57 protein-coding genes, 2 tRNA genes and 1 pseudogene (2 of these 60 running past the window's edge) are annotated in these 56,472 nt (G+C 63.6%); 27 read left to right on the plus strand and 33 right to left on the minus strand.

Translation table 11 applies throughout. The features are described 5' to 3' along the window. The 4 genes from E3T51_RS11635 to E3T51_RS11650 form a co-directional block, all read left to right on the plus strand. On the plus strand, positions 1-102 hold the 3' portion of the coding sequence (locus tag E3T51_RS11635; protein ID WP_134529980.1) for a helix-turn-helix domain-containing protein. Its footprint begins 483 nt before the window's first position; only the last 102 of its 585 coding nucleotides appear in the window; the start codon falls outside the window, past its left edge; it ends in the stop codon at positions 100-102. A 79-nt stretch (positions 103-181) separates the two neighbouring features. Beyond that, positions 182-478 carry a hypothetical protein gene (locus tag E3T51_RS11640; RefSeq protein WP_134529981.1) on the plus strand — a complete coding sequence of 99 codons (297 nt, stop codon included), beginning with the start codon at positions 182-184 and terminating at the stop codon, positions 476-478. 387 nt (positions 479-865) lie between these two features. Beyond that, on the plus strand, positions 866-1,204 hold the full coding sequence (locus E3T51_RS11645; RefSeq protein WP_134529982.1) for a hypothetical protein: 339 nt from the start codon (positions 866-868) through the stop codon (positions 1,202-1,204). 162 nt (positions 1,205-1,366) lie between these two features. Continuing rightward, the gene (locus E3T51_RS11650) at positions 1,367-2,056 is read left to right on the plus strand and encodes a CG0192-related protein (RefSeq protein ID WP_166806452.1); all 690 of its coding nucleotides are present in this window, start codon (positions 1,367-1,369) and stop codon (positions 2,054-2,056) included. Positions 2,057-2,158: 102 nt separating this feature from the next. Here the strand turns inward: E3T51_RS11650 and E3T51_RS17340 are convergent, their stop codons facing one another. The 3 genes from E3T51_RS17340 to E3T51_RS11660 all read right to left on the minus strand — a co-directional run bounded on the left by E3T51_RS17340 (position 2,159) and on the right by E3T51_RS11660 (position 4,647). Continuing rightward, positions 2,159-2,287 (minus strand): hypothetical protein, encoded by a 129-nt coding sequence (locus E3T51_RS17340; RefSeq protein ID WP_255453235.1) that lies wholly within the window; start codon positions 2,285-2,287, stop codon positions 2,159-2,161. Between the two features lie 226 nt (positions 2,288-2,513). Continuing rightward, complete coding sequence (locus E3T51_RS11655; protein ID WP_134529983.1) at positions 2,514-2,750, minus strand: helix-turn-helix transcriptional regulator; 237 nt, start codon at positions 2,748-2,750, stop codon at positions 2,514-2,516. A 586-nt stretch (positions 2,751-3,336) separates the two neighbouring features. Next, positions 3,337-4,647, minus strand: a complete 1,311-nt coding sequence (locus E3T51_RS11660) for a GmrSD restriction endonuclease domain-containing protein (protein WP_241989297.1) — start codon at positions 4,645-4,647, stop codon at positions 3,337-3,339. A 207-nt stretch (positions 4,648-4,854) separates the two neighbouring features. On the opposite strand from E3T51_RS11660, the gene E3T51_RS11665 reads away from it, so the two are divergent. Then, positions 4,855-5,286, plus strand: a complete 432-nt coding sequence (locus tag E3T51_RS11665) for an MFS transporter (RefSeq protein WP_420898430.1) — start codon at positions 4,855-4,857, stop codon at positions 5,284-5,286. Between the two features lie 99 nt (positions 5,287-5,385). Here E3T51_RS11665 and E3T51_RS16785 read toward each other — a convergent pair whose 3' ends face one another. The 4 genes from E3T51_RS16785 to E3T51_RS11680 all read right to left on the minus strand — a co-directional run bounded on the left by E3T51_RS16785 (position 5,386) and on the right by E3T51_RS11680 (position 9,907). Beyond that, on the minus strand, positions 5,386-5,562 hold the full coding sequence (locus E3T51_RS16785; protein WP_166806453.1) for a hypothetical protein: 177 nt from the start codon (positions 5,560-5,562) through the stop codon (positions 5,386-5,388). After that, entirely contained in the window at positions 5,559-6,980 is a 1,422-nt protein-coding gene (locus E3T51_RS11670; protein WP_134529984.1) for a rhamnulokinase, read from the minus strand. Before E3T51_RS11670 ends, E3T51_RS16785 begins: the two co-directional genes overlap by 4 nt. Positions 6,981-6,987: 7 nt before the next feature. Beyond that, positions 6,988-9,024 carry a bifunctional aldolase/short-chain dehydrogenase gene (locus E3T51_RS11675; RefSeq protein ID WP_134529985.1) on the minus strand — a complete coding sequence of 679 codons (2,037 nt, stop codon included), beginning with the start codon at positions 9,022-9,024 and terminating at the stop codon, positions 6,988-6,990. A 121-nt stretch (positions 9,025-9,145) separates the two neighbouring features. Further along, on the minus strand, positions 9,146-9,907 hold the full coding sequence (locus tag E3T51_RS11680; protein WP_134529986.1) for a DeoR/GlpR family DNA-binding transcription regulator: 762 nt from the start codon (positions 9,905-9,907) through the stop codon (positions 9,146-9,148). 215 nt (positions 9,908-10,122) lie between these two features. Between E3T51_RS11680 and E3T51_RS11685 the strand changes: the two genes are divergently transcribed. The 12 genes and pseudogenes from E3T51_RS11685 (at position 10,123) to E3T51_RS11740 (ending at position 23,169) form a co-directional block, all read left to right on the plus strand. Next, positions 10,123-11,361 (plus strand): cupin domain-containing protein, encoded by a 1,239-nt coding sequence (locus E3T51_RS11685; RefSeq protein ID WP_134529987.1) that lies wholly within the window; start codon positions 10,123-10,125, stop codon positions 11,359-11,361. Then, a complete protein-coding gene (locus E3T51_RS11690; protein WP_241989298.1) occupies positions 11,354-12,352 on the plus strand; it encodes an aldose 1-epimerase family protein in 999 nt (332 codons plus the stop codon). The genes E3T51_RS11685 and E3T51_RS11690 overlap by 8 nt, the downstream gene beginning before the upstream one ends. Further along, positions 12,349-13,854, plus strand: a complete 1,506-nt coding sequence (locus tag E3T51_RS11695; RefSeq protein ID WP_134529989.1) for a sugar ABC transporter ATP-binding protein — start codon at positions 12,349-12,351, stop codon at positions 13,852-13,854. The genes E3T51_RS11690 and E3T51_RS11695 overlap by 4 nt, the downstream gene beginning before the upstream one ends. Further along, positions 13,851-14,879, plus strand: coding sequence for an ABC transporter permease (locus E3T51_RS11700; RefSeq protein ID WP_134529990.1), 1,029 nt, complete (start codon positions 13,851-13,853; stop codon positions 14,877-14,879). The genes E3T51_RS11695 and E3T51_RS11700 overlap by 4 nt, the downstream gene beginning before the upstream one ends. After that, entirely contained in the window at positions 14,876-15,958 is a 1,083-nt protein-coding gene (locus E3T51_RS11705) for an ABC transporter permease (protein WP_134529991.1), read from the plus strand. Before E3T51_RS11700 ends, E3T51_RS11705 begins: the two co-directional genes overlap by 4 nt. 37 nt (positions 15,959-15,995) lie before the next feature. Further along, entirely contained in the window at positions 15,996-17,039 is a 1,044-nt protein-coding gene (locus E3T51_RS11710) for a rhamnose ABC transporter substrate-binding protein (RefSeq protein ID WP_134529992.1), read from the plus strand. Positions 17,040-17,152: 113 nt separating this feature from the next. Continuing rightward, entirely contained in the window at positions 17,153-18,175 is a 1,023-nt protein-coding gene (locus E3T51_RS11715; protein ID WP_134529993.1) for a LacI family DNA-binding transcriptional regulator, read from the plus strand. Between the two features lie 35 nt (positions 18,176-18,210). After that, positions 18,211-18,984, plus strand: coding sequence for a class II aldolase/adducin family protein (locus E3T51_RS11720; protein WP_134529994.1), 774 nt, complete (start codon positions 18,211-18,213; stop codon positions 18,982-18,984). Then, entirely contained in the window at positions 18,984-20,540 is a 1,557-nt protein-coding gene (locus tag E3T51_RS11725; protein WP_134529995.1) for an FGGY-family carbohydrate kinase, read from the plus strand. Before E3T51_RS11720 ends, E3T51_RS11725 begins: the two co-directional genes overlap by 1 nt. After that, entirely contained in the window at positions 20,537-21,148 is a 612-nt protein-coding gene (locus E3T51_RS11730) for a histidine phosphatase family protein (RefSeq protein WP_134529996.1), read from the plus strand. The genes E3T51_RS11725 and E3T51_RS11730 overlap by 4 nt, the downstream gene beginning before the upstream one ends. A gap of 53 nt (positions 21,149-21,201) precedes the next feature. Then, the gene (gene rhaI / locus E3T51_RS11735) at positions 21,202-22,368 is read left to right on the plus strand and encodes an L-rhamnose isomerase (RefSeq protein WP_134529997.1); all 1,167 of its coding nucleotides are present in this window, start codon (positions 21,202-21,204) and stop codon (positions 22,366-22,368) included. A 333-nt stretch (positions 22,369-22,701) separates the two neighbouring features. Beyond that, positions 22,702-23,169, plus strand: a pseudogene (locus E3T51_RS11740) (hypothetical protein). Positions 23,170-23,533: 364 nt separating this feature from the next. On the opposite strand, the gene E3T51_RS11745 reads toward E3T51_RS11740, so the two are convergent. Then, entirely contained in the window at positions 23,534-23,902 is a 369-nt protein-coding gene (locus E3T51_RS11745) for a DUF1801 domain-containing protein (RefSeq protein ID WP_134529998.1), read from the minus strand. 85 nt (positions 23,903-23,987) lie between these two features. On the opposite strand from E3T51_RS11745, the gene E3T51_RS11750 reads away from it, so the two are divergent. The 3 genes from E3T51_RS11750 (at position 23,988) to E3T51_RS11760 (ending at position 26,261) form a co-directional block, all read left to right on the plus strand. After that, complete coding sequence (locus E3T51_RS11750) at positions 23,988-24,824, plus strand: sigma-70 family RNA polymerase sigma factor (protein WP_134529999.1); 837 nt, start codon at positions 23,988-23,990, stop codon at positions 24,822-24,824. Between the two features lie 113 nt (positions 24,825-24,937). Then, positions 24,938-25,177 (plus strand): hypothetical protein, encoded by a 240-nt coding sequence (locus tag E3T51_RS11755; protein WP_134530000.1) that lies wholly within the window; start codon positions 24,938-24,940, stop codon positions 25,175-25,177. A gap of 226 nt (positions 25,178-25,403) precedes the next feature. Further along, entirely contained in the window at positions 25,404-26,261 is an 858-nt protein-coding gene (locus E3T51_RS11760; RefSeq protein ID WP_134398697.1) for an RCC1 domain-containing protein, read from the plus strand. A gap of 93 nt (positions 26,262-26,354) precedes the next feature. Here the strand turns inward: E3T51_RS11760 and E3T51_RS11765 are convergent, their stop codons facing one another. Beyond that, positions 26,355-26,939 (minus strand): recombinase family protein, encoded by a 585-nt coding sequence (locus tag E3T51_RS11765; RefSeq protein ID WP_134530001.1) that lies wholly within the window; start codon positions 26,937-26,939, stop codon positions 26,355-26,357. A 187-nt stretch (positions 26,940-27,126) separates the two neighbouring features. Between E3T51_RS11765 and E3T51_RS11770 the strand changes: the two genes are divergently transcribed. Further along, a complete protein-coding gene (locus E3T51_RS11770) occupies positions 27,127-27,621 on the plus strand; it encodes a helix-turn-helix domain-containing protein (protein ID WP_134530002.1) in 495 nt (164 codons plus the stop codon). A 28-nt stretch (positions 27,622-27,649) separates the two neighbouring features. After that, complete coding sequence (locus tag E3T51_RS11775; protein WP_134530003.1) at positions 27,650-28,288, plus strand: hypothetical protein; 639 nt, start codon at positions 27,650-27,652, stop codon at positions 28,286-28,288. Positions 28,289-28,466: 178 nt separating this feature from the next. On the opposite strand, the gene E3T51_RS11780 is transcribed toward E3T51_RS11775, so the two are convergent. Further along, a complete protein-coding gene (locus E3T51_RS11780; protein ID WP_134530004.1) occupies positions 28,467-29,012 on the minus strand; it encodes a hypothetical protein in 546 nt (181 codons plus the stop codon). 821 nt (positions 29,013-29,833) lie between these two features. Here E3T51_RS11780 and E3T51_RS11785 point away from each other — a divergent pair. The 3 genes from E3T51_RS11785 (at position 29,834) to E3T51_RS11795 (ending at position 31,070) form a co-directional block, all read left to right on the plus strand. Beyond that, the gene (locus E3T51_RS11785) at positions 29,834-30,241 is read left to right on the plus strand and encodes a hypothetical protein (protein WP_134530005.1); all 408 of its coding nucleotides are present in this window, start codon (positions 29,834-29,836) and stop codon (positions 30,239-30,241) included. 81 nt (positions 30,242-30,322) lie between these two features. Further along, positions 30,323-30,577, plus strand: coding sequence for a hypothetical protein (locus E3T51_RS11790; RefSeq protein ID WP_134530006.1), 255 nt, complete (start codon positions 30,323-30,325; stop codon positions 30,575-30,577). A 100-nt stretch (positions 30,578-30,677) separates the two neighbouring features. Then, positions 30,678-31,070 carry a hypothetical protein gene (locus E3T51_RS11795; RefSeq protein WP_134526500.1) on the plus strand — a complete coding sequence of 131 codons (393 nt, stop codon included), beginning with the start codon at positions 30,678-30,680 and terminating at the stop codon, positions 31,068-31,070. 31 nt (positions 31,071-31,101) lie between these two features. Here the strand turns inward: E3T51_RS11795 and E3T51_RS11800 are convergent, their stop codons facing one another. The 5 genes from E3T51_RS11800 to E3T51_RS11820 form a co-directional block, all read right to left on the minus strand. Next, positions 31,102-32,289, minus strand: coding sequence for a tyrosine-type recombinase/integrase (locus E3T51_RS11800; protein ID WP_134530007.1), 1,188 nt, complete (start codon positions 32,287-32,289; stop codon positions 31,102-31,104). Further along, on the minus strand, positions 32,289-32,525 hold the full coding sequence (locus E3T51_RS11805; protein WP_134530008.1) for a helix-turn-helix transcriptional regulator: 237 nt from the start codon (positions 32,523-32,525) through the stop codon (positions 32,289-32,291). Before E3T51_RS11805 ends, E3T51_RS11800 begins: the two co-directional genes overlap by 1 nt. Before the next feature lie 171 nt (positions 32,526-32,696). Further along, a tRNA-Ile gene (locus E3T51_RS11810) sits at positions 32,697-32,770 on the minus strand. Positions 32,771-32,810: 40 nt separating this feature from the next. Beyond that, entirely contained in the window at positions 32,811-34,091 is a 1,281-nt protein-coding gene (locus tag E3T51_RS11815; protein WP_420898431.1) for a glycosyltransferase, read from the minus strand. Positions 34,092-34,246: 155 nt separating this feature from the next. Continuing rightward, on the minus strand, positions 34,247-35,161 hold the full coding sequence (locus E3T51_RS11820) for a DMT family transporter (protein WP_134530009.1): 915 nt from the start codon (positions 35,159-35,161) through the stop codon (positions 34,247-34,249). 40 nt (positions 35,162-35,201) lie between these two features. Here E3T51_RS11820 and def point away from each other — a divergent pair, with 40 nt between their 5' ends. After that, positions 35,202-35,774, plus strand: coding sequence for a peptide deformylase (gene def / locus E3T51_RS11825; RefSeq protein ID WP_134530010.1), 573 nt, complete (start codon positions 35,202-35,204; stop codon positions 35,772-35,774). Between the two features lie 15 nt (positions 35,775-35,789). On the opposite strand, the gene E3T51_RS11830 is transcribed toward def, so the two are convergent. The 16 genes from E3T51_RS11830 to recO form a co-directional block, all read right to left on the minus strand. Beyond that, positions 35,790-36,095: an AzlD domain-containing protein gene (locus E3T51_RS11830; protein ID WP_134530011.1), complete on the minus strand. Its 306-nt coding sequence runs from the start codon at positions 36,093-36,095 to the stop codon at positions 35,790-35,792. Further along, positions 36,092-36,856: an AzlC family ABC transporter permease gene (locus tag E3T51_RS11835; RefSeq protein ID WP_420898432.1), complete on the minus strand. Its 765-nt coding sequence runs from the start codon at positions 36,854-36,856 to the stop codon at positions 36,092-36,094. The genes E3T51_RS11830 and E3T51_RS11835 overlap by 4 nt, the downstream gene beginning before the upstream one ends. Then, positions 36,853-37,728 (minus strand): sensor histidine kinase, encoded by an 876-nt coding sequence (locus E3T51_RS11840; protein WP_134530012.1) that lies wholly within the window; start codon positions 37,726-37,728, stop codon positions 36,853-36,855. The genes E3T51_RS11835 and E3T51_RS11840 overlap by 4 nt, the downstream gene beginning before the upstream one ends. Positions 37,729-37,852: 124 nt before the next feature. Beyond that, positions 37,853-37,925: transfer RNA gene (locus E3T51_RS11845), tRNA-Asn, on the minus strand. 230 nt (positions 37,926-38,155) lie between these two features. Continuing rightward, a complete protein-coding gene (locus E3T51_RS11850) occupies positions 38,156-39,058 on the minus strand; it encodes an ATP-binding cassette domain-containing protein (protein ID WP_134530013.1) in 903 nt (300 codons plus the stop codon). Positions 39,059-39,063: 5 nt separating this feature from the next. Further along, the gene (locus E3T51_RS11855) at positions 39,064-40,761 is read right to left on the minus strand and encodes an ABC transporter ATP-binding protein (protein WP_241989299.1); all 1,698 of its coding nucleotides are present in this window, start codon (positions 40,759-40,761) and stop codon (positions 39,064-39,066) included. Beyond that, positions 40,761-41,840, minus strand: a complete 1,080-nt coding sequence (locus tag E3T51_RS11860) for an ABC transporter permease (RefSeq protein ID WP_134530014.1) — start codon at positions 41,838-41,840, stop codon at positions 40,761-40,763. Before E3T51_RS11860 ends, E3T51_RS11855 begins: the two co-directional genes overlap by 1 nt. Positions 41,841-41,842: 2 nt before the next feature. Then, the gene (locus E3T51_RS11865; protein WP_134530015.1) at positions 41,843-42,934 is read right to left on the minus strand and encodes an ABC transporter permease; all 1,092 of its coding nucleotides are present in this window, start codon (positions 42,932-42,934) and stop codon (positions 41,843-41,845) included. Between the two features lie 100 nt (positions 42,935-43,034). Then, complete coding sequence (locus E3T51_RS11870) at positions 43,035-44,669, minus strand: ABC transporter substrate-binding protein (RefSeq protein ID WP_134530016.1); 1,635 nt, start codon at positions 44,667-44,669, stop codon at positions 43,035-43,037. A 221-nt stretch (positions 44,670-44,890) separates the two neighbouring features. Next, positions 44,891-46,756 carry a DNA primase gene (dnaG, locus tag E3T51_RS11875; protein ID WP_134530017.1) on the minus strand — a complete coding sequence of 622 codons (1,866 nt, stop codon included), beginning with the start codon at positions 46,754-46,756 and terminating at the stop codon, positions 44,891-44,893. Positions 46,757-46,884: 128 nt separating this feature from the next. After that, entirely contained in the window at positions 46,885-48,135 is a 1,251-nt protein-coding gene (locus tag E3T51_RS11880; RefSeq protein WP_104190677.1) for a deoxyguanosinetriphosphate triphosphohydrolase, read from the minus strand. Then, positions 48,128-49,306 carry a tRNA dihydrouridine synthase DusB gene (gene dusB, locus E3T51_RS11885; protein WP_134530018.1) on the minus strand — a complete coding sequence of 393 codons (1,179 nt, stop codon included), beginning with the start codon at positions 49,304-49,306 and terminating at the stop codon, positions 48,128-48,130. Before dusB ends, E3T51_RS11880 begins: the two co-directional genes overlap by 8 nt. A gap of 132 nt (positions 49,307-49,438) precedes the next feature. Continuing rightward, a complete protein-coding gene (locus tag E3T51_RS16790; RefSeq protein ID WP_158250881.1) occupies positions 49,439-49,579 on the minus strand; it encodes a hypothetical protein in 141 nt (46 codons plus the stop codon). Further along, positions 49,576-50,274, minus strand: coding sequence for a DsbA family oxidoreductase (locus E3T51_RS11890; RefSeq protein ID WP_233205678.1), 699 nt, complete (start codon positions 50,272-50,274; stop codon positions 49,576-49,578). The genes E3T51_RS16790 and E3T51_RS11890 overlap by 4 nt, the downstream gene beginning before the upstream one ends. Positions 50,275-50,335: 61 nt before the next feature. Further along, positions 50,336-51,169: an isoprenyl transferase gene (locus tag E3T51_RS11895; RefSeq protein WP_241989300.1), complete on the minus strand. Its 834-nt coding sequence runs from the start codon at positions 51,167-51,169 to the stop codon at positions 50,336-50,338. Then, on the minus strand, positions 51,166-51,906 hold the full coding sequence (recO, locus tag E3T51_RS11900) for a DNA repair protein RecO (protein ID WP_134530020.1): 741 nt from the start codon (positions 51,904-51,906) through the stop codon (positions 51,166-51,168). The genes E3T51_RS11895 and recO overlap by 4 nt, the downstream gene beginning before the upstream one ends. A 255-nt stretch (positions 51,907-52,161) precedes the next feature. Here recO and E3T51_RS11905 point away from each other — a divergent pair, with 255 nt between their 5' ends. Then, on the plus strand, positions 52,162-52,752 hold the full coding sequence (locus E3T51_RS11905; protein WP_198417864.1) for a hypothetical protein: 591 nt from the start codon (positions 52,162-52,164) through the stop codon (positions 52,750-52,752). A 99-nt stretch (positions 52,753-52,851) separates the two neighbouring features. On the opposite strand, the gene leuA is transcribed toward E3T51_RS11905, so the two are convergent. Both leuA and E3T51_RS11915 read right to left on the minus strand, forming a co-directional pair. Further along, positions 52,852-54,618 carry a 2-isopropylmalate synthase gene (gene leuA / locus E3T51_RS11910; RefSeq protein WP_134530021.1) on the minus strand — a complete coding sequence of 589 codons (1,767 nt, stop codon included), beginning with the start codon at positions 54,616-54,618 and terminating at the stop codon, positions 52,852-52,854. 176 nt (positions 54,619-54,794) lie between these two features. After that, positions 54,795-56,472: the 3' portion of a bifunctional lysylphosphatidylglycerol flippase/synthetase MprF gene (locus E3T51_RS11915; RefSeq protein WP_241989301.1), read on the minus strand. The gene runs 872 nt beyond the window's last position; 1,678 of the gene's 2,550 nt are visible here — the last part of the coding sequence; its start codon lies off the right edge, out of view — the gene reads right to left on this strand; it ends in the stop codon at positions 54,795-54,797.

Here is a 56,472-nt window from a genome sequence, read left to right on the forward strand (position 1 = left end):
ACCTTCCCCGGTCGCGAGCCGCACACCTGGCAGGTCGAGGACGGCGAGCCGGCCGTCGTGCTGTGGGTCATCGTGCCCGCGCCGTGGAGCGGCTCGGCCTAACCGAGACCGTAACACCGCAGCGACCTGGGTGCCAGTCACGGTCGTTGAGCTGTCGAAGGAGCTAGTCAGCATCCACTGGATGCCTCTTGCAGCCGCGGGACTATTCGCAGCCACTATTCTCGCGCTCTACTCGTTCACAAGAGTCACCATTTCGCGGACGGGAGCGGTGCCATGGTTGCGACGCAACGACCATGCGGTGTGGCTGGTAGCGGGCCTGGTCGGGCTTGTCGCGGTGTTTGTGGTGCTTAGGCTTACCGTCATGCCCAAAATCGGTGAGGCGGATGCATTGGTCTGGTCAATACCGAAAACCTTCCCGAGCTGGATTGGCGGCGTTGTCATCGGTGCTTCTGGAGCGCACAACCACGGCGGTCGGTGATTGCCTGAGCTTCGGCGATTCCCGATGGACTTGCCCGCCGATCGGATCAACGATTGTGAGACCATTACCCGCGACACCATGATTATCGTGGACCAGCCTCAGCGGGGTCACGAAGACCTCATACAGTCATCCGCATGACCATCGGGCAAACCCAGAACAGCGCCTTCAGGCACTGATACTCACGGTCCAGGGCAACCGCTCCCGACGCGAATGAATATGAGCCACCGGGCCGCAAGTGGCTTTCAGCATCCAATGCGACGCCTGGGTCAACAACTCCGGCATCGTCCCGCATGACCAACCCCCCTACGGGACTGATTCACGCTATCGCGAAGAATCAAGCGCCGCAGCCATCGCGCCGCAGTAGTGCTTGATCGATAGTCTGGCTCTATGCCCATCCAGACCGTCGGCGCCACGCGCTCCCCCGCCGTCGCAGTGGGGACCGTACTCCTGGGATTACTCGTACTCTGGATGGCGCAGCCGGTCCTTCCCAGTTGGGCTTGCGCGGCCAGTCTTCCGGCGGTGTGCCCGCCACAGTTGTTGCCCGTCCGTGCGTCGCTGATCAGCGCAGGCATCCTGTTCGCGCTGCTGGCGACCGTATTGGTTGGGCTGCTGCTCCGGCCCAGATCAAACCGGTGGCTGGGCGGACAGTCGCGACGGACAGTGGTTGCCGTTCCGATCGTCTTGGTCTTGACCGTCGTTGCGCACTTCGTGATACCGCAGTCCTGATTCCAGACTGCTCGGCCAGACCGCAACACCTCGCGCCCGCAAACCGAACCCTTACCGAGCGCTCAAGCGATCTCAAACCTGTCGCCGAACGCGGCTTGAGAGGAAGGGCGGCCTGCAAGACTTCAGAGGGGGCCCCCGTGGGTGACCCCTAGAATCGGCGGTATGGCACTCCTATATCAGGCCGAGCTGCGGCCGTCGAAGATCGAGCTAATCAAGGGGTGGGCGCCGACCCAGCCGTGGTTTGAAGGCAGCGCCAGCGCGACCTTCACGAGCGTTGGCTCGTTCCGCTTCGACGATCCCAATGGCGAGGTGGGCATCGAAACAATACTCGTCAGGGCAGGAGACGGCCCAGTACTACAGGTACCTCTGACCTACCGCGGTGTGCCGCTCGTGGGCGGTGAGGCCTGGATTATCGGCACCATGCAGCATTCAGTTCTGGGCCAACGGTGGGTGTACGACGCTACGGGAGACCCCGCATATCTGGCGGCGGTTGCGACGGCTGCTCTCACGGGTGGCCGTCAAGCAGAGCAGTACATCGAAATTGATGGCGTGCGAGTTCTCCGCGAGTCGACGGCCGTCGTCACCGGCAGCGGGAAGAACGACGCGTCCGTCCCCTCGCTAACTTCGGCCGGCACAGTGTCTACTCGGCACGACCGCGGCGCGACCGTCGTTGAAGCAGGCGCCCTGCGACTTGTCGTGGCCCGGTTACTCACCCCGCGACGCCCCCAGAGGAGTGACTCGGATTGGCTCGCCAGGTTCGACGACACTGCGACAACGGAAGTCCTCACCGGCACGTGGACAAACCAGCCTTGCCCACAAACACTCGTCCAGGTTCAGGTTCAGGCTGGCTGAGCGATCCGGGACGCCCTGAGAGCACTGCGGAAGCGCGTTGGCCCCCCTAGTGAGCGCTGAGGAGTTGTACCGTAAGCCGAACCCCCTACGGGACGGCTCGCCTTAGAACAATCCGTTTGCCGCAGCGAAGGAGTCCCCGTGGGCGTCTGTGCGAATCTCTAGCTCGGCAGCGGCGGCCACCGCAGCAGCAGTCTCTGGCCCGAAGAGATACGCAATCAGTGCGGCGGTCATGTCAATTCCTGCCGCAACGACTGAAGTCGTCCATCAGCTGTGGTCCCCTACCCACCGTGCTTGAGCGAAGCCTGCGCAGCGTTACGACTCGGTCCGGTCGCCGTCACCCTCCGCGTTTGACCGTCCCAGTCGCGGAAGCGAGTAATCGCTCGGAAGATCGCTGGACCGACCTGTTGAGTCGTGATAGCACCGAACGTGCTGACTGGCAGCCGCGGTCGTCCGGCCATCATTGCTTGGCCCCGTGGTCAACTACGGGAGTCTCTGGCTCGTGAAGCCCGTCAAGCCATCGCACCACGTCGGAAACGCGGAAGCGAATCTCCCGGCCCACTCGAATGCCCAAGGGACCACGTCCGTCTGTACGCAGGTCGTAGATCGCCTGCGTCTGCACACCGAGGTACTCGGCGAGCTCGCTTGTCGTTAAAACCGGCTCGAGGCCGAGCCCGAAGTGTTGTTCGCTATCCATAACCCATAGGTGCTCGAGGTCATTCCAGACAACTCGAAATGGGTCGTGCACCTTCTCTATGAAGACCCGGAGGAGGCGGATATTTTTGAATAAACGGCGAATAAACGGATAGTGTATCAAGTCTTGCCCCAAGTTTGTGTGGCACAACAGCGGTCGTATCGACACCGCGTTGGTCATCAACCCTGAGTATGCCGTTGAATGTACAAACTCGTTTGAGGGATCGCATTTCTCCTACGCGGCATGAGCGGCTTCTTCCTGCGGGGCGGGGCATCGCCGCCAGTTCGGCGATTCGGTGGGACGACCGCCGGCCCTCCTAATATCTCGGCCTTCTTCGCCGCAAACTCCTCGTCGGTCACTACGCTCGCGTCGCGAAGGGCGCCAGGTCTCGCCCGAGCCCATCCCGGGGCTCGCCTGGACGCTGGCGTCCCTAAATCTGCCGACGGTCCTCGGCGAGCCCACGGCACGACAGCCGTGGAGATGGCGGGCATCCGCTTCGAGCTCGACGATCCGCAGGTGTCCGCGAACATCGCACAGAACGTTGGGCTCCGGGACCTGCCACACACTCACCTGGTCAGCCGCTAATTCGCTATGCGTCGCAGCCGATGCCGTCCTTGTCGCGGTCAAACTTGGGCTGGAAACCCGGCGATCCCTCGGAGATCGGGGCCGCTCCCGCAGCTCGCACAGCATCGCAGTTCTCGTAGTAGACGTCGACCGGTGCCGGTGCCGGTGCCGGCGCAGGGGCCGGTGCAGGTTCAGGGGCCACGACGACAGGAGCCGGCGCAGGAGGGACGACAACAACCGGAGCTGGCGGAGGCGTGAACGAGGAGGTCAGTGCCATTTCACCAGTGCAAGAGCCGAGGACGCGGGTCATAGCGTCGTGCTCAGCCTGAGTCACCCACAGACCATATGTTGCCTTGACGGACACCTGACGGGCAACATAGCTGCAGCGGATTGCCGTATTCGAGGGCAACCAAGTTGCGGTGTCGCCGTCGCTCTTCTGGGCGTTGGAGCGGCCGTCGACGGCGAGCAGATTGAGGGGATCGTTGGCCAGAGAAACGCGCTGAGCCTGAGTGAGCTGCTGAGCGCCCGTCTGCCACGCATTCGACAGAGCCACGACGTGGTCGATCTGCACGAGAGCTGACGTGTCCTGACCGCGAACGAAGGCGATTGAAGTGTCCGTGTATGGCGAGACGAGGTAACCGGTCATCACCCGGCAGGTGCCCGACTTGGTGGTGGGGTTCAAGTCCCGAGAGAGGATGTCGTTTCGGGTATCGCATCCGTTTCGGTCCACGTCGATCCAGGCGGAGCCGAACATGCCGGTGCGCTCGTAACCGGTCTTCGCGGCCTTTCCCTTGACGGGGATGGTTGCGAGGAGCGTTAGTGCCGTGGTGTCGGTGGAGGTGGTATCGACGACCACGACCGATGTGCCCTCAGTTGCCGCAGTGACCGTCGCGGGGTCGACCGGCGCTTCCTCGGAGAATTCCGGGCCGGGTGTTGGGGTTGGGCTTGGGGTGGGAGTTGCGCTCGGCGTCGCGCTAGCGGTCGGCTGCCCAGCCAAGGCAGTTTCCCCTGCACCTGGCGCCGCAGCAGCGACCCCACCGGAGATGAAAAAGACAAGGCTGGCCGCCACCGCGATCGCAGTTGTCTTGCGTGCTGATACGGATGCCGACGGCCGGCGACCAGAGAGCGCGTACACGCCCGTCACCAGAGCCGCCATTCCCAGAATGATGAGAATTGCGGGGAATCCACCGAGGATGGCGTACATCAGAGCGAAGAAAGCGACCAACCCGCGGAGGATCCAAGTGCTGAAAGTCGGCTTGGACGCCTTCTTCTCGGCGGTCGACGGCCTGTCGATGAGAGGCTTCGCCGGCTCCGGTTTTTTCTTGCCAAATTTCATTATCTGATCCCCCATTTCACCGCACTCAGCCTCGAGTGCAGACACGACTGTTTGAAATCTACTGGAAACAGGGGTTGGTCAGAGACCGGGCGAACACCCCAGAACGGGGAACTAGGCCGATCCAGCGACATTTCCCGTACCGACTCCTGTCGACCGCGCGGAATCGGGACCAGCTACACAGCGATCGGTATGAATCCACACAGATAAGTGCAGACCACGACCCGGCCCGAAATGCGTGGCCGCGTGATGGCGCTCTACATGGCCATTTTCGTGGGCGGCACTCCCCTCGGCGCTCCGCTGGTCGGCTGGGTAGCTGACACCTTCGGTCCACGCTGGGCGCTCGGCCTCGCCGTCATCTCGGGCTTGCTGGCCGCCGCCGTGCTGTTCTGGATGGTGCGGTATCGCCGGCTTCGGGTGCAGGTGCATCCGTTCTCGGCAACCCGGGTGCGCGTTCTGCACGCCGGCGACGGGCGCGAGGCGCCGCCGGTGCGGCCGAGGCGCCGAGGCCGGTCCGCCGTTCTGGAGCGGGAGGATTCTTCTGAGGACGGGTCCGACCCGGATCGAGAGCGCGCCGCCGAACGCAACCCTGAGACCGCCACGCGGGAGATCGCGATCGTCGAGTCGACGGTTCCGCGCTAGAACTCTCCGGCCGGGCACCAGCCCCGCCGACGGGGCCTGGGCCGCAGGCCCAGTTTATAAGCTGGGCCCGGGGACGGGACCTGGGCCCCGTCTGCCTTTCTAGGCGCCGGTGGACTCTCGGATGACCAGATCGATCTGGAACCCGATCTGGTCGTGTTCGAACGCAGCGCCGCTGCCGGCCGCACGCAGCACTGCGGACTGACGAACGAGCAGCGCGTGCGACGCCGCTTTGAGTCTTCCGCAGCGCGTCGACTCCTCGTGAACTTTCGATGTCACCGGGGCTTGTAATGCTGCAGAGTGACTGACCGGGTGATGACGGCCCGCATCGCCTCGAGGCTACCCGAGATGAGTTGCGCAGTCCGCGCCTGAACGAGCACGTTGCCAAAGGCGGTTGCCTCGACCGGTCCCGCTATCACGGGCAAGCCGCTGCGGTCGGCGGTCAACTGGCAGAGCAGAGCATTCTGCGAGCCGCCTCCCACGATGTGAATGACCTTCACGCTTGTGCCCGAGAGCTCGGCGGCAGTGCGCACGGCGCGCGCGAACGCATCGGCGAGGCTCTCGTTGATTGCTCGGGTGAACTCCGCTGGCGTCTGCGGCACCGGCTGATTGACCTCGATGCAGCACTGTGCAATGCGCGCGGGCATATCGCCCGGCGCGAGCAGGCGGGCGTCGTTGGCATCGAAGACCGAACCGCCAGGGAGCGCGGCAGCCGCCTCGATCAGTGCGGGTAGATCGATGGGGCGCCCCTCCCGTTCCCAGGTGCGGATGCTCTCTGACTGCAGCCAGAGACCGGTGATGTTCTGCAGAAACCGAATGCGGCGGTCGACCCCGCTCTCGTTCGTGAAGTTGGCGATCCGGGCCGCCTCGCTGAGCACCGGCGTCTCCACTTCCACCCCGGCGAGCGCCCAGGTGCCACAGGAGATGTAGGCGAACTCGTCGTCCAAGGCCGGCACGCCGACCACCGCGGAGGCGGTGTCGTGCGACCCGACTGCTACCACGGGGATCTGCCCGCCGATCTCTGCCTGCACGATCGGCAGCAGCGGGCCGAGCACCGTTCCGGGCTCGACTAGGGAGGGGAACAGGCTGGCTGTAAAGCCGAGCCGGTTCGCCAGCTCGGTCGACCAGTCACGCGTGTGGATGTCCAGCAACCCAGTGGTGGACGCGTTGGTACGTTCGGCAACGGGCACACCGGTCAGCCAATAGCCGATGAGATCGGGCATCAGTAAGGCCGTGTCGCCCGTGTGCACGCGCCTAGCGAGCCGGTCGGCGGTGAACTGATACACGGTGTTGATAGGCATGAACTGTATGCCGCTCGCGGCATACAGTTCATGCTGCGAGACCAACTCGTGGGTCGCCCGTACGCCCTCGATCGTGCGCTCGTCGCGGTGCGAGTAGGGATTACCCAGCAGCGCGCCCCCGCGCAACAACCCGTAATCGAGCCCCCAAGCATCGATGCCGATGCTGCGTAGATCAGGCTCGTCGATGGTTGCTTTGCGCAGCCCCACCAGGGCCGAACGAAACAGTTCGAGCACGTTCCAGTGCAGGCCGTCGGTCGACCCTTCCCAGCAGCGCACCGGGTTGTTCAGGAACCGCTCGACCACGTCGAGTCGAACGGTTCCATCGTCGATGCGCCCGACCACGACCCGTCCGCTGGTCGCACCGAGATCGATCGCGGCAACAGCTCCGCGGGTCATGACCGGGTCATCGCAGGAACGCGGCGGCGACGCCGGAGTCGACCGGAATGTGCACGCCCGTCGTGCGACTCAGCGCGGGCCCGGTGAGCACCCACACCGCGTCGGCGACGTTCTCGGGCACGACTTCCCGTTTGAGGATGGTGCGGTCAGCGTAGAACTGGCCCAGGTTCTCCTCCTTCACCCCATAGGTCTTGGCGCGATTGGCGCCCCAGCCTGAAGCGAAGATGCCGGAGCCACGAACGACCCCGTCGGGGTTGATGCCATTGACGCGAATGCCATGACCGCCGAGTTCGGCTGCCAACAATCGCACCTGATGGGATTGGTCAGCTTTGGCGGCGGAATACGCGATGTTGTCCGGGCCGGCGAAGATTGAGTTCTTCGAGGAGATGTAGACGATGTCCCCGCCCATTCCCTGTTCGATGAGCGCGCTCGCCGCGGCCCGCGAGACCAGGAATGATCCCTTGGACATCACGTTGTGCAGGAGGTCCCATTCCGCCTCGGTGGTCGCCAACAAGGAGCGGGCAATGGACAGGCCGGCGTTGTTCACGACCAGATCCAGGCCGCCGAAGGCCAGCAGCGTTGCATCGACCGCGGCTTGCACCGCTGCAGCATCGGAGACGTCGACGGCGATTCCCACGGCGACATCGACGGAACCAAGCTCCGCGGCCGCAGCCTGGGCCTTCGCCAGGTCGAGATCCGCAATGACGACGCAGGCGCCGTCGGCCGCCAGCCGGGTGGCGATGGCTTTGCCGATGCCCGATGCCGCACCGGTAACGAGGGCGATACGGCCCTGATGGCTTCTAGGCTTCGGCATCCGCTGTAGCTTCGCCTCCTCGAGGGCCCAATACTCGATGCGGAACTTCTCCGCGTCGGAAATCGGGCTATACGTTGAGAGGGACTCGGCGCCGCGCATGACATTGATGGCATTGAGGTAGAACTCTCCCGCGACCCGGGCTGTCTGTTTGGTCGCCCCGTAGCTGAACATGCCCAATCCCGGCACCAGCACGATTGCGGGATCGGCGCCGCGCATGGCAGGGCTGTCAGGGGTGGCGTGCTGCTCGTAATACGCGCTGTAATCCACGCGGTAGGCCTCGTGCAGTTCTTTCAGCCGTTCGATCGACTCTGCAACTGATGCGGCGGCCGAGAGGTCGAGCAGCAGCGGCTTGACCTTTGTGCGCAGGAAGTGGTCGGGGCAGCTCGTGCCGAGGGCGGCAAGTTGCGGCGCGTTTGCGCTCCCGAGGAACTCCAGCACTCGCGGGTCATCGGTGAAATGACCGACCATTGGCTTGTCTCGGGAGGCGATGCCTCGAATGGTGGCGGCGAGGGCCGCGGCCTTGATGCGGCGCTCGTCGCGCGGCAGCGCGGTGTTGGCGGGGACCTGCACGCCGAACGGCGCCGGTGAACCGTTCGCATCGATGTAGGCCTGAGCGGTGTCGATGATCCAGCGGCTGTTCGCTTCGCATTCCGAAGATGTGTTGCCCCACGCCGTGATCCCGTGCCCGCCGAGGATGCAGCCGACAGCCTCCGGATTCTGCTTGTGGATGGCAGCGATGTCGAGTCCGAGTTGGAAACCAGGTCGGCGCCAGGGCACCCACACCACCTTGGTGCCGAAAATTCTGAGGGTCAGCTCCTCCCCGTCTGCGGAGGTGGCGATGGCGATACCCGAATCGGGGTGCAGATGGTCGACATGACGGGCATCGACCAAGGCGTGCATCGATGTGTCGATTGAGTGTGTTGCGCCGCCGGTGCCGTGCAGGCAGTAGTCGGCTGCGGCGACCATCTCGTCTTCGCGCTCCAGCCCCGGGTACACGTGCCGCAGTGCGCGGAAACGGTCAACGCGCAGCACGGCCAGACCCGAAGAAGTCAGCGTGCCCAGATCGCCGCCGGAGCCCTTGACCCACATCAGCTCGACCGGTTGACCCGTGACCGGGTCAACGTCGGTGCCCTTGGCCGAGGTATTGCCGCCGGCATAGTTGGTGATCTTGGGGTCGCTGCCCAGCGTGTTGCTGCGAGCGACCAGTTCGGACGCGGTTCGGTTCGTCATCGTTACCTGCTCTGCTCCTGCATCGGTGAAGGGGATCTGATCGATGACCATACGGCAAATGTGCGCACTTGTGAAACATAACAAATTAACACATGAAAATTAACAACCGGTCCTAGGCGCTTCAGCGCAACTCCACGTGATCTCGAAACTCATCGAGGCGGCTGTCGCTCGGGTCGAGCTCGGTGATGAGCACTGCCAGCTTCGACAATTCCAGAGATGCCGCTGTGGCTTCCTGGTGGAGCTTCGACGAGTCGAGGCAGAGCACGATTTCCTTGGAGACTCGGGCAAACGCCTGTTTCATTTGCGCTTCGGCGAGTGAGACTTCGGTTGTTCCGAAGCTGGCGTCGACGGCGCTCGCGGAGGCGAAGAACCGGATATAACGCAGTGACTGTGCGGCCTGCACTGCCAGTGGTCCCACGAAGGTGTCCGTCGACTCCTCAGTTTCGCCGCCAATCAGGATGGGGTTCACTCCGACCGTTCCTTTGAGGCTCGCATATGTCGGATAGGAGTTCGTGCTCACGATGAGACCGGAACGTGGACCCAGTTTGCCTGCCAAGGTTCCAACCGTGGTCGACGCGTCGAAGGCGATCGAGCCGAAACGTGGAATGAGTGCCAGGGCCTTGTCAGCGATCAGCTCCTTCGCGCGCGACCGCACGGAGCGCCGCTCCTCGAAGGGGCGGGGCCCGATCACCGAGATCGCCCCACCCCGCACGCGCCGCAGCAGCCCTTCGGTCTCGAGATCGGCCAGATCCCGCCGAATGGTCATCGCTGAGACCCCAAGGGACTGGGCGGCCTCAGTCAACCGAATGACGTTTTCGCGCTCCAGCACCGCCAGTAGTTGCCGGCGTCGTTCCTCGGATTCGGTACTTCCGGTGGTGGCCATAACCGTCTCAATTCTCTGTTATTTAAATGTTAACTTTATACGCTAACTAACAGTAGAGCAGTGTTGTCCCTGATTTGGCGGGAAATAATGAGTGTTGAATAAATTTATTGACGCACACCGGACGTGGTGTTACTGTCCCAATACGGTTCATTGAACCGACATTGTTGGCAGCGTTGCCTCCCGGTGACGCATGAACTGAAGGAAGAGTGTCACTGATGACCTCTGAGGCCTACGAAAACATCGTGACGTCGGCAACCGCCTATGACCGTGCGTTAGACGCCGGCAAGGGAATCGTGCGGTTCGCACCAACCTGGGTACCACGCGCGTTTTGCACTCCCGGCAAACGCATCCGTCTGCACCCCGATGACTACTTCCCTCTCGGCTATGGTCGCGGCGGCATTGACGAGCGTTGGCTCGCCTCCTCGATCCGTGCCGACAACGGCCCGCTGACTGGGGCACACGAGGGCCTCAGCCTCGTTGTCGACCCCGACGGCGGACTGCTTCCCTTCGACGAATTCATCGACCATCACCAGGCCGATGTGATCGGTTCGAGACTGTGGGACCGCTTCGGCGGCTGGACGATGTACTCCAAGTTCTACGACAACTTGATGCCCTTGCCCTTTCACGTGCACCACACGGACGAGAAGGCTGCACTGGTCGACAAGGTGGGAAAGCCCGAGGCCTACTACTACTCGCCCCACATGAACGACAATCTCGGCCTGCAACCGATCTCTTTTTTTGGCTTCCAGCCGGGTACCACCCGCGACCAGGTCAAGGAACGCCTCATGCGCTTCGCCGATGGCGGCGACAACCGCATCACCGACCTGTCCCTCGGCTACCGCACTCAGTTGGGAACCGGATGGGACATCCCTGCGGGCGTTCTGCACGCTCCGGCGAGCATCTGCACCTACGAGCCGCAATCTGCCAGCGACGTGTTCGCAATGTGCGAATCCTGGAGCAATAACAAGGAGGTCCCCGAGGAGTTGCTCTGGAAGGACGTGCCCAAAACGCATCACGGGGACTACGAGTTCCTTCTCGACCTGCTGGACTGGGAGAAGAATCTGGATGTCGACTTCGTGCCCAACCGGTTCATGCGTCCCTACGCGACGGCAACCTCGGCGGCCGATGGCGGGGGAAGCTACGTCGAGAACTGGATCGTGTTCCGCTCGAACTCCTTTAGCGCCAAGGAGCTCACCGTGCGCCCCGGGCAAACGGTGACGATCAAGGAGCAGGATGCCTACGGAGCCCTCCTCGTTCAGGGCAGCGGCACCTTCGGGGTGCACGACGCGCAGGCCGCGACACTGATCCGCTTCGGGCAGCTCAGCCAGGACGAATTCTTCGTCACCGAGACCGCGGCACGTGCCGGCGTCACGATCACAAACCGCAGCACCACCGACGACCTCGTCATTCTGAAGCACTTCGGCCCCGGAAACGTCGAGCTCGGTGATGTCTGACATTTTCCGCACCCCGGTCGCTCAGGCCCTTCTTCGGGTCGGCTCGCTGGATCAGTGTGCTCGGGTCGATCGCTTCGTTGAAGATGACGGACCCGCGCGCGGTGCTCGCCGATTTCGGGTGATGAACGGCGGCGGCCTGGAATTCGATGTTCATCCCGATCGCGCGCTTGATATCGGAGCGGCCACCATCAATGGGGTACCGCTGGCCTGGCTCTCGTCAACGGGCATCACCCGGCCTGACGCCTACGAGCCCTCCGGACGAGGCTGGCTCCGCACCTTCGGTGGCGGCCTCGTGACGACCTGTGGACTCGACAACTTCGGCCCACCCGCCGACGACGAGGACGGCGTCTCCGGCATGCACGGCCGCATCGGTGCGCTGTCTGCTCGAGTCACGGAGGTCACGGTGACCTCCGAGCTGATCACAGTGGCCGGCGAGGTACGCCAGAGCGGCGTGTTTCAGGAGAACCTCCTGTTGCAGCGACGCATCACCTCGCGCGTGGGTTCCACGGCCTTCACGATCGAGGACACCGTGACGAACGAGGGCGAGAGTGCGAGCCCGCATATGGTTCTGTATCACGTGAATCTTGGCTGGCCGCTGCTGGATGCCGGGACTGTCATCGAGATCCCCGCGGCGTCCGTCACCCCCCGTGACGCCGACGCGGTCGAGGGCTTCGACCGGCGGGCCGAAATCGGTGAGCCTGTGGCCGGTACGCGCGAGCAGGTCTACGTTCACACCGCCGGTACCGAACGCGTCGCCCAGGTGACCAATGCGGCTCGGGGATTGACGTTCACCCTGCGCCACTCCGAAACGCTGCCGGCGATCTTCCAATGGAAACTGACCGCCACGAAACATTACGTTCTCGGCCTTGAACCCGCCAATACCCCCGAGATCATGGGCCGCGCCGCGGCCCGCGCCAACGGGGCTTTGCCTCGGCTGGAGCCGGGAGAGAGCCGTACCTATTCCATCGGGATCGAGGTGACTGCAGCATGACCGACACCGCATTGCTTGAACTGCACGGCGTCACCAAGTCATTCGGCGCGGTGGCCGCGCTGGTCAGTGCCGATCTGACCCTCCAGGCCGGTTCCATTCACGCCGTCATCGGCGAGAACGGTGCCGGCAAGTCGACGCTCGTCAAGATCATCGGTGGCCTGTACCGCCGCGACGGCGGAGAATTTCTGCTCGAGGGCGAGAGCGTCGACTTTCACAACACGCGTGAGGCGAAGGCTGCGGGGATCGCCGTCATCTACCAGGAGCCGACCCTGTTTCCCGACCTGTCGGTGGCCGAGAACCTGTTCGTCGGCCGCCAACCGTACACACGATTCGGTGCGCTGGACCGGGCCAAAATGCGCCGTGAAACCCGTGAACTCACGCAGCGGCTCGGCGTTCCCATCGATCCCGACCGGGAGGCGCGTGGTCTCTCGATCGCGGACCAGCAGGTTGTAGAAATCGCCAAGTCGATTTCGGTCGGCGCCAAGGTCATCGTGATGGATGAGCCTACGGCGGCGCTCTCGGGCGTTGAGGTCGAGCGGCTCATGGGTATCGCCCGCCAGCTTCGCGATGAAGGAAAAGGTCTTATCTTCATCTCGCACCGGTTCGACGAGGTGTTCGCCCTATGCGACGTCATCACCGTCATGCGAGACGGCAGCTACGTCGCCACGAACTCCACCACCAGCACGACGGAAGATGAGATCATCCATCAAATGGTCGGTCGCAGCGTCGACAATCTGTATCCCAAGCAGGACGCCCAGATCGGTGAGCCCGTGATCGAGGTCGAGCACCTGACCAGCGTCGGCGTCTTTGACGACGTCAGCTTCACCGTGCGTTCGGGAGAAATCGTTTGCCTGGCCGGTCTGGTCGGTGCCGGACGCAGTGAAATCGCCCGCGCCGTCTTCGGCGTGGACCCCTACGATTCGGGATCCGTGCGCATGAACGGCGTCAGCGTTCCGAAAAAGAACCCGGCGGCGGCAATGCGGCTCGGTATCGGCTTCGTTCCCGAGGACCGGCGCAAGCAGGGCCTCGCCATGACAGCCGGCGTGCAGACCAACATCACTCTCGCGATCCGCGAGAAGCTGGCGCGCTTCGGATTCATCATCGACTCGCTGGAAGAGCCGAGCGCCCGCACCTGGGCCGCGCGCTTGCAGGTCAAAATGTACGCCCTCGACACCGAGGCGCAGATGCTGTCCGGTGGCAACCAGCAGAAGGTCGTACTCGGCAAATGGCTGGCGACCCGGCCGAAATTGCTGATCGTGGATGAGCCGACCCGGGGCATCGATGTGGGTACGAAGGCTGAGGTGCACCGTTTACTTTCCGAGCTCGCGGGCACCGGTGTCGCCCTGTTGATGATCTCCTCAGAACTTCCGGAGGTGATGGGCATGGCCGACCGCGTTCTCGTCGTGCGAGAAGGTCGGATCACGGCGGAACTGCCGCGTGCGACTGCGACCCCTCAGAACGTCATGTATGCCGCGACGCACGCGCCGGAGGTGGCAGCATGATCGTCACACACACCGTTCCGCTGGGTGTGCAGCGGCGTTCCCTGTTGGGCAGGATCGTGCGCGCACGCGAGGTCGGCCTGATCATCCTGATCTTGGCGCTGGTGGCGCTCACCACCGTGACACAACCGGGATTCCTCTTCAGTGAAGGCGGATGGCGCGAGCTGCTTCGACAGCCGACGATTCTTATTCTGATCGCCCTGGGCCAGGCCATCGTGATCATCACCCGCAACATCGACTTGTCGGTCGGCTCGACCTTGTGCCTGTCGGCATACGCGGCGGGGAGTCTGTTTGCGAACGTTCCCGGCATCCCGATCCCGCTGGTGATCCTCTGTGGCGTCGCACTCGGTGCCTTTCTCGGATTGGTTAACGGTCTTCTGGTCGCCTTTCTCCGGGTGCCATCGCTGGTGATCACCCTAGGCACGCTGTACACCTACCGGGGCATCGCGATTCTCTGGATCGGCCCGCACTTCATTCGATCCAGCTGGCTACCCGAGGACTACCGCTCATTCGGCACCTTGCAGTTTTTGGGTGTCCCCGTCCTGCTGATCGTCGTGGCGATCATCGTCTTGGTGATCGGATGGCTGATGACGAGTCGGCGGCTGGGCCGCGATCTGTACGCACTCGGCTCCAACCCTGAGGCCGCCACACTGTTCGGACTCGGTGAGCGTCGCTTGACCGTCACCGCCTTCGTCGCGAGCGGTGCGCTTGCCGGGCTCGGCGGGCTCGTCTACCTCGCGATCTTCGCAACCGGCGATGCTCAGGTCGGAACCGGGTACGAGCTGCAAGCCGTGGCGGCAGCAGTTGTCGGGGGCGTTGCGATCGTCGGCGGATCCGGCACCATCTGGGGCGTAGCCCTGGGCGCTTTCTTCCTCGCCACCATCAGCAACGCGCTTCCGGTGCTCGGTGTGCCCAGCCTGTGGCAGCAATCGATCGTCGGCGTATTGATCGTCGGCGCCATCCTGCTTGACCGCATTGTATTCATCACCCGCATTCGCCGGGCGAAGAGAAACGGGAGTGCGTCATGAGCGCCGATACCGCCGGCGGGACCGCCGCAGACAACGCTGCCGCACAGTACCGCAGGCACGGCCGCCCGTTATGGCGCCGCCTGCTGCTGCGCACAGAGACCGCCATTATCATCGCCACCATTCTGCTGATCGTGATAGCCATCACCACTGTTCCGTACTTCGCGCAGCCGTATACGTACCTGACGATGATCCTGAACTCCGCGCCGATTTTGCTCATGCTGATACCGGTCACCCTTATCATCATCACGGGCGACATCGATCTTTCGGTGGGCAGTGTGGTCGGTTTCTCCAGCGCCATCTTCGGGCTGACCTATCAAGCGGGGGTTCCGCTCTCTCTTGCGGCCGTAATCGCGATCGTCGGTGGCGGCCTGGTGGGCGTTCTGAACGGTGTGCTGGTGACCGTCGTCGGATTGCCGAGCCTGGCGGTCACTATCGGCACTTTGGCACTGTTCCGCGGCATCGCGGTCGGGCTGCTGGGCACGACGGCGATCACCGGCTTTCCGAGCGATGTCACGAAGTTCGTCGGTGCTCCGCTCTTCGTCGGTGCCCCGGTGCCCATGGTGACCGTGGCGATCATTGCGGTGGCCATCGCTTTCGCGGTGCTGCTGCACTTCACGCCCTTTGGACGCGGAGTGTTCGCCATCGGATTGAGCGCGGAGACGGCTGCCTTCTCGGGCGTTCGGGTGAACCGCACCAGACTTACCCTGTTCATCCTCAGCGGACTGGTCGCCTCTGCGACGGGCGTGTATTACACGCTGCAATACAGCAATGCGATCGGCACGAATGGGTTCGGCTTCGAGTTGCAGGTCGTCACGGCCATTGTGCTGGGCGGCGTCTCAATCTGGGGCGGCCGGGGCACAATTCTCGGCGCACTGGCCGGCGGCGTGCTGATCGCAACCCTGAACAAGACCCTTCAGCTCGCCGGAATCGGCTCCGACACCATCAGTATCGTCACTGGCGCCACCCTCATCTTCTCCGTCGTTGTCGCCGGTATAGCGGGATTCCTCTCGCGGCGGCGTCGGTCGAAGGCCTCCGCGATAGCGGCTGGCGTTGAAAAGCACCGCGCACTCCACGTCTAAAAACCTGCACCAAGCAACCACTAGGAAGGCAATAACAGTGAATTTCACATTCAATAAGTCCTCACGCCGGCGCGCTGCAACGATCGCCGTGGCCATCGCGGCCGCGTCGGTACTGCTTGCCGGCTGCGCCGCCCCCACGGGCGGTTCCACCGGGACCGACGCCGCTGGCGGCGGAAGCCTGACAGTCATACCGAAAAGCCTCGGCAACAAGTACTTCGAGGCTTCGGACAAGGGCGCCAAAGCGGCTGCCGACGAACTCGGCCTGGACTTCTCCGAGGTCGGTCCGACATCGACCGGTTCAGCTGATCAGGTTCCGTTCATCCAAACGGCGATCCAGACCGGCCAGAAGGCCATCGCCATCGCGGCGAATGACCCGGCCGCCGTCTGCAACGACCTGAAGGCGGCACAGGACGCCGGCGTCAAGGTCGTGGCATTCGACACCGATACCGATTGCCGGGACATCTTCATCAACCAGGCCACCGTCGACGGCATCGCCCAGGGCCTGGTCGATCTGACCGCTGCGCACCTCGGTGCAGAGGGGGGTACCATCGCAATCCTCTCCGGTGGTGCCAACGCAGCTAATCTGAACGCCTGGGTCAACGCCATGACCGCACTGATCAAGGCAGAGCACCCGGAAATCACGATCGCCCAGGTCGCGTACGGCGAGGACGTCGACCAGAAGGCCTACCAGGCTGCTCAGGGACTCATGCAGAGCATCCCGGATCTGAAGGCCATCATCGCGCCGGACACAGTCTCCGTGAAGGAAGCCGCGCACTACCTCTCTGATACCCCGCAGTTCCAGGGCAAAGTCTGGGTCACCGGTCTCGGCCTGCCGAGCGAGATGGCGACCTACGTCACGAGCGGCATCATCGAGCAGTTCGGTCTCTGGAACCCGGAAGACCTGGGATTCCTCGCCACCTACGCCGCTGACGCACTGGTCCAGGGCACCATCACCGGCAAGGAAGGCGACACCTTCACCGCCGGCAAGCTGGGAGAGTTCACGGTCGGTGCGGGTGGAGAGGTTGTCCTCGGCCCGATGTTCGTGTTCGACAAGTCCAACGTCGGTGACTTCTCCTTCTAGGAGCCTCCGACCACCGACTCGACTCGGATCCAGCTGAGTCAACACACCACGGTGGGGTCTGCAGCGTTCGTCGTCGCAGGCCCCACTCGTACTCTGCAGAATGAAGGAAGACGATGGCAACCATCCACGACGTCGCAAAATATGCGGGCGTCTCGGCCGGTACCGTCAGTAATGTGCTCAACCGTCCGGGTTACGTAGCCCCCAAGACGCGGGAGCGCGTACTGGGGGCTATTGCCGATCTCGGGTTCACCCCGGTCCAGCGGGCCCGAAAATTTCCGGCCGGTCGCCAGCGCACCCTGGGGCTGGCGCTGGCCGATCTGGCCAACCCCTTCTTCGTTGACGTGGCCCTCGGTGCGGAAGCCGAAGCCAAATCCCTCGGCGTTGGCGTCGTCTTCGTACACAGCGGCGATGATGCGGCGCGGGAACAGGACAACCTCGACGTTCTCGTGCAGCAACGCGTTCACGGCATCATGATCGCGCCGGTGCGTGCGCTGGACTCTGCGCTGGAAAGACTTGACGCCCGGGATATCCCCGTGGTTTTTGTGGACAGGGTCGATGAGACGATCGAGCACTGCTGGGTGAAAACCGACGACGTCGCCGGTGGGCGGCTTGCCGGCGAGCATCTGATTGAACTTGGCCATCGTGAGCTGGCCTTCGTTGGCAACTTTGCCGGCACCGTGCAGGTGGATCGTCGCTTCGACGGGTTCGCTGCGGCGCTGGCCGGAGGCGGTGTGGTGCCCGAGCGCATCGCCACCGATTCCTGGCGGATCACCGATGGACGCCAGGCCGGTGCCGCCATCGTTGGGCGACCCCGCAAGGAGTTGCCGACCGCGATCATGTGCGGAAACGACCTCACCGCGCTCGGCGTTTTGCTTGAATTCGCCCACCATGGAATACGCGTGCCCGAAGACGTCTCGATCGTCGGATTCGACGATTTGTCGTGGTCGGAGGCAGCGACCGTTCCCCTGACCACTGTGCGCCAGCGCCGAACCGAGATGGGCCGTCGGGCGGTACACCTGCTGCTCGACGAGATCGACCATGGCGATACCCACACGCACCGCCACGAGTTGCTCGTGCCGGAGCTCGTCATTCGTGCCTCAACCGCCGCCCCTCGTTCAGCGCGCTCGACCGTCTGACGCGCCCCTACTTTCACTCTTAGAAGGAGATCACCATGGCCACCATCTGGCAACCCGAACTCGTCACCGACGATCTGATAGCGCTCACGCGGTCTTTGGGGGAGCCCGCCAAAGACCTGGTGATATTGGCCGAGGGGAATACCTCACAGCTTCTCGCCGACGGCAGAATCGTCGTCAAAGCTTCGGGCGCCTATATGGCTGCGGCCACGAGCCATGACTTCGTGGCCACTGATGTGCCCCCCCTCATCGAGTTGATGGATGACCCGGCCTCGACGCAGGAAGACCTCACCACCCTGCTCGACGCGGGCGAGCATGCCGGGGTAAGGCGGCGCGCTTCGATTGAGACGCTCGTGCACGTGGCCGTTCAGTCCGTGCGGCCGACCGCCTATGTTGCCCACACTCATCCGACGCCGGTGCTCGGACTGCTCGCAAGCGTGCACGCCGAGACCGCCTTTGCGGAATGGGTCTACTCCGACGAAGCCGTCGTCATCGGCATTCCACTGTTCGTGCCGTATGCGGCACCCGGGATCGCCCTCGGGCGCATCTTCCTCGAGCGCCTTCGTGACTACGTCGCCGAGCGTGGCGAGCTGCCGTCGCTGGTACTGCTGGGCAACCACGGCATCGTCGCGATCGGCGGCAGCGCTGAGGCTGTCGAGGCGATCACGCTCATGACGGTCAAGGGTGCGCGAACCCGAGTGCAGGCGCTGTCGATCGGTGGGGTGGCCGGCCTCGGCGACGACGCCGTGGCCCACTATTTTCAGCGCACAGACATGATCGAGCGCCGCAAGAACCTGGCCGGCACCGCCTGATGCCCGAACTCACCGCGCGCACCTCGACACCATCGCCCGCCAGCACGACGAGGCAGCCGGCGGCGAACACAGCGCTGTGGGTCGGCATCGATCTCGGCACCCAGAGTGTCAAGGTGTCCATCGTCGACGATCGGGGTGTCGTCGCCGCGTCGACCGCATTGCCGCTGGTGAGTCGGAGACAGGGCGTTCGACACGAACAAGATCCCGAGCACTGGATAATGCAGGCGGCCGCGGCGCTCGCTGCAGCCCTCGCTACGCTACCCCCGGCAGCTGTCGCCCGCATTTCGGGGGTGTCGATCTGCGCGACTTCGGGAACCGTCACGACGGTGGATGCCGGGGGCCGGCCCTGTTCCCCGGGCATCATGTACGACGACGCCCGAGCGGGTGACCTCGGTGCGGAGGCCAACGACGCCGACCCGGTGCGCTGGGCCCGGCTCGGCTACCGGATTCAGCCGACGTGGGCGCTGCCGAAGATCGTCTGGCTCGGGCGCAGCGGGGCGCTCACTGAGGGCCGGTTCGTGGCTCATCAGGCGGACGTCGTGGCGGCAGCTATGGTCGGCACCCGCGTCGCAACGGACTGGAGTCACGCTCTTAAGTCCGGCTACGACATGCTCGCCCTGGAATGGCCCGTCAACGCGCTCAAAACCCTCGATATCAACCCGGCACAGGTGCCGAGCGTCGTCGCTCCGGGCACGGAGTTAGGCCGGTCCAGGACAGCGTGGGCCGAGTCGACCGGACTGCCCGCGGGCACGCCGGTCTTCGCCGGGATGACCGACGGTTGCGCCGCTCAGCTCGGCGCCGCGACCCTGGGCCTCGGCGACTGGCATAGTGTGATCGGCACGACCCTGGTCCTCAAAGGTGTAACCGATCGCATCATCATCGACGATGCCGGTGCGGTCTATTCGCACCGTGCACCCCACGACGGTCTGTGGTTTCCCGGCGGTGCCTCAAGCGTCGGGGCCGGCGCGATCACGTCAGCGCTACCGTCGATCGATCTGGCCGGTTCATCTGATCGTTTGAGCGGTTTGGGTGACCGGCTCGGGTCCATCCCGATCAGTTATCCCTTGGCCGGTACGGGCGAGCGTTTTCCGTTGATCCGCCCGGATGCTTGCGGCTTCGTCAGCGTAGATGGGGTTGATCACAGCCTCGCGGAGGCAGCTGTGCTGCTGGAACCGGACCTCCTTCTCGCATCGATTATGCTCGGCATCGCCTGCGTCGAGCGGTTGAGTTTCGACACCTTGGCCCGTGCCGGCGCCGCCGTCGACGGCAGGTTGAGTTCGTCCGGGGGAGGTACGCACAACGAATGGTGGACGCAACTCCGCGCCGATCTGCTCGGACGCACCATCACCATCCCCCGTTCGTCAGAGGGATCGATCGGCATGGCCATCCTGGCCGCCTGGGCCGGCACTGCGGGAAGCGCGCTGCCCGAGACCGCCTCGCGAATGTCGAGCGTCGGCCGGATCGTCGAGCCACGCACCGCGTATGCGGCGGTGTGGAACGATCGCTACGAGGCTTTCGTCGCGGAACTCGGCGCCAAAGACTGGATTCTGGCATGACGACCATCTTTCTCGTACGTCACGGCGAGACCGCCTGGCACGCCGAGAACCGCTACGCCGGCAGCTCAGATGTTGAGCTCACCGAACTCGGACTCGCTCAGGCTGAGCGGCTGGCACGCTGGGCCGAGGCGCAGCCGATCGACGCGGTCTACGCCTCCGACCTGTCCCGGGCCGTGATCACCGCCACGCCATCGGCAACGGCGCTCGGACTCCCCATCAGCGTGGACCCGGCGCTGCGTGAGGTGCACTTCGGCCGTGGGGAGGGCCTCACCTCCGGCGAGATGCGAGCTCTGTTTGCTGCGGAGACCGCCCGATTCGTTGAACGCCCTGGTACCTCGCCGCTGCCCGGGGCCGAGTCGGGGACGGATGCTGTTGAGCGGTCCTGGGGTGCGCTCGAGCGGATCGTGTCGCAGTACCCCGGCGGAACCGTTCTGGTGGTCATGCACTCAACCCTGATGCGGCTGATTCTCTGCCGTGCCCTCGGGATCCCGCTCGATCGTTACCGTACGGACTTTCCCGCAGTGCTGAATGTGGGCATCACCACGCTGCTGTGGACGGATCAGGGAACGGCGCTGCTCGGCTACAACGTACCGATTCCGGCTCAGTGAGGCGTTCACTTTCCACCACCGGCTCCACACCCTCAACAGAACAGGATCACATCATGACTTCTTTCGCGTTTATTGAGCCGTCGCTTGCCCAGCAGACCATTGAGCTGCCCTCGTGGGCGTTCGGGAATTCCGGTACCCGGTTCAAGGTATTCGGCACCCCCGGCACCCCGCGCACCATCGAGGAGAAGATCTCCGATGCGGCCCAGGTGAACCAGTACACCGGCCTGTCGCCGAAGGTGGCGCTGCACATTCCGTGGGACAAGGTGGAGGATTACGCGGCGCTGCGGGCGTTCGCGGCGGACAAGGGGCTCGCCCTCGGTACCGTCAACTCCAACACCTTTCAGGACGACGCCTACAAGTTCGGCAGCCTCACCCACAGCAACGCGGCGACGCGGCAGAAAGCCATCGATCACCATTTCGAGTGCATCGACGTGATGCACCAGACCGGCTCGGCCGACCTCAAGATCTGGCTCGCTGACGGCACCAACTATCCCGGCCAAGGCGATATCCGCGGCCGTCAGGACCGTCTCGCCGAGTCGCTCGCCGCGATCTATGCGCGTCTGGGTGATGAACACCGTCTGGTGCTGGAATACAAGTTCTTCGAGCCGGCTTTTTACCACACCGATGTGCCCGACTGGGGAACCAGCTACGCGCAGGTCTCCGCTCTCGGCGAGAAGGCCAGCGTCTGCCTCGACACCGGCCACCACGCTCCCGGCACCAACATCGAGTTCATCGTCGCCCAGTTGCTGCGCCTGGGCAAGCTCGGCTCCTTCGACTTCAACTCGCGCTTCTACGCCGATGACGACCTCATCGTCGGGGCGGCGGACCCGTTCCAGCTGTTCCGCATTCTGTACGAGGTCATTCGCGGTGGCGGCTACGGCCCGGACTCGACTGTGGCGTTCATGCTCGACCAGTGCCACAACGTCGAAGACAAGATTCCCGGCCAGATTCGTTCCGTGCTCAACGTGCAGGAGATGACGGCCCGCGCGCTGCTCGTCGACCGCGACGCGCTCGCCCTGGCCCAGAACGCTGGCGATGTGCTTGGCGCCAACGGCATTCTGATGGATGCCTTCTATACGGATGTGCGCCCGTCGCTTTCCGCTTGGCGCGAGTCGCGCGGCCTCGCCGGCGACCCGATGACCGCCTATGCCGCCTCCGGCTACCAGGCGCAGATCGCCGCCGAACGGGTGGGTGGCAGCCAGGCCGGCTGGGGCGCGTAAGCCGCATTGGGCTGTCCATTCCACCGGCCCTGTCTGCACGTGCAGTACCGCACAACTCCATAACTCCTGCAATTCGTTCGGAGTCGCAAGAAGTTCCCCGAAATCACGCGGGCGCGTCCCCTTACGGCCAGAAATTGCAGGAGTTATGCGGCCGCAGCCGTCGCGACGCTTCGAACACCTGAGTGGATACTGAAGTTGGTCACGAGGCGGAAGCGGCTCACGCCGAATCCAGGGGGTGAATCAGCGATGTCAGAGTCACTCGCCGAGTGGGCATCCGGAGATCACGACGACGCTTTCGGAGCGAGCTCGTTAGACGATCTCGACACGCCGCTCATGGCTGAGCCGCCGCATCCAATCAACTGGAACCTCCTCAGTGCCGACGACGCCGAGGCCGAATGGATCGAACTCAACCGCTGGGTGAACTGGCTGCGACGCACCTACGGACTGCCGGCATCCGTTCTGGCATCGGCACCCCGAACTCGTCTGGGAACTCTCCGCACTGCACCTGCACTGGCTCGGAGCCTACGACCCGACCAGCACGGCTCCGCCCCGCTCGGCTGGCACCGTGACTTCGCGGATGCCCGCCAGCGAATTCGCGACTGGGTCGCGATCTCGGGGACGCGGCTGGAGCGGGATCGTTCGACTCGGCAAACGTCATGGCCAGGCGAACCGCCTGCCGACGCAGTGGAGGACGTTGTCATTGGCGATCGCGACGAGGACTTCGTGCAGTTCGTCGTCGACGATGTCGCGCGTCGCCGCGATGCCGAGGCATCGTTCTACTCTCGCGCTGAATCTCGTTGATATCGCCAAGACTTGGCTCTTGCGAAGGGCGTAAAGGACCTGCTTCACTGTCCCAGTTGACGCACCTGAGCGCGACTGTTCAAAGGGCGGGGCAAACGCGACACCCTCGGGCTCGTGACCCGCAGAACCCAGTATCCGCGCGGACGTGCCCGCTCAGCGTCCGGCCTACGGAACGTCTATCGGTCGATCAAAGCGATCCTCGTGGGCAGCCAACGAGGCTTAAGCTGAGCAGCGACAGCGAAGCCCCTGTGGGAGGTTGCGCGAGAGCGCGCGAATACCGTCTTTGGTCGGTGGGCGCAGTGTGCTCCTCGGCACGGCTCGGCAATCGCCGCCTGGGCCCACTGAATCGATCGGGTTCGCTCGTCTAGGACGCGTTGAGCGCTGCCGCTGCGCGGACGAGCTCTTGGAAGGCTGTGGCGTTGATCTTGTCGCCCTCGTGCAGGTCGATGGCTCGCCTCACGCCTGCGGTCTGACTGGCGTTGAAGAGTTCATCGGCGTCGTCGAGCGAGGCGCCTTTCACGAAGGTGAGTTTGACCTTGTCCTTGTAGGTCTCGCCGGTGCAGATGAGCCCATCGAGACTCCACGTCGGCACGCCGAGCGGGTTGGTCGCCTTCTGCCATTTGGTCTCTTCGACCACGTTCGGCTCGGCCTCAAGGATCAAGCCGCGAATGTGGGCCAGCATGTCGCCACGCCAGTCGCCTAGTGCGGCAATGATCTCATCTATCGACGTCATCGGAATCTCCGCTACCTTTCCGTCACACCGGGCGCAGCCAGCACGTTACTCATAGTATGAGACCTCGACGGAAAGCGTGACCCTCATGGACGAGACTGCAGCTTTCGAGCGGGAGCGCCCCCGGTTGTTGCGTATTGCCGGGCGAATCCTGCGGGACGACGCAGAGGCCGAAGATATCGTCCAGCAAACCTGGCTGCGCCTTCAGTCCACTGAGGCTGTCATTGACAACCTGCCCGGCTGGCTGACCACGGTGACCACGCGGCTCTGTTTGGACAGGCTGCGCGCCCCGAAACCGGTCCTCGTCGACGATCTAGCGTTCCCTTCGCTGACTGAAGATCCAGCCGACACACTTGCCCTGGCCGACACGGTTGGGATTGCGCTCCAGGTGGTCTTGGACCGCCTCACACCAAGCGAGCGGGTAGCGTTCGTGCTCCACGACAGCTTCAGCTTTGATTTCCCCACGATCGCCGCGATGCTCGGAACCACTCCCGCCGCTGCACGCAAGCTTGCTTCGAGAGCGCGCAGCAAGGTCCGCCCGGAGGGCGTACAGCGCCGCCGAGCTGACTGGGAAGTTGTGGATGCGTTCCTCGCCGCCGCCCGGCAGGGCGATTTTGAGCAGCTCTTGGCGCTGCTGGCGCCGGGGGTGGTGGTCGCCGGTGATGAAGCGGCGATCTCGGCGGGAACGCCAACCCGGATAGAAGGACGGAGCGCAGTCGCAGCGATGTTCAACGGCGCGGCCAAAGCCGCGTTGCCCGTGTTCATCGACGGCCGCCCGGGCGCGGCATGGTTTCATCGTGGCTCGCCGCGGGTCGCGTTCGATTTCACGGTCGTCGACGGGGTTGTCGATCGGATCGATTTCCGCGCCGACCCGGCCATTTTGGAGCACCTCATCCGCCGTGATGCAGGAGTGCAGCGGAGCTGACCGGCGGCCTGCAACAATCGAACCCCTTAGCGGTCACACCTGCTGGCGCTCCACCGTCATACAGGTAGCAAACCTCAAACGGGGCGACGCGTTCACAGTCAGGATTCGAATCAATGAAAACAATGACCTGCCGCCAGCTGGGCGGCCCTTGCGAAGAACCGTTGCTCGGCAAAACGGCTGATGAAGTTATCAAGGCCCAAGACCGCCATCTCAAAGTCGCCGTCAAGGCCGGAGACACCACCCACGAGCAAGCACATAAGGAAATGAAAGATCGTTGGAAGCACCCAAGACAATCAATGGACTGGTACTCCTCCACCAAGACGGCGTTCGCCGAGTCACCCGAGGACGACTAACCGGGTCGCAGCCGCCCAAAGAACCGCAACGGCCCACTGCGGGGCTACACGGCGAGACCTTCCCCAGCGCGCCCACTCCGCTGTATCCCGGCGTTCGGCTTGCGGGCGCTTTGATCACATCGATAACGATCGTTAGCGATTCGCCACTCCATATGTCCGCACTCCTGAGGAGCACAACCGACGAAGGACTGATGTCCTTCGTCGGAACTCTTGGGACGATCTATAGATGACTAAGCAATCCTTCCGCGCTCGCATCGCCGCAGGGCGGCGTCACTCCGTTGGCCTGACCGCGGATGGGTCGGTGCTGACCGCGGGCATCCCGAAGGCGGAAGAGCGTCGCGTCGAGCGGTGGAGCGGCATCGTCGCAGTCGCAGTCGGCAACGTGCACACGGCGTCCAACACCGGGCGATCCCACACGGTGGGGCTGCTTGAAAACGGCACCGTCGTAGCGACCGGCTGGAACAACAACGGACAGTGCGACGTCGACAGCTGGACGAACGTCGTAGGTATCGCCGCCGGTTGGCGACGCACACTCGCGCTCCTCGCAGACGGGACAGCGCGCGCGGCTGGTCGACAGAGCGAAGGGGCGTGCGATGTTGATGAGTGGAACGAGCTGGTCGCCGTCGCAGCGGGCGACTGGCACTCCATTGGGCTTCGGGCAGACGGCACGGCCGTAGCTGTGGGAAACAACCGCAGGGGCCAATGCGAGGTGACCGGATGGCACGATCTGCAGGCGGTGGCGGCGGGATATCTGCATACCGTCGCCCTAACCAGAGACGGGCATGTGGTCGCGACGGGAGACCGAACGTCCGGCGTCGAGGACATCGCCGTGTGGCGCGATGCCGTAGCCGTGGCAGCGGGCAGTTGTCACACGGTCGCCATTGTCGCAGGGGGCCGAGTTCTCGCTGCCGGCGACAACAGTCGCGGCCAGTGCGATGTTGCATCTTGGCGTGAAGTTGTGGCGGTTGCGGCCGGTTCTACGCACACGCTCGGACTTCGCGCCGATGGGTCAGTGTTGGCCGCCGGCAACAACGATGACAGGCAGTGCGACACCGCGGGCTGGCACCTCGCCGCTTCCGGCTGACCGGAAGCCGATGGCGCTTCGGGCAACGTCCCGCTGAGGGTTCCCGTTGCCGGACCGACCGATCCGGCAACGGGAATTCGTTTGAGGCCCCTTTCAACGGCCCGATTCGAACTGACGTTGAATCGTTCGATAAACGGTCGACCGCGCGACGTTGAAAAGCTCTGCCAATTCCGCGCTGCAATGGAGGCCGGCGTTGTGCACGTCGATCAGATGTTTCTGCTGTGCTGAGGACAGTTTTGGCTGCTTGCCGCGGAGACGCCCCTTCGCCTTAGCCACCTGCATTCCTTCTCGCGTTCGGGCGCGAATTAGATCCGACTCGAACTCGGCGACCATCGCCAGGACGTTGAAAAGGAGGCGTCCGACCGGGTCGTTCGGATCAGGGACCGCTCCGCCGATACTCAGCTTGACGTCTTTAGCCGTCAGCTCGTCAATGATGTCTTTGGCATCTCTGAGTGATCGTGCGAGCCTGTCGAGTTTCGCTACGACGAGGGTGTCTCCGGCGCGACAGGCGGCCAGGGCTTCGCGAAGCCCTGGCCGGGCCCGGTTCGTTCCGGTCAGACCATGATCGGTGTAGATCAGTGACGATCTAACGCCCAGTCGTTCCAGGGCGTTTTGTTGGGCGGTGAGGTCTTGTTCCTCTGTGGAAACGCGTGCGTATCCAATTAGTAATCCATCCATGGCGAAACCATCCCGCTACGCCGTGAACGGGTCAATAATCGTCGCAGTGGGGTCCGGCTTACGGACACGAATATGGGGTGCCTCGAACTTGGTCGTTTCACCATGTCTGACGCTGTCGTTTTATTGTCGTGGTGGTGTCGTGGTGGTGTCGTGGCAAGGTGGCCGGGTTGTCTCCTAGGTTGAGAGCATGAACAAGACACACATCGGTGAACTTCGTCGGGCCCGCGGATGGACTCAAGAGCGGCTAGCGGCGGAGAGCGGGGTCGCGGGGCGAACGATCCAACGGGTGGAAGCGGGTAACGATGCCAGTCTGGATACGATCGCTCTCATTGCGGATGCGCTGGAAGTAGCTGTCAGAGATCTGTTTGTGAGCGTGGAGAGTATCGACTTCGGTGAGGCGGTGGAAAAGCTAGATGCTCGCAAGAGCGCGCAGCAAGCCCGCCGTGATTCCATCACGCACGCGTTCATTTATCTGTTCCAAGGCGTGGGCGTCCTGGTCACCTTCGCGACGATCGTTCTGCAGCTCACCGGTACGTTTTCGTGGCTGGGATGGTTCATCATTCCCGCCTACTGGGCTGGAGTCCGGTTACTCTTCGGTTTTCTCTTCCGAATCGTCATCGACCCACGGTTGGATGCGAAATATCCCCTTTCGCTCCCCTCGCGGGCCGCTGCAGACTACTGACCAGTTTCCGCACCCGCAACGGAATCTCATGTATATCGGTCACTACGCAGCTGCTGCCGTGTTGGTTACGCTCGTGCCGGCCTCGCCGGTGACCCCGATTGCTATCGGTGTCGCCTGGCCGGACCTGGTCTGGCCCGTCCTCGTCCTCATGGGCCGCGAACGCGTCACGGTGGGCCGGAGCGACCCACTGCAACGTTCTATCCGATTCGACTCCTACCCGTTCTCCCACTCGCTGGTGCTCGGCAACCTGTTCACGCTCGTGCCCGCCGCGATCGTCGCTCTTCTCTACGACAGCATTCTGCTGGGGCTGCTGTTCTGGGTCGCCGCCATCTCACACTGGATCCTCGATCTCGTAGTGCACATGCACGACCTGCCTATCCTTGGCTTCGGCGGCAACGACCGCAAGCTCGGATTCGGACTCTGGCAGTACCCGAAAACAGCCTTCGCCACCGAGTACATCTTCTTCGCCATCGTCGTCCTCCTAACCGCTCAACCGACGGCGTATGTCGGTGTGCTCGGCGGGGGTCTGTTCCTGCACTTCCTGAACGCGAACTCATTCTTCGGGTTCAGCAGACACAACCCATTCAGCACGCCAACCCGATTAGCGCTCATTACTTTCGTTGGGTACATCGGCGCGATCGCGTGGTTCACACTCGCCTGGCAATGAGCGAAAGCGGTCGACGGAGATCGAGATGCCTCTCCCGCGTGCAACCGCCCGGACTCAGGGAGATCCATGAATCCAAACCGATGGACGCTAAGAAGCCGCCTCACTACGCAGCTCGACATACAGGCGTAGGCCCACGCCCCGTAGGGGGTTCCCCTTGCGGGGCGGGACTGCGTTGTTGTTATGCGGTTGCGGTGTTCTGCTTGAGGGCACGGGGCCATATTGTGTATGACACAGCCCAGATCGCTTCGATGCCGCAGATCGTTATCAGGATTGGGTACCAGTGCTCCAAGGCGGCCGTCTGCGTGGCGTTGCCTACCAACCAGATCAGGCCGAACAGGACGAGAGCGGAGATTGCCGCTGCGAGCAGGGTGCGCGCGACGTCCTTCCAGCAGGCCACGGTGTAATCGGTTCCGGAGAGACGTGTTGGTGCGGGGCCGTCGGCGAACCGGTGAGAGAAGCGGATGTCGGCCCAGCGGACCATCCCCGGGCCGTAGGCGATCGAGAAGCCAATATAAACCGCGGCCAGGCCGTGCGCCCATTCCGCGTCAGCGCCGGAGCGCAGGTGCACCGCGGTCGTGGTCAACAGCACCAGGTCGATGACCGGGGCCAGAGCGATCAGCACAAGGCCGAGGCGCTTGGCTTTGAGGATGTAGCGGGCGATCAGGCCCAGCACGATGACGACCCAGAACCCGATCTCGCAGGCGATGATGATACCCAAGATCACAAGCCGCTCCGCCCCTCGTAGTAGCCGCAAGCCGAGCTTACGGCAGGCCTAGTCTCCAGTCCGAATCGGGCGGCCGAGCAGCTACACCGCCACGAAGCGGGCCCGAGACGGTGCGACAAGAGCTATTGCCGTATTCCTCGTCCCGGTGAGGGTCCGGCTTACGGGCAGTTTCTGGATCATAAGCCGTAACTCGCGAGGAATCGTTAGTGTCAACCTTGTGAGTAAAGCCCAACGATGCATTCTCCTTCTTGCGCTGGCGGTCGTGCTATGGCTTTTGGGCTGCGCTCTCATCCTGTTTGCAGAAGAGCTTGTCGTTCGCATTCTCGGAGTGGTTTCTTTCGCCGCAGCGGTCCCCCTGGCAATCGCTGGTGGCCGCGGCTTACGCGACCGTCAGTGACGGTTCTTCTTTCGGGGAACGACGCTTCAACGCGAGTATCGTCAGTGACGTGGAGACCTCCTCGCAACGGTTCGCGCGATTGCACGCAAGCAGCCAAGCGCTCTGGCGGACAGCCAAGCTCGTGCGGGGCCTTGCGCTCCTGGTACTCGTTTTTTCAATCGTCGAGCTCTTCCTCACGTGGCCACAGGGAATTGTGCGGGTAATGCGGTACGCAGCGTTCGGTTTATGTGTCATTGGTTTCGGTCTATGGGGTGGGTCGAGAGCGCGAGATCGAGATTCTTTGATCGCCAAGGTGCAGGGTGATGAGCCTCTGATTGACGAATAGGGCATCGTCGTATCATTGAGGGTTCCCCAAAAGACTCGGCGGGGAGGCTCACTGGAGGTGTCGCTACCGGTTCAATCTGATACTGGATACTCTGAGCCCATGTCGCCCAAGGTTGCCGGTTGGTTCGGAATGCCTGCCGCCGCCGTGATCGCAGCTGCCGCGGGTTTCCTAATCGCCAACTCGGCGACGAGTATTCTTGGCGCCTTGGTTCTGGTCGGCGCCACCATCCTCTTTTCCATCGCTGCGGTATGGACGCTGCGGAAGACCTGGGCCGACAAAGCGTGGCCACCGGGAGTGCCCGCCAGCGCGTCCCGACGTCGACGGAGACAGCGCATCGGGGCCATCGTTCAGTGCGTTCTGTCGCCACTCTTGATTGCCCTGAGCGTCCTCCTCATCGTCGCTGGTAGCACCTGGGCGGTCGTCTATATTCTGCTCGGGGTGATAAATGGTGGGACAGCGCTGTGGACCCTCAAGCTTTTGCGCGACTCCGCCTCGAAATCTAAGTGATCACAGATCTCGAGGCGGACCCGCACGTTGAAGACCGGGCTCGCGACGCACCTCGTAAGTAGCCGGTGTACAGTCCAAGCCATGTCCTCGCTGATTCAGCAGAGAATGGCCATAGAGCGTATCCGCACGTCCGCCATCGTGTGGACGCTGCTCGGCGGGGTTGGGGCGTTGCTTGCACTCGCCCAATTGGTCGTGGGAACGGAGCCGACGCGAGCGGTCGTGTTCTTCGGTATCGCGGGAGGGATGATCATCGGCGGGCTCGTCAACTCGAGGCGATATCGTCGGGCAATTGCGGCGTTTACCACCGAGAACGGCGTAGATGCTGGCAAGCGTTGACGGACCTCCGGTCGTCCCGCTTGGGGTTCCCCTTGCAGATCCACGACAAGGCGAAGGCGGGCCGGAATTGCAATAGAGTCGGCGCAGGATGAAAAGCAGGATGGCACTGACGCGGTCTATCGGCATTTCTCTGATCGTGGTCGGTGTTATCGCTGCTCTCTGCGTAGTCGCCTTGGCTTGGTTGTCCGCCACGTACGGCGGACTCGATTACAAGTGCCTCGTGGAAGGACCACGGCGGGTGTCCGCCCCTTTCGCGGTCACGTCGGAAGCCGTGCGGGTGCACGGATCTTTCTCCTGGTGGCCGTTAGGGCGAGCCTGTAACTGGCAGCGTGCAGACGGTCAAGGCTTTGTGATAGCCGGCCCTGGCTGGACCACCACCATCACATTCCTCGTCTGTGCCGCCGTTGCATCCGTTGGCGGACTCCTCATCGCCATCGGAAATGCGCGCACGCGCTCCTTGGCCGCAGCGGGACGCCAAGGCATTCCCGGCTAGGCGTCCCGCAAGACGTTCCCTTCTGAAACTCCTAAGGTGGCGGCGCCAACCGTTGCATCACCTCCGCCGGCTCCGCCTTCACCCTGCGGTCCGGTTCCGCGTAGTGCGCCTTGGTCGTTGACGTAGACGTGTGCCCGAGCATGTCCGCCGCCGCCTGCATTCCAAGCTCATTCGCGAGGAGCGTCGCCCCGGTGCGGCGAAAGGAATGCGGCGTGATGTTCAGACCCTCGAGCCCCGCATTGCGGAGTATCTCCCGGAACGTGCGCCTAACGTTGTATGGCGCGAGCGGGGTGCCCACCCTCGAGTAGAAGATCAGGTGCTCCGCATCCTCCGGATCGAGCAACGCCAGACGCTGGCGGATAACCTCGGCCGCAAAAGGCGGCATGCCAATGACCCGGTTCGACTCGTGGGTCTTGGGATGCTCCTGACGGTGCACGCCGGCTTTGTTGTGCACGACGAGCGTGCCGCTGATGTGCACCCGCGGCGGGTCGGCTTCCAGGTCGACGTCACACTGCCTAATGGCGAGCACTTCACCGATTCTCGTGGCGGTGCCCAGCATCACCTCGATGATGTCGCGCACCTGGCCGTCCGACCGTGGCCCCATCCGGCCCTCTTCCGTGCGCCATTCTCGGGCAGCGAGCCGGATGGCGGCAATCTGGTCGGTCGTGAGCGCCTTTGGCGTGTGCGGAGGGCTCTTCATGCGCGAGGTCTCCTTCATCGGATTTCGCGGAATGATCTCCCGCCGCGTTGCGAACGCCAGGATCATCCCGAGAATCGTTCGAGAGTGCTTTGCCCGCGTATAGGACTGCACTCGCTGCTCCCTGAGGAAGAGCTCGATACGACCGACGGTCACCTCGCGAATCGTGAAGTTCTCGAAGTAGGGCAAGACGAGCACACGCAACGCGCGTTGATACGTGTCCTTCGTGCCCTGGACACGGTCAACATCGAGCATCACGTCCTCCATCCATGCCGCCGCGAGCAGCGGAAACGGCGAGCTGGCCGTCAAGGACTCCCCGACGCCACCGACGCGCATGCGCGCGGCGAGTTCGATCTTGAGGGCCGCCTGCGCCGCGTTTCGGCTATCCCGCGTCGCGCCGACTTGTCTGGACTGTCCGTCCCAGTCTCGGAATACGGTCGTGGCGCGGAACCGTTTGGGGCCGAGCTTGACCGTCGTGATCGAGCCAAACGTACTAATGGGCAGGCGCGGTCGCCCCGACATCAGCGCTCAGCCCCTTGGCGATCCAAAGCCGCGTCGGGCTCATGCAAACCGTCGAGCCACTGGCGTATATCTGAGACGCGGTAGCGGATCTCCCGGCCCACTCGGATGCCGGAGGGGCCTCGACCGTCGGTTCGCATGTCATAGATCGCCTGCGGCTGAACGCCGAGGTACTCGGCGAGCTCGCTTGTCGTTAGAACGGGCTCAAGACCCAGCCCGAAGAGTTTTTCAGTGTCCATGACCCAAAGGTGATCGAGGTCATCCCAGATGACTCGAACCGGGTCGTGCATCTTCTCTATGGGAACAGCAGAAGGTCGGAAATTTTTGAATAAACAATGGATAAACAATGGGTGAGTCAAGTCTTGCCCTTTCGGTACAGACAAGAAACCCTGATCAGATCAAATTTACAGTAGGGCGGCCGGGACTTGAACCCGGGACCGACGGATTATGAGTCCGCTGCTCTAACCAGCTGAGCTACCGCCCCAAAAGGGAACGACCGAACGGTCGCACCCACAATTACGTGACTATTCCGGCGTCTGCGAGGAGGCCCCGTTGGTGACCAGATCGCTCACCGGCTCCCCACGATACAGGCATTCGAACGTATTTAGAGTGCGCTTGATGTCGTGGGCGGCGATGAGCTTGAGTGACTCCCGCTTAAGTGCCTCCAGGCGTTCGGGGGTAGCCGTCAGCACCACGGTCAGTTTGTCCGCCAGATCCTGCGCGTCGCTCGGCTTGAACAGGTACCCGTTGGCCTGGTCATGCACGAGGTGCGGAAGTGCCATGGCATCGGCGGCCACAATCGGCAATCCCGACGCCATGGCCTCCATCGTAGCGATGCTCTGCAGTTCGGCAATGGACGGCATGGCGAAAACCGTAGCCCGTGAGTAGGCCGCGCGCAGCTCGTCATCCGTCACATAACCGGTGAACGTGACATGCGAGCGGATGCCGAGGCTGTCGGCAAGGTGCTCCAGGTTGCGTTTCTGGTCGCCCCCGCCGACTATCTCGATCCGTGCGTCGAGGTCGGGCGACAGCAGCGCTGCCGCCCGCAGGAGCACGTCGATCTGCTTCTCTCCGGTGACTCGACCGACGAAGAGGATGCGGTTCTCTGTGCGCGGCTCGAAGTTCGGTGCGTAGTTGTCAGCGTCGATTCCGCAGGAGATCGCGTGGACACCGGTGAGACCGGTGTATTTCTCCAGAAACTGGGCGGCACGTCTGGTCGGAGTCGTGACGGCTGCGGCACGGCCGAACGTGCGCCGGGCAGCGCGCCAGGCCGCTTTAATGACGCGATCCTGTAGGCCGACCGGCACGAGGGAAAACTTCACCATGTTCTCAGGCATAAAGTGGTTCGTGCCGACCAGACGAATGTTGCGCTTGGCCGCCTCGATCGATACGCCGCGGCCAACGTTGATGTGGGATTGAAAGTGCACGACGTCGGGATGAAAAGAGTCGAGAATGCGCCGGCTTTCACCGCGAACCAGCCAGGGCAGGGCGAAGCGTAACCAGTCGTGCGGGTACCAGCGCCAGCTGTGTAGGCGATGCACGACCATCGGCTGTCCCTCGTGCATTTCGGTGCCACTGCCGTGCTTGCGCGTCGGCGCCGGGGCCATGATCTGGACCTCGTGGCCGCGTGCCACCAGGCCTGCGGCCAGTCGCTCGGCGAAGCGAGCAGCACCGTTCACATCGGGTGCAAATGTGTCGGCGGCGATGAGAACACGAATCCGCGGCTTTTGGCCCGGCGCACCCCCGTCGCGCTCGGGCGCATTGCCCGGGGTTGGGCTGCTCAGCGAGTCGGTCGAATCTGACAAGTGGAGTAGTCCCTACGTTGTTGGGCCGGGGATCATCATCCGGCAGGAAATCTTGGGAGCGCATGCTGGAAATGACGCGTTGCACTCGAACCCTATTCTAAACCGTGCCCACAACGCGGTGTCCCGCACCGTGGCGGTCCAAAATTCTTCGCGAGTCAGCGGTCGAGTTGGGGATGGTAGCGCGCGAGCAGGAAAACGCCCCAAATGGCGATCGCCCCGGCCACAACGAACGCGATCGCCGCTGCCGGCGGTGCCTGGCTGGCTTCGCCCAGCACGACGATTCCAATGCCCACAGCGACGAGCGGGTCAACCACGGTGAGCCCGGCAATCACGAGATCCGGTGGTCCAGAGGCGTAGGCGTTCTGCACGAAGTATGCCCCCAGCACGGCGGCGAGGAGTAGACCGAGCACACACGTCAGAGTGAGCCACTCGAAGTTTCCGTTCTGGGTGCGATTGATGATGACCTTGGCCAACGTCGCCACGAATCCGTAGAGCACACCGGCACCGAGAATGTAGAAAATTGCCTGCGACCGGCGGCGCAGAAACCCGAAGGCAAGCGCAAAGGCCAGCAGCACGACCGCGAGAACGATGAGAATTGTCACCAGATTTTGATCGGTGACCGGCTTGTCAACGGCGGTGAACGCGGCCACGGTCACGAACAGGCCTACCCCGCCCACACACATGGAGATGGCGATAACGCTCGCACGATTGAGCTTGACCCTACTGACTCGGGCGTTCAAAACGGCGGTGATGACGAGGGCGACGGCCCCGAGCGGCTGCACGACAATGATGGGCGCGAAGGCAAGGCTGGTCAGTTGGAACACAACGGCCAAGCCGAGCATAAGCGAGCCAAATACCCAGGACGGCCGGGCCAGCAGCCGGGTCAGCTGGCGCACACTGAGCCCGCCGGTGACCGCTCCGGTGAGCGCCTCGACCTTGTTCACGCCGCGATGCTGAAATTGAGCACCGAGGGAGAGAAAGACGGCGCCGACCAAGGCCAGCGGAATTCCGATGGCCTGCCGCGGATCAATGGCAATTTCAGTTGCCAGATCGGTTAGGTCAGAGGTCACTTGACGACCCTATCGACAAGCTTGACGATATTCTGGAGAAATGGCCGTACGCGCGATAGTAATTTCAGGTGACCCCGTTCTCCACTCCCCCGCCGCTCCCGTCGTCGATTTCGACGATGATTTGCGCGAGTTAGTGCGAGACATGTTCGAGACGATGGATGCTGCGCCGGGAGTCGGTCTCGCCGCCACGCAGGTGGGAGTCGGGCTGCGCATCTTCACCTACAGCTACCAGGACGACGATGACGTGGCGTGGCGTGGTGTCGCGATCAACCCGGAACTTTGGATCACACCGGTGTCAGCCGAGCCCGTGGACGACGAAGATGTCGACGAAGACGAAGGATGCCTGTCATTTCCGGGTGAGCGGTTTCCGCTAAAGCGAGCAGAGTCGGCCATTTTGCGCGCCGTCGACACCGAACAACATCCATTTGAGATTCGAGCGGACGGCTGGCTCGCCCGTATCTTTCAGCACGAGTTCGACCACCTCGACGGCACCCTGTATGTTGATCGCCTCGAGCACGTCTACGCGAAGGTGGCCGCCAAAGTCGAACGTAAGAAAAGTTGGGGCGTGCCCGGCCTGAGCTGGACCCCCGGCGTCGACAACCTCGAGGGTTGACAGCCGAGCGCGAGTCTAGGTGAGCGCGCGCAGGCCAGCGGCAACCAGCGCCGCAACCAGCACCACGACAATGAACGGTGTTTTGATCGCAAATAACCCGGCTGCCACGATAACGGCCGGGATCCGCGCGTCCACGGTGAGTGCCTGCCCGCTGCCCAGTGTTTGCACGGCAATGAGCGCCGCCAGCAAAGCCACCGTCAAAAGGTCGGCGATGCGGGAGGGTGTCGGTCTCTGCAGCAGGACTGGCGGCACCAGATAGCCGGCCAGCTTGAGCGCGAGCACGGCGATCGAGGCCAAAATGATGATCTGCCAGACGGTCATGGCCGCAGCCCCGATCGAGCGGATGCCGCACTCGTATCGGTCGAACCGCCCAGCCAGTTGAACAGGCCGACTACCACCGCGACGAGGGCTGCAACCAGCACGGGCAGTCCCGGCATGAGTATGGGGGTCAGCGCCGCGGCGACGACCGCAGCTGCGACGGCCACCGCGACCGCCTGCATCCGCTTGAGGCGAGGCCAGAGTAGACCTACAAAGGCCGCTGCCGCGGCAGCATCGAGCCCATACGCCCGGGTATCGCCGACAGCATCACCGATTACCGCTCCGACTAACGTGGTGATGTTCCAGCCAATGAAGACGGCCAGGCCGGTAACCCAGAATCCGACGCGTCGGCTGCGTGGGGTCGGTTGGGCGAGGGCGACCGCGGTGGATTCGTCAATGGTGATCCAGCTCGCAGCCAGGCGCTTCCAGGCGCCTGGGCCGATGATCGGAGCGGTGCGCATGCCGTAGATGCCGTTGCGCACGCCGAGCAGCGCCGCGCTGGCGATGGCCGCCGGGCCTGCAGCTACCCCGCCAGCGGCGAGCACGCCGACGAGGGCGAATTGGGAGCCTCCGGAGAACATGACGATGCTGATGAAGCTGGTTTGCCAGATATCTAAACCCGCTGCGACCGACAGCGCCCCGAACGACACACCGTAGGCGGCGGTGGCGAGCCCAACGGCAACACCTTCACGAATGGCCAGGCGTTGCTGAACTGCCTCGTCGTCGGGATGGGTTGCTGGCACTGCGGGCGATGCCGAAGTCACCGACTGAGGTCTACGCCGTGCACGCCGTTGTGAAAGCGCAGGGACGGGAATACTGCCGACACCGAGAAGCCCAGCCCGGGTACCGTTCCGGCGTTGAAGACACCGCCGAAGAGCTGCGCGCGCTCCCGCATCTGAGTGATGCCGGGGCCGGCGATGCTCTCGCTGAGGGCCTTGAGGTCGTCCTCGATCGTGTACGGGGTGCGTGCGGCCTGTTCGCCGGCTTCCTTTCCGTCCCGACGGGCTGCCGCGCGGATACCGTCATCGTCGACGAGCAGCTGCAGGCCGTCCCTGGTCCAGGTGAACGATACGCGCGCTTCGGTACCGACGCCGCCGTGCTTGAGCGCGTTTGACAGGGCGCTCTGCAGAATTCGGAAGATGGCCAGCTCGGCACCCGCCTTGAGCGCGAATCGTTCGCCCAATTCGATGAAGCTGACCACGAGCCCGGCGTCGCGCATGACGCGAAACAGGTCGCGCGTTGACTGCGGGCCTGGCTGCAAGGCCCCAACGGTTTCGCCTTCGCGCACGATCGTCAGCACGCGGCGCATGTCAGCGAGGGCCACCCGGCCATCATCAACGAGCGCTGTGGCGGCACGCACGGCCGTCGAGGGATCGCTCTCGGCCGTGTAGCGGGCGCCCTCGGCCCGCGTGACGAGCCGGGCGATGGTGAGCACTGCGCCATCCTGCAATTCCCGAATGATGGCCAGGCGTCCCTGTTGCTCGGCGAGGGAGAGTTCCAGTTCGATACGCACACGTTCAGCGGCATTGCGATCGAAGATGACCCGACGTGAGCGCAGCAATGAGATGGTCCATAACACGAGCAGCGCTCCGGAGAGTACGCCGAGTGCCGGTACCAGAAGTTGCGAGAAATCCACTGCTGACCGCCGTCTCTTGTGCCGAAACCATGGCGCACTTTGTGAATTAGGAGAGAATCTTCTGTCGAATCAAAACGTGCCGACAAAAAAGGCCACCCGGGGTGGAGCCCTGAGTGGCCTTTCGCTCCCCGACTTGGACTCGAACCAAGAACCTGCGCATTAACAGTGCGCTGCTCTGCCAATTGAGCTATCGAGGAATACTGGAACAGCGTTGTTACTTTACCAAGGTTTTTTGTTGTGCCAAAACCACGACGACTGCCGATCGACTCTGACTGTGCATTTTGACCATCGAAAAGCCTGTGAAGGCCTCAAAGCGTGGGCCGTCGGCAACAATTGAGCAGTCTGGCGCGCCAAAAGCCGGTCGGGCGTGTCGGACCGGTCGCGACCGATCACGCTTCACAGCGGATGCGACCGGTCGCGACTCGGATCACTTCACCGCCCCGGGCCCTGTTTCATCGCTGATATCGCCAATCTGCACGCTGGCCACATCATCGACCAGGGCAGTGTCTGCGGGAGGCTGCAAGGCTGCGGCAAGTCCTCGGACGTAGGGGTGCCAGGGGTCTCGAAAGACGTCGTCGATGGTGCCAAGACCCACCAGTACGCCCTGGTGCATGACCCCGATACGACTGGTGACGCGCTGCAGCACGGCCAGGTCATGGCTGATCACCAAGGCGGAGAAGGACCGTTCCTGCTGCAACTCGCTGATCAGGTCGATCACGGCATCACGCACCAGTACATCAACGCCCGCTGTGGGCTCGTCAGCGATCAACAGCGCCGGGCCGAAAACGAGCGCCCGGGCCAGCGCCACTCGCTGCCGCTGACCGCTGGAGAGCTGATACGGATATTGGCCGAGAACGGCCAATGGCAGGCGCACCGCGTCGATCATGGTGGCCACCCGGGCACCAAGCGCGCGACGGTTGTAGCGCCGATCCCGTTCGAGCACCGGCTCGGCCACGATTTCAGCTACCGTCATGGTCGACGGCAGGGTGTCTGCGGCGTCCTGAGCCAGCAGTCCGACCCCGAAAGTGAGCCGCCCCAGCTTGCGCTTGCTGATGCGGCGCAGACCAAACCCCAGCACGGTCGCCTCTCCCCCGGTGATTTGCGGTCGGATACCGGCGGTATCACTGGCGAAGGCATCACCGGAAAGCACCCGGGCCAGCGTGCTCTTGCCCGAACCGCTCTCGCCGAGCAGCCCCACCACCTCGCCCGGCGCGATGCGCAGGGTAAAGCCGTGCACCGCGACAAAGGCCGGGCTCGCCCCGTGCGGCGGGTATTCAATGGTCAGATCGCTCGTTTGGATCGGGAAAACGGATGCCGCGCCATGCCTCATAAGGTCTATCCTGCCGCACGCAGAATGCGGAGTTCATCCCTCCGCAAAGCCTGCGCCGCCGGATCCGGAACCGGCAGCGAGGCGAGCAGCCGCTGGGTGTAAGCATCCTTCGGCGCACCGAGCACCTCGGCGCCGGTACCCTCCTCGACCAGCTTGCCCTTGTACAAGACGGCAATGCGGTCAGCGAGAATATCAACGACGGCGAGATCGTGGCTGATGAACAACGCCGCGAAACCGAACTCTTTCTGCAACTCGGCGAAGAGTTCGAGTACCTTGGCCTGCACCGACACGTCGAGAGCGCTGGTCGGTTCGTCCGCGATGAGCAGGCTCGGCTCCAGCGCAAGTCCACGGGCCAGGCTCGCGCGCTGACGCTGGCCACCGCTGAGCTCGTGCGGGTACCGATCACCAAACGCGCGCGGCAACTGCACTGCCTCGAGCAGCTCATTGACGCGTTTGCGGGCAGCCCGGGGATTGGCCGCTCGCCCGTGGACGACGAGCGGCTCGGCCACGCATTCAGCGATCGTGAGCAGCGGGTTGAAGCTCGACGCCGGGTCCTGAAAGACGAAACCGATGTCACTGCGCACCTTCTTGAAGGCGCGTTCCTTGAATCCGTGCATCTCGTGACCGAGAACGGTGAGGGATCCCCCGGTCACCCGGGTCAATCCGGCCATGGCGCGGCCGATCGTGGTCTTGCCCGATCCGCTCTCTCCGACCAGGCCGAGTACCTCGCCCGGACGGATGTTGAAGCTCACGCCGTCGACGGCGGTGAAGCCGGGCTTGCCGAGCCGACCCGGGTACTGAATTTTCAGGTTGTCGGCGACAACGGCCGGCATGGCCGCTGCCCAGTCGGCCTCGCGAGCCTCGAGCCGCGCGGTAGCCCGCGCCGTGCCCTGACCGACGTGCGGCACCGAGCCGAGCAGTCGTTTGGTGTAGTCGTGCTGCGGATTCGAGAACAGGGCCTGGGCGGGGGCCTCTTCAACAATCTTGCCCTCGTACATGACGACCACTCGGTCGGCGAGGTCGGCGACCACGCCCATGTTGTGGGTAATCAGCACAATCGCAGTGCCGAACTCGTCGCGGCAGCGCCGCAGCAGGTCGAGAATCTCGGCCTGAACCGTTACGTCGAGGGCGGTCGTCGGTTCATCGGCGACGATCAGCCCTGGGTCGAGCACGAGGGCCATGGCGATGACGACTCGCTGTTTCTGACCGCCGGAGAACTGGTGCGGGTAGTAGTCGACACGGCTTTCCGGGTCGGGGATGCCGACCCGGCCCAGAATTTCGATCGCCTTGGCGCGTGCCTGCTTCTTGGTGAATTCACCGTGGGCGCGAATGCCCTCGGCGATCTGCCAGCCGACGGTGAAGACGGGGTTCAGGGCCGTGGACGGCTCCTGGAACACCATGGAAACATCCGTTCCACGCAGCTGGCGCAGCCTCTGCTTACTGACGGCGAGAACGTCGTTGGAGTCGGCGCCGACTTTGCTGCTCAGGATGACGGCGCCGTGGGCGATCGCGGTCTCCGGGAGCAGGCCCAAAATGGTCTTGGCGGTCACGGTCTTACCGCTGCCGCTCTCCCCCACGATGGCGAGCACCTCACCGGGAGCAACGCGCAGGGTGACCCCATCGACGGCTTTCACCGCGCCGCTATCGGTGGCAAAGGTCACATTAAGGTTGTCGATGCGTACGACGTCGGGCAGGGAGCTCATTATTTGGCCTCGAATGGGTCGTCGTTCGGGTGTTTGCCGGGAGCCAGCGAGCTGGCCTCGAGCCCGTCGATGCCGCCGGGGCCGGCCGTCAGGGTCCCGCCAGGGACCACGCTCGTCGCGGCGACACCGGCGGTCTTACCCGGGGCGCGCCGGCTGCGCAGGCGCGGGTCGGCGAGGTCATTGAGGCTTTCACCGACGAGGGTGATTCCGAGCACCACGAGCACGATGGCGAGGCCCGGGAACAGGCTGGTCCACCAGATTCCACTCGTGACGTCGGAGAGAGACTTATTCAGGTCGTAGCCCCACTCAGCTGCCGACGAGGGTTCGATGCCGAAGCCGATGAACCCGAGCCCGGCCAGGGTGAGCAGTGCCTCGGACGCGTTGAGCGTGAAGATGAGGGGCAGGGTGCGGGTCGCATTACGCAGCACGTGGCGGAACATGATGCGTCCATTGCTGGCACCGAGCACCCGAGCCGACTCCACATAGGCCTCAGCCTTGATGCGCACGGTCTCGGCGCGAATGACCCGAAAGTACTGCGGAATGAAAACGACAGTGATCGAGATCGCGGCAGCGAAGATTCCGCCCCACAGGCCGGAGCGGCCGCCGGAGATGACGATACCCATGACGATCGCGAGCAGCAGCGCCGGAAAGGCGTAGACGGCATCGCAGATGACGACGAGCACCCGGTCAAGCCAGCCGCCGAAGTAGCCGGAGACGAGTCCCAGTGCCACGCCAGCGAAAATCGACAGGACGACGGCGATGACCATCACGGTGATCGCGGTCTGCGAGCCCCAAATGACGCGGGAGAGCACGTCGTAGCCGCCGACGGTGGTGCCGAGCAGATGCTCCCCGCCGGGCGCCTGCTGGGCGCCGAAGGTGCCACTGTCGCCGCGCAGCTGGCTGTAGCCGTAGGGCGCCAGGAAGGGAGCGAAGATTGCAGTCAGGATGAAGATGCCGGTGATGACGAGGCCGACCACGAGCATTCCGCGTTGCAGGCCGATGCTCTGGCGGACTTGATGCACGACGGGCAGTCGGGTCCAGAGCGCAGCTTTATGGGTAAGGGTGGTTTCAACAGTCATGGCTAGTACCGCACTCTCGGGTCGATGAGCGCGGCGATGATGTCCACAATGAAGTTGGAGAGGGCCACGATGACGGCGAGCAGCGCGACAATGCCCTGCACCGCCACGAAGTCGCGGGCCTTGATGAATTCGATGAGCATAAAGCCGAGGCCCTTCCACTCGAAGGTGGTCTCGGTGAGCACGGCACCGCCGAGCAGCAGTGCCACCTGCAACCCGATGACGGTGATGATAGGGATGAGCGCTGGTCGGTAGGCGTGCTTGCTGACCAGGCGGAACTCGTTGACACCGCGCGAGCGGGCAGCGGTGACGTACTCGGTTCCCAGCGTGCCGATGACGTTCGTGCGCACGAGGCGCAGAAACACGCCGGCCGTGAGAAGTCCGAGTGCCAACGCGGGAAGTACTGCGTGCAGTAGGACATCCCCGAACACAGCAGGATTACCGGTCTTCAACGCATCGATGAAATAGATGCCGGTCTTATCCGGCAGAAACTGCATCTCAAGTTCCGAACCGACCGTCGCGCGGCCAGCCACCGGCAGAATCTTGAGCCAGACCGCGAAAACGAGCTTGAGCAGTAGCCCGGCGAAGAACACCGGCGTGGCGTAGCAGAGGATTGCGAAGACGCGCAGGAAGGCATCCGGTGCCTTGTCCCGCCAGTACGCTGCCACCATGCCGAGCGGAATACCGACGATGAAGGCCACGATGAGGGCGTAGAAGACGAGTTCAGCCGTGGCCGAGCCGTAGGTGAGCAGCACTTCGGACACGGGACGATTGGTGCTGATGGTCGTGCCGAAGTTGCCGGTGAAGACCTGCCCGAGGTACTCGAAGTACTGAACAAAGATCGGTCGGTCATAGCCGGCCTCATGGATAAGTACGGCTAGCTGATCCGGACCCAGCTTGCCGCCGAGGGCAGCGGTGATCGGGTCACCCGTCGTGCGCATGAGCCAGAACACCATCGACACCAGGATGAAAATAGTGGGGAAGATGAGCAGGAATCGTACAAGAAGGTAACGGCCTATGCCACCGCCCTGGCCGGATTTCTTCTTGGGACTACGCCCGGCCGCCGGAACAGGCGGCTGCATCGCCACAGTGGTCATTACTACCTCACAATTGCACAAAGAATCGGGGGCATCCAGCGATCGTGTCGCTGAACACCCCCGGTGATCAAACTAGAGAAAACTCTAGTCGCTGTCGGGTCTAGCCCTTGGCCAGCGCGCCGTAACGGAATTTGAAGGACGCGTCGAGCGTGTCCTGGGTTCCGGTGATGTCTGTTCCGGTGATGGCAACCTGCGCGCCCTGGAGCAGCGGCACGGTTGACAGCTGGGCCGCCACCTTGTCCTGGATTTCTTCGATGAGCGCAGTACGCTCCGCGGGGTCGGTGGTGACGGCCTGCTTCTGGATCAGGGCAGTAACGTCGGCATCGTCGAAGTGGTTCTTGAGGAAGTTGCCCTCGGCGAAGAACGGTGCCAGGTAGTTGTCAGCGTCGGAGTAGTCCGGGAACCAGCCGAGCTGGTAAGCGGGATACACGTCGGCGACGCGGTCCTTGGAGTACTGCACCCATTCGGTGGACTGCAGGCTGACGGTGAACAGGCCGGAGGCATCCAGCTGGTCCTTGATCAGCGCGTATTCGTCGCTCGAGCCGGGGCCGTAGTGGTCGGCGTTGTATTGCAGGTTGAGTGCGATCGGTGTGGTCACGCCGGCTGCGGCGAGGTCAGCCTTGGCCTTCTCGACGTCCGGCCCGCCCTGGCCGTCTCCGTAGAGACCCTTGAGCGACTCGGTTGCACCGGTCATTCCGGCGGGAACGTAGGAGTACAGCGGGGTGTATGTGCCCTTGTAGACCTGATCGGCCAGCTCGGCGCGATCAACAACGTCGGCAACTGCCGCACGAACGGCGAGGGCCTTGGCCGGGTCGGCGTCAGCGGTTGTCGTACCGAAGGGCTGCGTGTTGAAGTTGAAGGTGATGTAGCGAATTTCTCCACCGGGGCCGTCAACGACCTTGACCGCGTCGTTGCCGCGCAGGTCGTCGATGTCGGTCGCGGAGAGGCTACGCCACGCGACGTCAATGATCCCTTCCTGCACTTCGAGCTTCAGGTTCGAGGCGTCGGTGTAGTACTTCACGTTGATGACATCCGTCTTGGGCGCGCCGAGCAGGCCTTCGTAGCCCTCGTACGCCTTGTAGGAGAGGAGGTTGTTGAAGTCGTAACTTGCCAGCACGTACTGGCCCGCGAAGGCTTCAGCGGCAACGATGTCATCGTCGGGCGTGACCTCGGTTGCGGAGAAAGAGTCTTCATCCACGATGACTCCAGCGGGGCTGGACAGAATTTGCGGGAAGATCTGGTCGTTCCCGTTTTTAAGCGTGAAGACAACCGTGGTGTCGTCCACGACAGCCGTGCTGTCGAGGTTGTAGAGCAGCGACGACGGGCCGGTATCGGACGCGATGGCGAGCTGACGGTCGAAGCTGAACTTGACGTCAGAGGCGGTGAGGGCGTTGCCGTTGGCCCATTTCAGGTCTGGCTTGAGTACTACGGTGTACTCCGTCGGCGAGGTGAACTCGGCGCTGACTGCGATGTCGGGTTCGACATCCGCTGTGCCATATTTGCTGCTCATGAGGAATGGGAAGACCTGGGTCTGCACAGAAAAGGAGCCGTTGTCGTAGGAGCCGGCCGGGTCGAGGGTGGTGACCTTGTCGGTGGTTCCGATGGTGATCGGGCCACCCGTGGATGCGGCGTCGTCGCCGCCGCCGGCGGCGCACCCGGAAAGTACCAGTGCTGCGACCGCGAGGCCGGCTGTGGCAACGAGAGCGCGCTTGCCGTTAGTGAATGCGGATGTCATATCCGTCGTCCTCTTCCTATAGAAGTCCTATGATCAGGAGCACTCGAAAAGAGCGCAGCTGTTCATTGCTGTTAGCCAAGAGGTAGCACAGAATTCGCAGATCGCAACGATCAGCCGCAGCTTCTTTACAGATCTGCAACAAACTCGGGCTCAGGTGTTGCAGCATGACATTCGCTGCTCCAGTGTTGCTGGCGAGAATACGAAAAATGCCGGTTACAGGGTTATTCCTCGCGGAGGGCGCGGCGCTCGGCCTCGACCCGCACGAGTTCCTTCTGGAGGGTGCGGTACATTTCGGTGTCGGCAGCATCCGCTCGCTGGAGGCGCCCGAGCAATTCGGCCTTGAGCCTGAGCAGGTCTTTGTCAATGAGCACGATCGTGATGTCGCGTACGTAACGGGCGACATCTTTCTCGGTACGCTCGGGAAGATTTGCCATGGCGAGTTCCTGCACGAGGTTCTTGAAGGTGTCAGGTACCTCGGCGACCACCCGATCGAGCCAGTCGGTTGCTTCGAAATGGGCGAGATTCGCGGCGATGGCGTCGCGCACGACCGCGAGCGAGGTATTCGCAAAGGATGTCTGCACCGCGCTGTCGAGAATGTCTCGCCCGATCAGTGTCGGTCGCTGGAGCATCGCCATGAGGCCGTCACGCTCAAGCCGGGTGACCGGGTCACCGGGCAATTCGACCAGCGAGAACGGGCGCTCAGGCAGGACTTCGATCGTGCCGGCGTGGCGCGGCGCGTTCGGTCCGCCGCTCGCCGCGGCGCGTGCCCCGGACTGGGCGTTCGTGACCGCCCTGGCCACTTCGCCCATGTCGACTCCCAGCATGCGGGAGAGTTCGCGGGTATAGCCGGGGCGCAGCACGGGGTCGCGAATATCGCCGACCACGGGGGCCGCTGCGCGCAGGGCTGCCGTTCGGCCCTCGACGGTGTCGAGATTGTACTGCGAGAGAATCTGCCGAATCATGAACTCGAACATGGGCTTCTTGGAGTCGACCAGCCGCCGTACGGCATCGTCACCGCGTTGCAGCCGCAGGTCGCAGGGGTCGAGTCCTTCCGGGCCGACGGCTACATAGGTCTGAGCGGAGAACCGCTGTTCCTCGCTGAAGGCGCGCATCGCGGCCTTTTGGCCGGCGGCGTCCGGGTCGAATGTGAAGACGACCTCGCCAACACCGGAATCATCACCGAGCACACGGCGCAGCACCTTGATGTGGTCGACACCGAATGAGGTACCGCAGGTAGCGACAGCCGTGGTGATTCCGGCCAGGTGGCAGGCCATGACGTCGGTGTAGCCTTCGACGACCACGACCTGGTGGCTGCGCGAGATGTCGCGTTTGGCCAGGTCGAGGCCGTACAGCACCTGGGCCTTGTGGTAAACGGGAGACTCGGGCGTATTGAGGTACTTGGGGCCCTTGTCGTCGTCGAGCAGTTTGCGGGCGCCAAAGCCAATGGTCTGCCCGGTGATGTCGCGAATGGGCCAGACCAGGCGACCACGGAAGCGGTCGTAGATGCCGCGGTCGCCACTGGAGACCAAGCCGGACAGAGTCAGTTCTTCGGTGGTAAAGCCGCGACCACGCAGGTGATTGGTCAGTTCGTCCCAACTTTTCGGGGCGAACCCCACCCCGAATCGAGTGGCGGCGTTGGCGTCGAATCCGCGCTGACCGAGGAACGCGCGGCCGACCTCAGCGCCCGCGCTGCCGAGCTGATCGATGAAGAAATCGGATGCTGCCTGATTAGCAGCGAGCAGCCGCGCACGATTACCGTGGTCGGGTGCTGCGCCGGAACCGTCTTCGTAGTGCAGGTCGAGGCCAACCCGGCCGGCCAGGCGTTCGACGGCCTCACTGAAGCTGACGTGGTCCATTTTCTGCAGAAAGGAGTAGACGTCACCGCTCTCACCACAGCCGAAGCAGTGGTAGAAACCGACCTGGGGACGCACGTGAAAGCTCGGGCTGCGTTCGTCGTGGAACGGGCAGAGACCCTTCATCGAGCCGACACCGGCGGACTTCAGGGTGACGTAATCACCGACGATGTCGGCGATATTGGTGCGGGCCTTGACCTCTTCGATGTCACTTTGTCGAATCAGTCCAGCCATGCCTAAATTCTATCGTCCCGGGGCGGCGGGCTTCGTCGCGCGGCCCCTGGGCCCATGTTCGGAAACCGGGCCCATGATCTATCGTGGGCCCAGCTTCCGGGCCCGGGCCCGGAAAGTGGAGGGGCTCGCTAGCCCTGCACGAGGCGCTCGTACCAGGCCAGGGCTGACTGGTCGGTGAGGCTGGCGACCTGATCGACGATGACACGCTTACGGGCGGCATCATCGGCGGCAGCCTGCCAGTCTTCGCGAAAACCAGGGTCGAGATGTTCGTCGCCAGACTGGTGCAGGGTGTCAGCCAGCAGGGTGAGCACCTGACGCTGCTGCACGTAGATGGGCTTGCGGGTGTTACGGGTCATCACGAAGGCCGCCACGATGCCTTTGAGTACAGCAATTTCGGCCTGGATCTCGCGGGGCACGATCACGTTGGCCCCGAAGCGCAGCATATTTGCGCCCGGGTGCGCCTCCTTGGTGGCGTGCACGGCTGCTCCACTGAAGCGGCCGATGAGTTGGCTCGTGAGGTTCTTGAGGCGACCCTGGTCACGGCGCCCGGCGGTCCAGGAGCCCATCCAGCCATCCAAAGAGTCGAGGCGATTGAAGGCCGTGGCGAGGTCGTCGGCGCTGGTTGCGTCGCCGATCCACTCCGACATGGTGGCGAGGAGTTCGTCGTGGTTGGTGCGGCTGCTCAGGGCGGCGACGTCGACGTAGCCGTTGACGATTGCGTCTTCAAAGTCGTGCACGCTGTAGGCGATGTCGTCGGAGAGATCCATCACCTGCGCTTCGATGCAGAGCTGGCGGTCGGGCGCTCCGTCACGCAGCCACTCGAACGCGGCGATGTCATCCTGGTAAAACCCGAATTTGGCGCGCCCACTCGGGTCGAAAACCGACGAGCCCTCGGGCCAGGGATATTTGCAGCTCGCGTCGAGGCTGGCCCGGGTGAGGTTCAGGCCATAGCTGTGACCATCGGGCCCGAACACCTTGGGCTCCAGCCTGGTGAGCAGGCGCAGGGTCTGGGCATTGCCTTCGAAACCGCCGATGTCTTCGGACCACAGGCTGAGTGCCTTCTCGCCGTTGTGCCCAAAGGGCGGATGCCCGATGTCGTGTGCCAAGCAGGCCGTATCGACGATGTCGGGGTCGACGTTGAGGCGCGATGCGATCTCTCGCCCGACCTGAGCGACCTCGAGCGAGTGGGTGAGCCGATTTCGAGCGAAGTCGAGCCCCGCCGTAGGACTGAGCACCTGCGTCTTGGCCGCGAGGCGGCGTAGCGCGCTCGAGTGCAGCAGGCGTGCCCGGTCGCGGGCGAAGTCGCTGCGCCGCGAATAATGCTCTTCGGGAAGCCAACGCGCCTCGTCGGTCTCGCTGTATCCGGTTTTGTTAGCCACCGCTGGTGTCCCCTTCGCCTTCGGTCAGATTCAGTCGTTGCGCACCGACGAGATCCTGCGACTCGAGCCAGTGCTCGGGCAATGAAGGCTTCTTCGGTGTTCCCGCGCGACCACGCGGTCCCTCGACATCGGCGCCCGGGTAGGGCAATGAGGCGTCGAGGGTGCCGAGCAGGTCGTCGAGCTGCGCGAGGGATTGCACCATGGCAAGGCTGGCTCGCAGGTCGCCGCCCACCGGGTAACCCTTGAAGTACCAGGCAACGTGTTTGCGAATGTCGCGGCAGGCGCGGTCTTCGCTGTCGAAGTATTCGGTGAGCAGTTCCGCATGGCGGCGGAAGGCGTTGATGACCTGGCCGAGGCCGGGTTCAGCTTTGAGTTCCTGGCCGCGGAACGCCGCAGCGAGGTCACCGAACAGCCACGGACGGCCCAGGCACCCGCGCCCGACAACGACACCATCGCATCCGGTCTCACGAACCATGCGCAGGGCGTCGTCGGCCGACCAAATATCGCCGTTACCGAGCACCGGCACGTCGCTGATGGCATTCTTGAGCTTTTCGATGGCCGACCAGTCGGCCTGGCCGGAATAGAACTCGGCTGCTGTGCGCCCGTGCAACGCGATGGACGATACGCCCGCTCCTGCAGCGGCCTTGCCGGCTTCGATATAGGTGAGATGGTCGGCGTCGATGCCCTTGCGCATTTTCACGGTGAGGGGAATTGGGCCGGCCGCGGTGACGGCGGCTTCGACGATCTGGCGGAACAGGCCGATCTTCCAAGGCAGCGCCGCTCCCCCGCCCTTGCGCGTGACCTTGGGTACCGGGCAGCCGAAATTGAGGTCGATGTGGTCGGCGCGATCCTCCGCGACGAGCATGGTCACGGCCTCGGAGACGGTTTTCGGATCGACGCCGTACAACTGAATGGAGCGGGTGGTTTCGCTCTCGTGGTGGGTAATCAGCCGCATCGTCTCGGTATTGCGTTCGACGAGCGCGCGGGAGGTGATCATTTCGCTGACGAACAGTCCGGCGCCGTATTCGCGGCAGAGCCGACGGAACGCCGTGTTGGTGATACCGGCCATCGGCGCCAGCACCACGGGCACGTCGAGCGTGAGTGGACCGATTCTCAGCGGTTCGAGCGCCGGCGGCGCCGGTTCACCGATTATGGGGGTGCGTAAAGTCATGTTGAGTCAATTCTCCCAGAAAGCGCAGGATCCGCGAATCGATGGCAGCGGCAGGCCAGACGGCGCACAAAAGCGCAGCTGCCGCACGGAATGGACCGTGCGACGGCTGCGCCTGGGTGAGATGCGTTTAGATCAGCTGCAACAGCCGCCACCGCAGCAGGAACCGGCGGCCTCGTCGGTTGTCGCGTCGGTAAGCCCTTGGAGTTGGATGGTGGGTCGACCGGCTGCATCGGTGTACACCGGCGGGATGATGGTGGTGTTGGTGTCGCTCATGCGATTTTCTCCTCTGATCTTTCGGTGAGTATCTGGTTGAAAGCCTGGGTAAAAGTAGCAGGATCCTGCGCGCCGGAGATGCCGTACTTGCCATCGATGACGAAGAATGGAACGCCCTGGATGCCGTATTCATTGGCCTGCGCGACATCCGCCTTGACATCGGCCAGAAAGTCATGCGCGGTCAGCGCCCGCACCACGTCCGCACGATCCAGGCCGATCTCTGCGGCCAGGTCGGCCAGATCCTCGATCCGGCCGACGTGACGCCCATCGATGAAGTAGGCCTTCAGCAGACGCTCCTTCATGTCGAGTTGGCGACCGTGTGCCTTGGCGTAGTGCAGCAACTCATGGGAGATGACCGTATTGGTCTGGTGCACCGAATCATAGTCGTAGTGCAGGCCCACGCTCTCGGCGATGCCGGTGACGCGCTCGAGCATCTCGGCGACCTGCCCGGGAGACATGCCTTTTGCTTCGCTCAGGTACTCAGACGGCGTGCCGGCGTAGTCGACCGGGGTGTCGGGCGCGAGTTCGAAGCTGTGATATTCCACCTCGACGGTACCGTCGAATTGGGCTGCGCCGGCCTCGAACTTGCGTTTGCCGATGTAACACCAGGGGCACTGCACATCAGACCAGATATCGACCTTGATCGGGTCGGAATTTCGGGGTGCGGTCGCTGCGGTCGTATTCGTATCAGTCACCTTCGTCACAACGGAGGGCGGTGTCTGTGTATTCCCCGCTCGGAATATCGGCGGGCGGCATTCAGACCGTTGGAGTATCGACGGCGCCGCCATAGCGGCGGTTGCGTGAAGCGTAGAGCTCGATAGCGTGCCAGAGGTCGACGCGGGTGAAATCCGGCCACAGCGTGTCGAGAAAGACCATCTCCGCGTAGGCGCTCTGCCAGAGCAGAAAGTTGCTCGTACGCTGCTCCCCCGAGCTGCGCACGAACAGGTCGACGTCGGGCAGCTCCGGCACGTACAGCTGCCGGGCTATGGCCTTCTCGGTGATACCGGACGGCTTCAGCCTGCCGGCGGCGACATCCTCGGCCAGCGCCCGCACGGCATCCGTTATTTCGGTGCGACCGCCGTAGTTCACGCACATGGTGAGGGTGAGCACATCGTTGCCGGCGGTGAGCCGCTCGGCGAACTGCAGTTCGTTGATAACGGATGCCCAGAGTTTCGGTTTGCGCCCGGCCCACTTGATGCGCACACCCCAGTCGTTGAGTTGATCACGGCGACGGTGCAGTACGTCGCGGTTGAAGCCCATGAGAAAACGCACTTCCTCGGGCGAACGCTTCCAGTTCTCGGTGGAGAAGGCGTACACACTGAGCTGCTTGACGCCAATCTGGATAGCGCCGGCGACGACGTCGAGCAGGGCGGCCTCGCCGGCCTTGTGCCCCTCGATGCGGGTCAGGCCCTGGCCGTTGGCCCAGCGGCCGTTTCCGTCCATGACGACGGCGACGTGCTCCGGTACGACCTTGCGGGGCAGTTCGGGCGGATACAGACCAGTCCAGTCGAGCGGTTTGAACGCGACGGCGTCGCGGTGGGTGAACGGGGACTGCGATGAACCTTTGAGACCGAACAGACTCGCCATCATCGAGCGACGTGTTCCAGCGAGCGAAGCCCGCGGCCCAGGTGCCACTGGGTGTAGGCGGCAACGACGCCGGCCGCCTGACTCTGGGTGCGTTCGGGCGATTCGGCAGCGTGCTCCCAGTCGCCGGTCAGCAGCGCACTGAGCAGGTCGATGGTCGCCGCATCCAGCCGGGGCGATCCGGGTGCGGCGCACTCGTCGCAGACGATGCCGCCCATCTGCACGACCATGGCGCTGTGTCGACCACCCGCGCTGAGCTCGCCGAGCGCGCCGCACCGGGCGCAGTCCTGAAAGCTCGGTGCCCAGCCAGCCATTGACACGGCGCGCAGCAGGTAGGAGTTGAGAGTGAGGTGGGAACCGTGTTCCTGTCGGGACAGTGATCGCAGCGCGCCGACGAGCAGCAGGTATTGCTGCAACGACCCCTCGGATTCGGTGAGTTTGTCGGCGGTCTCGACCATCACGCTCGCGGCGGTGTAGCTGCCGTAGTCGGCGGTGATCAGGGCGCCGTACGAGCCGAGCGACTCCGCCTGGGTAATGATATCGAGGCTGCGGCCCTCATAGAGCTGCACGTCGGCGACCATGAACGGCTCGAGCCTGGCCCCGAATTTGGAGCCGGTGCGGCGCACACCCTTGGCGACTGCACGCACCTTGCCGTGTTGCCGCGTGAGCATGGTGACGATGCGGTCGGCTTCACCCAGCTTGTGGGTGCGCAGCACGACGGCTTCATCTCGATAGACAGGCACAAACAATTATCCCACTCTGCCGCTGGGAGTGCGGTCACGGCGCGGGTACCCGCAGAACGAATGCCGCGCTTCAGCGATTTTTTATCACTAGTCGCTGCTGGCTATGGATTTTCGGACCGGACGGGGGGAGACTTGTCAACATATAGTCCCCGTGGTGTGGAGGTTTTCATGAAACCAGTCCAGGGCAGCCTGCCCGACATTATGCCTGTGCTTTCGCGTGGCAAACATCGCTCTCCCAAAAGTGGTGGATGCTTCATGGAATTCGCTTCCTACCTCGCTGGCGAGTCCTGGAGCGACCACCCCGCGTGCACCCACCCGGAGCTCGCCTCGCTGGCGCGGATGGTCAACGACTGCAGTTCAGACGAGGCCAGGTCGCGCCTCGCACTGCTCATTCCGTCGGTCATCGGCCTGACCGGATCCGACAAAAGGATCGAAGTCGTGGTCGCGCTGCGGGCCGGCTGCGAAGCGCTTCCGGTGGCCAGCCTGGAACGCCAGCGCGCGCTCGCGGTGGGCGTGCTCACCTGCGAGCGCACCGCATCCGTTCTCGATCCGGCGCTGGCCGAGCGGATGCGTCCTCTCATTCGGGCCGCCCTCGATGAAGCGACCGATGCCGAGCGCTGGGCGCGCGGCTTCATCGGCAGTGTGCATTCGTGGTCGCGCACCAAGTTCACTCCGCGTACCGCCGACACGATCATTCGCGTCGCCGTGCAGGGTATCGGAGAGGCCTGTATCGGCGACCCGGACGCCCGGTTATACAGCCTGCTTGATCACGCGATCAACGATTGCAGGGAGCTGCTGGAAACGCGCCGCCCGAACCGAACGGTGTATCTGCCCGCGCTGGCCTGATCACCCGCTCACCGACCGCATCTAGATGGTGCAACGAAAGCCCAGGACCGCGCCGACGGGACTGGGCTTTCGTGTGTGCGAAAAACGGATGCTGCGGTGTTAGACGGCGGCCAGCTCCAGGTCGCCGACCTCGGCACGGATGCCGCGGTTGACGGCAGAGACAACCGACTTGAGCGACGCGGTGGAGATGTCCGCGTCGATGCCGACGCCCCAGTACCGCTTGCCGTTCACGTCGAGCTCGACGTAGGCGGCCGCCTGGGCGTCGCCGCCCGCCGAGAGGGCGTGCTCAACGTAGTCGTACAGCGTGATCGCGATGCCGCGCTCGGCCATCACCCCAAGGAACGCGTTGATCGGGCCGTTACCGGAACCGGTGGCCTGCGCCACGGTGTCACCGTCGCGCAGTTCGACCGAGAGATCAACGGTGCCGGAGAGGTCGCTTGAGGTGCGGGTGGAGTGCAGTTCGAACCTGCCCCACTTGGCTTCGGGGTTCTTGATCGTGGCCGGCAGGTACTCGTCGTTGAAGATGTACCAGATCTGCTCGCTCGTCACCTCGCCGCCCTCGGCGTCGGTTTTGGCCTGCACAACGCCGGAGAATTCGATCTGCAACTTGCGCGGCAGGTCGAGGGCGTGGTCGGTCTTCAGCAGATAGGCAACGCCGCCCTTGCCGGACTGCGAGTTGACCCGGATCACGGCTTCGTAGCTGCGTCCGAGATCCTTCGGGTCGATCGGCAGGTAGGGAACGGCCCAGACCAGGTCGTTGACGGTGCAGCCCTGCTTGGCCGCGTCGGCATCCATCGCTTCGAAGCCTTTTTTGATGGCGTCCTGGTGCGATCCGCTAAACGCGGTGAAGACCAAATCGCCAGCCCACGGGTTGCGCTCCGGTACCGGCAGCTGGTTGCAGTACTCGGCCGTACGTTTGATCTCATCGATGTTGCTGAAGTCGATCTGCGGGTCGATGCCCTGCGTGAACAGGTTGATGCCCAGGGCGACGAGGTCGACGTTTCCGGTGCGCTCTCCGTTGCCGAACAGACAACCTTCGATGCGGTCGGCGCCGGCCAGGTAGCCGAGTTCGGCGGCGGCGATGGCGGTGCCGCGGTCATTGTGCGGGTGCAGCGAGATGAGGATGTTCTCGCGCTGGGTCAGATGACGGCTCATCCACTCAATGGAGTCGGCGTACACGTTGGGGGTGGCCATCTCCACGGTAGCCGGCAGGTTGACGATGACCTTGCGTTCCGGGGTGGGCGCGAGGATCTCGACGACCTGGTTCGTGATGTCCACGGCGAAGTCGAGCTCCGTGCCGGTGAAACTCTCCGGGGAGTACTCGTAGTAGATGGTCGTGCCGGGAATGGTGGCTTCCATCTGCTTGCAGAGACGAGCCCCGAACAGGGCCAGGTCGATGATGCCCTGCTTGTCTTCGCGAAAAACGACATCCCGCTGCAAAATGCTGGTCGAATTGTAGAAGTGCACGATGGCCTGTTTGGCACCAGTGATGGACTCGTAGGTGCGCTTGATCAAGTGCTCGCGCGCCTGGGTGAGCACCTGGATAGTGACGTCATCGGGAATGGCGTTCTCGTCGATGAGGCTGCGCACGAAGTCGAAGTCGGTCTGGCTCGCCGAAGGAAAGCCCACCTCGATCTCCTTGTAGCCCATGCGCACGAGCAGGTCGAACATGATGCGCTTGCGCTCGGGGCTCATCGGGTCGATCAGCGACTGGTTGCCGTCACGCAGGTCGACCGCGCACCAGCGCGGGGCAGCCGTGATGTGTTTGCTCGGCCAGGTACGATCGCTCAGTTCGACGGCGAACTGCTCGTGGTACGGGCGGTAGCGGTGGATCGGCAGGGTGGATGCGGTCTGATTGTTCTTCATGATCCTGTTCCTCGTGGTGTCGTACAGCCAACGACAAACGCCGCGACGAGGGAGGCCTTTAGATTAGGACTCGTCGCGGCAGCTAAGGAGGAGCGACCCGTTCAACACATTTTTCAGGCTAGCACCGTTTGGCGCGGTTGCGACCACGTGCCGAATATGGCTCCGGCGAGCGGATGCTATTGGCCGAGTCCGCGCACCAGGGTCACCACTTCTCGCACCGACAGACTGGGCAGGTAGGCCCGAACCAGCGCGAGACCGATCTCGGGCAGGGCCACCGGGTCGGGGTACGCCATGAAGACCGGCGCAAACTCTGGCTGGAACTTGCTCTTGAACGCCAGGAGAGATCGAAACCCATACACGGGCTCGAGTGTGCGACCGAGGTACTGGAGCAGACCGGTGGCGATGCCGCCCTGTCGCGTGTCGGACGATGGGGCGAGCGGCGCCACCGACAGGCTGAGAAACTCAATCTCCGGGCGTTCCTGCATACGCTGCGCAGTTTGGGCGATCAGAAATTCCATGACGCCGTTGATGCTGTCGGGACGGCGACGCATGAAGTCGAGTGTCCAGCCGACTATCGCGCCGTCCCGATAGGTCGGCAACCAGCTCGTCACGGCGTGCACGCGGTCTGCGCTGTCAACGGCGAGCATGAGACGCACGGCGGGGTCCCGCAGTTCGTCGAGGCCGCCGAGTGTGAACCCCAGTTCGGGGAGTTCCTTCTCCTGGACCCACTGCTCCGAGATCTCCGCGATTTGTGTCGTCACCGCTAGCGACAAGACCGGGTAGCTGGTCCAGAGCGCCCGTACCCCGGCACGGTCAGCGCGATTGATCGACGAGCGGATGTCCTGCCATTTCTTTCCCGTCGTGCTCCAGCTGCTCGGCCGCAACAGCGTCTCCTCCCCCACTTGCATGGTCGGCCAGCCCATCGAGGCGAAAACGGCCTGCCAGCTCTCGTGCACGCTGTAAAAAATCGGAACCCAGCCGTTGTCGTCGCACATGCGAGCAAAGAAAGCGACGGCCTCAGCGGCCTCGGAGCGCGGTCCGATCGGCTCGGAGGTCGTGATAGCGATGCCGTTGACCACCCGGTAGGCGATGGCCGTGCGTCCGCTCGCGGTGAACCACAGCGAATTGCCGGTCCAGGTGGTCATGTAGCCGAGCGATCCGCCGCCAAAGGTGTTGAGCACGCTGCGCAGTCGTTCCGACGCGTCGGCGGTGGATCCGGTCACGACGCTGCGCAGGCAGACGATTGCGCCAACGAAGACGACGATCCAGAACATGGCGCCGACGCTGTCGTAGAGGGCGGCGGCCACCGAATCGATCGGGAGAAAAGAGACCCGTTCGAGCCGCAGAAAACCGACCGGAATAAACCGCTCCGGAACATCCGCTATCAAATCGAGCAGCGTGACGGCGGGTTGAAAATGTGTCTGGAGCAGCCAGCCCAGACCCACGTAGGCTGCGGCGAGTCCGATCAGGCTGCCGAAGGTGACGAGCAGAAACCGGCGCTGCTGGCCGGTGCGGGAGGCGACGGGAAAGTGGCGCAGATTTGCGAGAATGGTCACCGCTACGAGGAGCGGCACGAGCACCGACACCCCGAGGATGAAGGTGACCTCCCAGTACCGGCCGGACTGCCATTGCCAGACGTAGGGTTGCCCGGAGATGGGCAGCAACCCGAAGTACCAGCCGGCGAGAAGAGCCAGCCCAGTGTTGATCGTGATGGCGAGCCAGGCGGCGAAGCGGCGTCCGCGAGCCAGCCCGAAGGCTGCAACGACGAGGGTCAGCAGGGGAATCAGGCTCACGAGCACCGGGCCGGCACCGCCAATGCGTTCAAGGCTGAGTTCCTGCACACACTGCCGGGTG

Origin of the sequence: Cryobacterium serini (assembly GCF_004404025.1) — a bacterium.
GTDB classification, from domain to species: Bacteria; Actinomycetota; Actinomycetes; order Actinomycetales; family Microbacteriaceae; genus Cryobacterium; species Cryobacterium serini.

Bases quoted from the DNA above. Each gene is read 5' to 3' on its own strand.
- E3T51_RS11640 (WP_134529981.1), top strand. From the start codon at position 182: ATGCCTCTTGCAGCCGCGGGACTATTCGCAGCCACTATTCTCGCGCTC.
- E3T51_RS11645 (WP_134529982.1), top strand. From the start codon at position 866: ATGCCCATCCAGACCGTCGGCGCCACGCGCTCCCCCGCCGTCGCAGTG.
- E3T51_RS11650 (WP_166806452.1), top strand. From the start codon at position 1,367: ATGGCACTCCTATATCAGGCCGAGCTGCGGCCGTCGAAGATCGAGCTA.
- E3T51_RS17340 (WP_255453235.1), bottom strand. From the start codon at position 2,287: ATGACCGCCGCACTGATTGCGTATCTCTTCGGGCCAGAGACTGCTGCT.
- E3T51_RS11655 (WP_134529983.1), bottom strand. From the start codon at position 2,750: ATGGATAGCGAACAACACTTCGGGCTCGGCCTCGAGCCGGTTTTAACG.
- E3T51_RS11660 (WP_241989297.1), bottom strand. From the start codon at position 4,647: ATGAAATTTGGCAAGAAAAAACCGGAGCCGGCGAAGCCTCTCATCGAC.
- E3T51_RS11670 (WP_134529984.1), bottom strand. From the start codon at position 6,980: ATGACCCGCGGAGCTGTTGCCGCGATCGATCTCGGTGCGACCAGCGGA.
- E3T51_RS11675 (WP_134529985.1), bottom strand. From the start codon at position 9,024: ATGACGAACCGAACCGCGTCCGAACTGGTCGCTCGCAGCAACACGCTG.
- E3T51_RS11680 (WP_134529986.1), bottom strand. From the start codon at position 9,907: ATGGCCACCACCGGAAGTACCGAATCCGAGGAACGACGCCGGCAACTA.
- E3T51_RS11685 (WP_134529987.1), top strand. From the start codon at position 10,123: ATGACCTCTGAGGCCTACGAAAACATCGTGACGTCGGCAACCGCCTAT.
- E3T51_RS11690 (WP_241989298.1), top strand. From the start codon at position 11,354: ATGTCTGACATTTTCCGCACCCCGGTCGCTCAGGCCCTTCTTCGGGTC.
- E3T51_RS11695 (WP_134529989.1), top strand. From the start codon at position 12,349: ATGACCGACACCGCATTGCTTGAACTGCACGGCGTCACCAAGTCATTC.
- E3T51_RS11700 (WP_134529990.1), top strand. From the start codon at position 13,851: ATGATCGTCACACACACCGTTCCGCTGGGTGTGCAGCGGCGTTCCCTG.
- E3T51_RS11705 (WP_134529991.1), top strand. From the start codon at position 14,876: ATGAGCGCCGATACCGCCGGCGGGACCGCCGCAGACAACGCTGCCGCA.
- E3T51_RS11715 (WP_134529993.1), top strand. From the start codon at position 17,153: ATGGCAACCATCCACGACGTCGCAAAATATGCGGGCGTCTCGGCCGGT.
- E3T51_RS11720 (WP_134529994.1), top strand. From the start codon at position 18,211: ATGGCCACCATCTGGCAACCCGAACTCGTCACCGACGATCTGATAGCG.
- E3T51_RS11725 (WP_134529995.1), top strand. From the start codon at position 18,984: ATGCCCGAACTCACCGCGCGCACCTCGACACCATCGCCCGCCAGCACG.
- E3T51_RS11730 (WP_134529996.1), top strand. From the start codon at position 20,537: ATGACGACCATCTTTCTCGTACGTCACGGCGAGACCGCCTGGCACGCC.
- rhaI (WP_134529997.1), top strand. From the start codon at position 21,202: ATGACTTCTTTCGCGTTTATTGAGCCGTCGCTTGCCCAGCAGACCATT.
- E3T51_RS11745 (WP_134529998.1), bottom strand. From the start codon at position 23,902: ATGACGTCGATAGATGAGATCATTGCCGCACTAGGCGACTGGCGTGGC.
- E3T51_RS11750 (WP_134529999.1), top strand. From the start codon at position 23,988: ATGGACGAGACTGCAGCTTTCGAGCGGGAGCGCCCCCGGTTGTTGCGT.
- E3T51_RS11755 (WP_134530000.1), top strand. From the start codon at position 24,938: ATGAAAACAATGACCTGCCGCCAGCTGGGCGGCCCTTGCGAAGAACCG.
- E3T51_RS11760 (WP_134398697.1), top strand. From the start codon at position 25,404: ATGACTAAGCAATCCTTCCGCGCTCGCATCGCCGCAGGGCGGCGTCAC.
- E3T51_RS11765 (WP_134530001.1), bottom strand. From the start codon at position 26,939: ATGGATGGATTACTAATTGGATACGCACGCGTTTCCACAGAGGAACAA.
- E3T51_RS11770 (WP_134530002.1), top strand. From the start codon at position 27,127: ATGAACAAGACACACATCGGTGAACTTCGTCGGGCCCGCGGATGGACT.
- E3T51_RS11775 (WP_134530003.1), top strand. From the start codon at position 27,650: ATGTATATCGGTCACTACGCAGCTGCTGCCGTGTTGGTTACGCTCGTG.
- E3T51_RS11785 (WP_134530005.1), top strand. From the start codon at position 29,834: ATGTCGCCCAAGGTTGCCGGTTGGTTCGGAATGCCTGCCGCCGCCGTG.
- E3T51_RS11790 (WP_134530006.1), top strand. From the start codon at position 30,323: ATGTCCTCGCTGATTCAGCAGAGAATGGCCATAGAGCGTATCCGCACG.
- E3T51_RS11795 (WP_134526500.1), top strand. From the start codon at position 30,678: ATGGCACTGACGCGGTCTATCGGCATTTCTCTGATCGTGGTCGGTGTT.
- E3T51_RS11800 (WP_134530007.1), bottom strand. From the start codon at position 32,289: ATGTCGGGGCGACCGCGCCTGCCCATTAGTACGTTTGGCTCGATCACG.
- E3T51_RS11805 (WP_134530008.1), bottom strand. From the start codon at position 32,525: ATGGACACTGAAAAACTCTTCGGGCTGGGTCTTGAGCCCGTTCTAACG.
- def (WP_134530010.1), top strand. From the start codon at position 35,202: ATGGCCGTACGCGCGATAGTAATTTCAGGTGACCCCGTTCTCCACTCC.
- E3T51_RS11830 (WP_134530011.1), bottom strand. From the start codon at position 36,095: ATGACCGTCTGGCAGATCATCATTTTGGCCTCGATCGCCGTGCTCGCG.
- E3T51_RS11850 (WP_134530013.1), bottom strand. From the start codon at position 39,058: ATGAGGCATGGCGCGGCATCCGTTTTCCCGATCCAAACGAGCGATCTG.
- E3T51_RS11855 (WP_241989299.1), bottom strand. From the start codon at position 40,761: ATGAGCTCCCTGCCCGACGTCGTACGCATCGACAACCTTAATGTGACC.
- E3T51_RS11860 (WP_134530014.1), bottom strand. From the start codon at position 41,840: ATGACTGTTGAAACCACCCTTACCCATAAAGCTGCGCTCTGGACCCGA.
- E3T51_RS11865 (WP_134530015.1), bottom strand. From the start codon at position 42,934: ATGACCACTGTGGCGATGCAGCCGCCTGTTCCGGCGGCCGGGCGTAGT.
- E3T51_RS11870 (WP_134530016.1), bottom strand. From the start codon at position 44,669: ATGACATCCGCATTCACTAACGGCAAGCGCGCTCTCGTTGCCACAGCC.
- dnaG (WP_134530017.1), bottom strand. From the start codon at position 46,756: ATGGCTGGACTGATTCGACAAAGTGACATCGAAGAGGTCAAGGCCCGC.
- dusB (WP_134530018.1), bottom strand. From the start codon at position 49,306: ATGACTTTACGCACCCCCATAATCGGTGAACCGGCGCCGCCGGCGCTC.
- E3T51_RS16790 (WP_158250881.1), bottom strand. From the start codon at position 49,579: ATGAGCGACACCAACACCACCATCATCCCGCCGGTGTACACCGATGCA.
- E3T51_RS11895 (WP_241989300.1), bottom strand. From the start codon at position 51,169: ATGATGGCGAGTCTGTTCGGTCTCAAAGGTTCATCGCAGTCCCCGTTC.
- E3T51_RS11905 (WP_198417864.1), top strand. From the start codon at position 52,162: ATGGAATTCGCTTCCTACCTCGCTGGCGAGTCCTGGAGCGACCACCCC.
- leuA (WP_134530021.1), bottom strand. From the start codon at position 54,618: ATGAAGAACAATCAGACCGCATCCACCCTGCCGATCCACCGCTACCGC.